Annotated in this window: 57 protein-coding genes, 2 tRNA genes and 3 rRNA genes (2 of these 62 only partly in view); 19 read left to right on the forward strand and 43 right to left on the reverse strand. The window is 40.7% G+C overall.

Annotation, left to right across the window (positions count from 1 at the left end):
* Both X781_RS10905 and X781_RS10910 read right to left on the reverse strand, forming a co-directional pair.
* Window positions 1-1,374, reverse strand: the 5' portion of a protein-coding gene (locus tag X781_RS10905) for a YifB family Mg chelatase-like AAA ATPase (protein WP_025236892.1). Its footprint begins 159 nt before the window's first position; only the first 1,374 of its 1,533 coding nucleotides appear in the window; the start codon lies at window positions 1,372-1,374; its stop codon lies beyond the left edge, outside the window.
* A 133-nt stretch (window positions 1,375-1,507) separates the two neighbouring features.
* Window positions 1,508-1,843: a hypothetical protein gene (locus tag X781_RS10910; protein WP_025216487.1), complete on the reverse strand. Its 336-nt coding sequence runs from the start codon at window positions 1,841-1,843 to the stop codon at window positions 1,508-1,510.
* Window positions 1,844-1,950: 107 nt separating this feature from the next.
* Here X781_RS10910 and X781_RS10915 point away from each other — a divergent pair, with 107 nt between their 5' ends.
* Window positions 1,951-3,132 (forward strand): FAD-dependent oxidoreductase, encoded by a 1,182-nt coding sequence (locus tag X781_RS10915; protein ID WP_025236893.1) that lies wholly within the window; start codon window positions 1,951-1,953, stop codon window positions 3,130-3,132.
* Window positions 3,133-3,177: 45 nt separating this feature from the next.
* Here X781_RS10915 and ftsN read toward each other — a convergent pair whose 3' ends face one another.
* The 3 genes from ftsN to X781_RS10930 all read right to left on the reverse strand — a co-directional run bounded on the left by ftsN (window position 3,178) and on the right by X781_RS10930 (window position 5,583).
* Window positions 3,178-4,038, reverse strand: a complete 861-nt coding sequence (ftsN, locus tag X781_RS10920; protein WP_025236894.1) for a cell division protein FtsN — start codon at window positions 4,036-4,038, stop codon at window positions 3,178-3,180.
* Window positions 4,039-4,171: 133 nt separating this feature from the next.
* On the reverse strand, window positions 4,172-4,924 hold the full coding sequence (locus tag X781_RS10925) for a class I SAM-dependent methyltransferase (protein WP_025236895.1): 753 nt from the start codon (window positions 4,922-4,924) through the stop codon (window positions 4,172-4,174).
* A complete protein-coding gene (locus X781_RS10930) occupies window positions 4,921-5,583 on the reverse strand; it encodes a M15 family metallopeptidase (RefSeq protein ID WP_025236896.1) in 663 nt (220 codons plus the stop codon). The genes X781_RS10925 and X781_RS10930 overlap by 4 nt, the downstream gene beginning before the upstream one ends.
* 151 nt (window positions 5,584-5,734) lie before the next feature.
* Here X781_RS10930 and dapD point away from each other — a divergent pair, with 151 nt between their 5' ends.
* From dapD to X781_RS10970, 9 genes are all read left to right on the forward strand, one after another.
* Window positions 5,735-6,559 carry a 2,3,4,5-tetrahydropyridine-2,6-dicarboxylate N-succinyltransferase gene (dapD, locus tag X781_RS10935; RefSeq protein ID WP_025236897.1) on the forward strand — a complete coding sequence of 275 codons (825 nt, stop codon included), beginning with the start codon at window positions 5,735-5,737 and terminating at the stop codon, window positions 6,557-6,559.
* A gap of 58 nt (window positions 6,560-6,617) precedes the next feature.
* Window positions 6,618-7,076 carry a GNAT family N-acetyltransferase gene (locus X781_RS10940; RefSeq protein ID WP_025236898.1) on the forward strand — a complete coding sequence of 153 codons (459 nt, stop codon included), beginning with the start codon at window positions 6,618-6,620 and terminating at the stop codon, window positions 7,074-7,076.
* A 3-nt stretch (window positions 7,077-7,079) separates the two neighbouring features.
* Window positions 7,080-7,520 (forward strand): type II 3-dehydroquinate dehydratase, encoded by a 441-nt coding sequence (aroQ, locus tag X781_RS10945; RefSeq protein ID WP_025236899.1) that lies wholly within the window; start codon window positions 7,080-7,082, stop codon window positions 7,518-7,520.
* A gap of 33 nt (window positions 7,521-7,553) precedes the next feature.
* Window positions 7,554-9,539 carry an LTA synthase family protein gene (locus X781_RS10950; RefSeq protein ID WP_025236900.1) on the forward strand — a complete coding sequence of 662 codons (1,986 nt, stop codon included), beginning with the start codon at window positions 7,554-7,556 and terminating at the stop codon, window positions 9,537-9,539.
* The gene (locus X781_RS12605; protein WP_256380684.1) at window positions 9,520-9,654 is read left to right on the forward strand and encodes a hypothetical protein; all 135 of its coding nucleotides are present in this window, start codon (window positions 9,520-9,522) and stop codon (window positions 9,652-9,654) included. Before X781_RS10950 ends, X781_RS12605 begins: the two co-directional genes overlap by 20 nt.
* A 73-nt stretch (window positions 9,655-9,727) precedes the next feature.
* A complete protein-coding gene (gene accB / locus X781_RS10955; RefSeq protein ID WP_025236901.1) occupies window positions 9,728-10,198 on the forward strand; it encodes an acetyl-CoA carboxylase biotin carboxyl carrier protein in 471 nt (156 codons plus the stop codon).
* A gap of 71 nt (window positions 10,199-10,269) precedes the next feature.
* Window positions 10,270-11,613: an acetyl-CoA carboxylase biotin carboxylase subunit gene (gene accC, locus X781_RS10960; RefSeq protein WP_025236902.1), complete on the forward strand. Its 1,344-nt coding sequence runs from the start codon at window positions 10,270-10,272 to the stop codon at window positions 11,611-11,613.
* Window positions 11,614-11,763: 150 nt separating this feature from the next.
* On the forward strand, window positions 11,764-12,960 hold the full coding sequence (locus tag X781_RS10965; protein WP_025236903.1) for a ribosomal protein uL16 3-hydroxylase: 1,197 nt from the start codon (window positions 11,764-11,766) through the stop codon (window positions 12,958-12,960).
* A 78-nt stretch (window positions 12,961-13,038) separates the two neighbouring features.
* The gene (locus X781_RS10970; RefSeq protein ID WP_025236904.1) at window positions 13,039-13,371 is read left to right on the forward strand and encodes a MazG nucleotide pyrophosphohydrolase domain-containing protein; all 333 of its coding nucleotides are present in this window, start codon (window positions 13,039-13,041) and stop codon (window positions 13,369-13,371) included.
* A 74-nt stretch (window positions 13,372-13,445) separates the two neighbouring features.
* Here the strand turns inward: X781_RS10970 and rplS are convergent, their stop codons facing one another.
* Genes rplS through rpsP form a run of 4 tightly spaced genes read right to left on the reverse strand, consistent with a single transcriptional unit; the run spans window position 13,446 to window position 15,433 of the window.
* Complete coding sequence (gene rplS, locus X781_RS10975) at window positions 13,446-13,796, reverse strand: 50S ribosomal protein L19 (RefSeq protein WP_025236905.1); 351 nt, start codon at window positions 13,794-13,796, stop codon at window positions 13,446-13,448.
* A 26-nt stretch (window positions 13,797-13,822) separates the two neighbouring features.
* Window positions 13,823-14,578, reverse strand: coding sequence for a tRNA (guanosine(37)-N1)-methyltransferase TrmD (trmD, locus tag X781_RS10980; RefSeq protein ID WP_025236906.1), 756 nt, complete (start codon window positions 14,576-14,578; stop codon window positions 13,823-13,825).
* 45 nt (window positions 14,579-14,623) lie between these two features.
* Window positions 14,624-15,151, reverse strand: a complete 528-nt coding sequence (gene rimM / locus X781_RS10985) for a ribosome maturation factor RimM (protein ID WP_025236907.1) — start codon at window positions 15,149-15,151, stop codon at window positions 14,624-14,626.
* Between the two features lie 33 nt (window positions 15,152-15,184).
* Window positions 15,185-15,433 carry a 30S ribosomal protein S16 gene (rpsP, locus tag X781_RS10990; RefSeq protein WP_005599334.1) on the reverse strand — a complete coding sequence of 83 codons (249 nt, stop codon included), beginning with the start codon at window positions 15,431-15,433 and terminating at the stop codon, window positions 15,185-15,187.
* 249 nt (window positions 15,434-15,682) lie between these two features.
* On the opposite strand from rpsP, the gene X781_RS12700 reads away from it, so the two are divergent.
* Both X781_RS12700 and X781_RS10995 read left to right on the forward strand, forming a co-directional pair.
* Entirely contained in the window at window positions 15,683-16,180 is a 498-nt protein-coding gene (locus tag X781_RS12700) for a hypothetical protein (RefSeq protein WP_442914795.1), read from the forward strand.
* The gene (locus tag X781_RS10995) at window positions 16,173-16,574 is read left to right on the forward strand and encodes a hypothetical protein (RefSeq protein ID WP_235068752.1); all 402 of its coding nucleotides are present in this window, start codon (window positions 16,173-16,175) and stop codon (window positions 16,572-16,574) included. Before X781_RS12700 ends, X781_RS10995 begins: the two co-directional genes overlap by 8 nt.
* A 151-nt stretch (window positions 16,575-16,725) precedes the next feature.
* Here X781_RS10995 and rplQ read toward each other — a convergent pair whose 3' ends face one another.
* The 28 genes from rplQ to rpsJ all read right to left on the reverse strand — a co-directional run bounded on the left by rplQ (window position 16,726) and on the right by rpsJ (window position 30,505).
* Window positions 16,726-17,112 (reverse strand): 50S ribosomal protein L17, encoded by a 387-nt coding sequence (gene rplQ / locus X781_RS11000; protein WP_025236908.1) that lies wholly within the window; start codon window positions 17,110-17,112, stop codon window positions 16,726-16,728.
* 33 nt (window positions 17,113-17,145) lie between these two features.
* On the reverse strand, window positions 17,146-18,135 hold the full coding sequence (locus tag X781_RS11005) for a DNA-directed RNA polymerase subunit alpha (protein WP_025236909.1): 990 nt from the start codon (window positions 18,133-18,135) through the stop codon (window positions 17,146-17,148).
* Window positions 18,136-18,165: 30 nt separating this feature from the next.
* Window positions 18,166-18,792, reverse strand: coding sequence for a 30S ribosomal protein S4 (gene rpsD / locus X781_RS11010; protein WP_006250017.1), 627 nt, complete (start codon window positions 18,790-18,792; stop codon window positions 18,166-18,168).
* Between the two features lie 28 nt (window positions 18,793-18,820).
* Window positions 18,821-19,210, reverse strand: a complete 390-nt coding sequence (gene rpsK, locus X781_RS11015) for a 30S ribosomal protein S11 (RefSeq protein WP_005705959.1) — start codon at window positions 19,208-19,210, stop codon at window positions 18,821-18,823.
* A 16-nt stretch (window positions 19,211-19,226) separates the two neighbouring features.
* A complete protein-coding gene (gene rpsM / locus X781_RS11020; RefSeq protein ID WP_005599322.1) occupies window positions 19,227-19,583 on the reverse strand; it encodes a 30S ribosomal protein S13 in 357 nt (118 codons plus the stop codon).
* A 137-nt stretch (window positions 19,584-19,720) separates the two neighbouring features.
* Window positions 19,721-19,834: a 50S ribosomal protein L36 gene (gene rpmJ, locus X781_RS11025; protein WP_006250018.1), complete on the reverse strand. Its 114-nt coding sequence runs from the start codon at window positions 19,832-19,834 to the stop codon at window positions 19,721-19,723.
* A 21-nt stretch (window positions 19,835-19,855) separates the two neighbouring features.
* On the reverse strand, window positions 19,856-21,178 hold the full coding sequence (gene secY / locus X781_RS11030; RefSeq protein ID WP_025236910.1) for a preprotein translocase subunit SecY: 1,323 nt from the start codon (window positions 21,176-21,178) through the stop codon (window positions 19,856-19,858).
* Between the two features lie 3 nt (window positions 21,179-21,181).
* Window positions 21,182-21,616 (reverse strand): 50S ribosomal protein L15, encoded by a 435-nt coding sequence (gene rplO, locus X781_RS11035; protein ID WP_025236911.1) that lies wholly within the window; start codon window positions 21,614-21,616, stop codon window positions 21,182-21,184.
* A 4-nt stretch (window positions 21,617-21,620) separates the two neighbouring features.
* Window positions 21,621-21,797, reverse strand: a complete 177-nt coding sequence (rpmD, locus tag X781_RS11040) for a 50S ribosomal protein L30 (RefSeq protein WP_006250021.1) — start codon at window positions 21,795-21,797, stop codon at window positions 21,621-21,623.
* 6 nt (window positions 21,798-21,803) lie between these two features.
* Complete coding sequence (gene rpsE / locus X781_RS11045; protein WP_005705945.1) at window positions 21,804-22,304, reverse strand: 30S ribosomal protein S5; 501 nt, start codon at window positions 22,302-22,304, stop codon at window positions 21,804-21,806.
* Window positions 22,305-22,318: 14 nt separating this feature from the next.
* Window positions 22,319-22,672, reverse strand: a complete 354-nt coding sequence (gene rplR / locus X781_RS11050; RefSeq protein ID WP_025236912.1) for a 50S ribosomal protein L18 — start codon at window positions 22,670-22,672, stop codon at window positions 22,319-22,321.
* Window positions 22,673-22,686: 14 nt separating this feature from the next.
* The gene (gene rplF / locus X781_RS11055; RefSeq protein WP_025236913.1) at window positions 22,687-23,220 is read right to left on the reverse strand and encodes a 50S ribosomal protein L6; all 534 of its coding nucleotides are present in this window, start codon (window positions 23,218-23,220) and stop codon (window positions 22,687-22,689) included.
* A gap of 16 nt (window positions 23,221-23,236) precedes the next feature.
* Window positions 23,237-23,629 (reverse strand): 30S ribosomal protein S8, encoded by a 393-nt coding sequence (gene rpsH / locus X781_RS11060; protein ID WP_025216416.1) that lies wholly within the window; start codon window positions 23,627-23,629, stop codon window positions 23,237-23,239.
* Between the two features lie 36 nt (window positions 23,630-23,665).
* Window positions 23,666-23,971 (reverse strand): 30S ribosomal protein S14, encoded by a 306-nt coding sequence (gene rpsN / locus X781_RS11065; protein ID WP_025216415.1) that lies wholly within the window; start codon window positions 23,969-23,971, stop codon window positions 23,666-23,668.
* Window positions 23,972-23,982: 11 nt separating this feature from the next.
* Complete coding sequence (rplE, locus tag X781_RS11070; RefSeq protein ID WP_025236914.1) at window positions 23,983-24,522, reverse strand: 50S ribosomal protein L5; 540 nt, start codon at window positions 24,520-24,522, stop codon at window positions 23,983-23,985.
* A gap of 17 nt (window positions 24,523-24,539) precedes the next feature.
* On the reverse strand, window positions 24,540-24,851 hold the full coding sequence (gene rplX, locus X781_RS11075; protein ID WP_025236915.1) for a 50S ribosomal protein L24: 312 nt from the start codon (window positions 24,849-24,851) through the stop codon (window positions 24,540-24,542).
* Window positions 24,852-24,861: 10 nt separating this feature from the next.
* Window positions 24,862-25,233, reverse strand: a complete 372-nt coding sequence (gene rplN / locus X781_RS11080; protein WP_005711998.1) for a 50S ribosomal protein L14 — start codon at window positions 25,231-25,233, stop codon at window positions 24,862-24,864.
* Window positions 25,234-25,538: 305 nt separating this feature from the next.
* Complete coding sequence (gene rpsQ, locus X781_RS11085) at window positions 25,539-25,796, reverse strand: 30S ribosomal protein S17 (RefSeq protein ID WP_025236916.1); 258 nt, start codon at window positions 25,794-25,796, stop codon at window positions 25,539-25,541.
* Window positions 25,796-25,987: a 50S ribosomal protein L29 gene (rpmC, locus tag X781_RS11090; RefSeq protein ID WP_005711179.1), complete on the reverse strand. Its 192-nt coding sequence runs from the start codon at window positions 25,985-25,987 to the stop codon at window positions 25,796-25,798. The genes rpsQ and rpmC overlap by 1 nt, the downstream gene beginning before the upstream one ends.
* Window positions 25,987-26,397, reverse strand: coding sequence for a 50S ribosomal protein L16 (gene rplP, locus X781_RS11095; RefSeq protein WP_025218237.1), 411 nt, complete (start codon window positions 26,395-26,397; stop codon window positions 25,987-25,989). The genes rpmC and rplP overlap by 1 nt, the downstream gene beginning before the upstream one ends.
* Window positions 26,398-26,409: 12 nt before the next feature.
* Window positions 26,410-27,114, reverse strand: a complete 705-nt coding sequence (gene rpsC, locus X781_RS11100; protein WP_025218238.1) for a 30S ribosomal protein S3 — start codon at window positions 27,112-27,114, stop codon at window positions 26,410-26,412.
* A gap of 18 nt (window positions 27,115-27,132) precedes the next feature.
* Window positions 27,133-27,465 carry a 50S ribosomal protein L22 gene (gene rplV / locus X781_RS11105; protein WP_025236917.1) on the reverse strand — a complete coding sequence of 111 codons (333 nt, stop codon included), beginning with the start codon at window positions 27,463-27,465 and terminating at the stop codon, window positions 27,133-27,135.
* Between the two features lie 10 nt (window positions 27,466-27,475).
* On the reverse strand, window positions 27,476-27,751 hold the full coding sequence (rpsS, locus tag X781_RS11110) for a 30S ribosomal protein S19 (RefSeq protein ID WP_005539416.1): 276 nt from the start codon (window positions 27,749-27,751) through the stop codon (window positions 27,476-27,478).
* Window positions 27,752-27,781: 30 nt separating this feature from the next.
* Window positions 27,782-28,603: a 50S ribosomal protein L2 gene (rplB, locus tag X781_RS11115; RefSeq protein WP_025236918.1), complete on the reverse strand. Its 822-nt coding sequence runs from the start codon at window positions 28,601-28,603 to the stop codon at window positions 27,782-27,784.
* An 18-nt stretch (window positions 28,604-28,621) separates the two neighbouring features.
* Complete coding sequence (gene rplW / locus X781_RS11120) at window positions 28,622-28,927, reverse strand: 50S ribosomal protein L23 (protein WP_025236919.1); 306 nt, start codon at window positions 28,925-28,927, stop codon at window positions 28,622-28,624.
* Entirely contained in the window at window positions 28,924-29,526 is a 603-nt protein-coding gene (gene rplD, locus X781_RS11125) for a 50S ribosomal protein L4 (RefSeq protein WP_025236920.1), read from the reverse strand. The genes rplW and rplD overlap by 4 nt, the downstream gene beginning before the upstream one ends.
* Before the next feature lie 15 nt (window positions 29,527-29,541).
* Window positions 29,542-30,168: a 50S ribosomal protein L3 gene (gene rplC / locus X781_RS11130; RefSeq protein ID WP_025218243.1), complete on the reverse strand. Its 627-nt coding sequence runs from the start codon at window positions 30,166-30,168 to the stop codon at window positions 29,542-29,544.
* Between the two features lie 25 nt (window positions 30,169-30,193).
* Window positions 30,194-30,505, reverse strand: coding sequence for a 30S ribosomal protein S10 (rpsJ, locus tag X781_RS11135; RefSeq protein ID WP_001181005.1), 312 nt, complete (start codon window positions 30,503-30,505; stop codon window positions 30,194-30,196).
* A 446-nt stretch (window positions 30,506-30,951) separates the two neighbouring features.
* Between rpsJ and X781_RS11140 the strand changes: the two genes are divergently transcribed.
* The 7 genes from X781_RS11140 to prmA all read left to right on the forward strand — a co-directional run bounded on the left by X781_RS11140 (window position 30,952) and on the right by prmA (window position 37,818).
* The gene (locus X781_RS11140) at window positions 30,952-31,605 is read left to right on the forward strand and encodes a TfoX/Sxy family DNA transformation protein (protein WP_025236921.1); all 654 of its coding nucleotides are present in this window, start codon (window positions 30,952-30,954) and stop codon (window positions 31,603-31,605) included.
* Window positions 31,606-31,747: 142 nt separating this feature from the next.
* Window positions 31,748-33,142, forward strand: coding sequence for a class II fumarate hydratase (gene fumC, locus X781_RS11145; RefSeq protein ID WP_025236922.1), 1,395 nt, complete (start codon window positions 31,748-31,750; stop codon window positions 33,140-33,142).
* A 118-nt stretch (window positions 33,143-33,260) separates the two neighbouring features.
* Window positions 33,261-33,371 (forward strand): LPS translocon maturation chaperone LptM, encoded by a 111-nt coding sequence (lptM, locus tag X781_RS12160; protein ID WP_025236923.1) that lies wholly within the window; start codon window positions 33,261-33,263, stop codon window positions 33,369-33,371.
* Window positions 33,372-33,459: 88 nt separating this feature from the next.
* On the forward strand, window positions 33,460-34,710 hold the full coding sequence (lysA, locus tag X781_RS11155; protein WP_025236924.1) for a diaminopimelate decarboxylase: 1,251 nt from the start codon (window positions 33,460-33,462) through the stop codon (window positions 34,708-34,710).
* 16 nt (window positions 34,711-34,726) lie between these two features.
* The gene (locus X781_RS11160) at window positions 34,727-35,356 is read left to right on the forward strand and encodes a glutathione S-transferase family protein (protein WP_025236925.1); all 630 of its coding nucleotides are present in this window, start codon (window positions 34,727-34,729) and stop codon (window positions 35,354-35,356) included.
* A 70-nt stretch (window positions 35,357-35,426) separates the two neighbouring features.
* The gene (tldD, locus tag X781_RS11165) at window positions 35,427-36,872 is read left to right on the forward strand and encodes a metalloprotease TldD (protein WP_025236926.1); all 1,446 of its coding nucleotides are present in this window, start codon (window positions 35,427-35,429) and stop codon (window positions 36,870-36,872) included.
* 64 nt (window positions 36,873-36,936) lie between these two features.
* Window positions 36,937-37,818, forward strand: coding sequence for a 50S ribosomal protein L11 methyltransferase (gene prmA / locus X781_RS11170; RefSeq protein ID WP_025236927.1), 882 nt, complete (start codon window positions 36,937-36,939; stop codon window positions 37,816-37,818).
* 204 nt (window positions 37,819-38,022) lie between these two features.
* Here prmA and X781_RS11180 read toward each other — a convergent pair whose 3' ends face one another.
* The 6 genes from X781_RS11180 to X781_RS11205 form a co-directional block, all read right to left on the reverse strand.
* The gene (locus X781_RS11180) at window positions 38,023-38,916 is read right to left on the reverse strand and encodes an IS256 family transposase, variant Zn-binding type (protein ID WP_442914796.1); all 894 of its coding nucleotides are present in this window, start codon (window positions 38,914-38,916) and stop codon (window positions 38,023-38,025) included.
* Between the two features lie 151 nt (window positions 38,917-39,067).
* Window positions 39,068-39,143 (reverse strand) — tRNA-Trp (locus X781_RS11185).
* Between the two features lie 58 nt (window positions 39,144-39,201).
* Window positions 39,202-39,278 (reverse strand) — tRNA-Asp (locus X781_RS11190).
* Between the two features lie 12 nt (window positions 39,279-39,290).
* Window positions 39,291-39,406, reverse strand: a 5S ribosomal RNA gene (rrf, locus tag X781_RS11195).
* 68 nt (window positions 39,407-39,474) lie between these two features.
* Window positions 39,475-39,590, reverse strand: a 5S ribosomal RNA gene (rrf, locus tag X781_RS11200).
* A 145-nt stretch (window positions 39,591-39,735) separates the two neighbouring features.
* Window positions 39,736-42,550: ribosomal RNA gene (locus X781_RS11205) — 23S ribosomal RNA — on the reverse strand; it runs 86 nt beyond the window's last position.

The raw sequence follows: 42,550 nt of genomic DNA on the forward strand, positions 1-42,550 counted from the left end.
TTTGGTTAAGGCATTCTCCAGAAATAACGCATCTTGTGCGGATAGGTTACAATCTCGCTCAATTTCTCGTGTGGTAAGTTGTGCGTTAATTTTGCCTGCTCGCTCAAATTGCATTTTTCTGGCTAAAAACACCCGCTTGCGAACTTGTTCGGTGGTTTCACCCCGATTTGCAGAATCACTTTGTAATGCCCCTTGAGGTAAAAGTGGCACTTCAATGGAGAGATCGAATCGGTCTAAAAACGGACCTGACAAACGGTTTAAATATCGCATTACTTGTTGGGGAGAAGTTCGATTATGCTTACCTTGATAATGCCCTGTCGGGCTTGGGTTCATTGCTGCAATTAATTGGAAACGAGCAGGAAATTGTACTTTAGCATTGGCTCTGGAAATAATAATTTCGCCTGCCTCTAACGGCTGACGGAGTGCGTCTAACACTTTCCTCTCAAATTCGGGCAATTCATCTAAGAAAAGCACACCGTTATGGGCTAAAGAAATTTCGCCCGGTTTTGGGATTGAGCCACCGCCAACTAACGCCACCATTGACGCACTATGATGGGGCGAACGAAACGGGCGTTGTTTCCAGTTCTGAAAATTCAGTTCATTCTGTACAAGGCTGGTTACGGAGGCAGTTTCGATTGCTTCTTCATCAGACATTTCAGGCAATAAGTCAGCCAAACGGCTGGCAAGCATTGTTTTCCCTGTACCGGGCGGACCAAGAAAAAGCAAATTGTGTTGCCCTGCTGCGGCAATGGTTAAGGCTCGCTTTGCGTGCTGTTGCCCGATAATATCCGTGAGATCTCGGCTTACAAGCGGTCGATTTTCTGCCGAGTTTTGCAAAACTTGTTGGCAAATAGGTAGTTTGTCCCGCTTATTTAGCATATTCACCACATCAAGCAACGACTTCGCAAAATAAGTTGTGGCATTTGAAACCAAAGCCGCTTCATTCGCATTTTGCTGAGCCAATATCATTTGGCGTTTTGATTTTTCGGCTGAAATCACGGCAGGAATTGCTCCGTGCACACCTCGCAAATGCCCTGTGAGTGCCAACTCGCCTAAAAACTCAAACTGCTTTAATAAATCCGAATCAATCTGCCCCGACGCGGCTAAAATGCCGATAGCAATCGGCAAGTCAAACCGCCCGCCTTCTTTGGGTAAATCCGCAGGGGCAAGATTAATCGTAATCCGTTGGGGTGGATAGATAAAATTAGCGTTAATTAATGCACTTCGTACACGATCGCCAGCCTCCTTCACGGTGGCTTCGGGCAAGCCAACAATGGTTAATCTTGGCTGACCGTTACTGATATGGACTTCAATCGTTACTAATGGAGCTTCCACACCAATGGAGGCTCGGCTGTAAACTATGGCTAATGTCATTATGTTGAGAAATAAGAAATCAATGACGAGAGAATAGAAGGAAAGAGAAAAAGAGGGTAGAACAAATATTCAAATTTTCGAGCGAGATCGCAAAAATAGTTTATGGGAGGTCAAAACCTCCCATAAAATAACCTTATTTCACAATCTCAACCGGTCCGTGATCGTCGCAATGATCGCCGTGCTGATGATGTAAACGACCATCTACAATGTAGTCAATGTGATCGCCATGCGGCACAGCTTCGTGTCCACATCCTTCGCCGTGAACGTGGTCGCCACAGCAATGAACAGCGTTGCATTCCGCCGGGTTGGTCTCATTTACTTCCAACACGTGTTCATCGTAGTGATCGCCGTGTTTATGGTGCAAATGCCCATCGTGTAAATAGTCGATATGGTCGTTATGTTTAATGGCGGTATGACCACAGCCTTCGCCGTGTTCGTGGTCGTGGTGTGCGTGAGTTTTGCAAGACATAAAATGCTCCTTTGAATAAATGAATAAATCGGTTTTATCCTAATCTGAAATGCAATACAATTCAAGGCGTTTCAGGCGTATATTAGCTCATTTAAGAGGAAAGAAAAATGAACACTGAATTGGATATCATTGTTGTTGGCGGCGGTATGATTGGGGCAGCAACGGCGTTGGGATTGGCAAAACAGGGGGTGAAATTAGCCTTGCTAGAAAAAAATCCGCTCCCGACTTTTGAGGCTAATTCCGCCTACGATTTACGCATTTCCGCTATCAGTATGGGCTCAATTCAGTTGTTGGAAAAATTAGGCGTGTGGGAGCAAATTATCTCAATGAGAACTTGCCCTTATACCCAACTTGAAACCTGGGAAATAGAGGGCTTTAACACCGTATTTTCAGCCTCTGACTTAGGGCTGGAAAAGTTAGGCGATATGGTAGAAAACAACCTACTCCAGATTGCATTATGGGAGCAGTTAAAGCAATTTCCAAACTGCGTACAAGCGGTCGGATTTGAGCAAATTTTTGCAAGAAGAGGAGAAAACCGCTGGGAAATTCAAGTTGATAACCAAATCTTTTCTGCCCCTATTATCATTGCCGCAGACGGAGCAAACTCTCAAGCCCGCCAATGGGCTGGTATTGGCTTAACCAGCTGGCAATATCGACAACATTGTTTGCTGGCAACAATCAAGACGGAGAAAATCGCTCCATCAGCCACTTGGCAACAATTTTATGCAACAGGTCCTCGTGCTTTTTTACCCCTTTCAGGCAACAACGGATGCATTGTTTGGTACGATTCACCACAACGCATTGCGGAGCTAAAAAACCTTCCCACAGAAAAACTAACAGTTGCCATTGAGCAACATTTCCCTGCTCGTTTAACAGAAGAATTAGGCAAGATTAACGTGCAGGCATCAGGTGCATTTCCGCTGACTCGCCAGCACGCTCAACATTATGTACAAAACAGTGCGGTATTAGTGGGCGATGCAGCTCACACCATTAACCCTCTCGCAGGACAAGGGGTAAATTTAGGCTTTAAAGATGTAAAAGCACTACTTGAAGTGGTGGAACAAGCGGTCAAAAAAGGTGAAAATTTTGCGAGTGAGGAAGTATTAAAACGTTACGAGCAAAAACGAAAACCGGATAATTTATTAATGCAAACAGGTATGGACATCTTTTATAAAGCCTTCAAAACCGAACTGTTGCCATTAAAAATCGCTCGTAATTTAGGATTAGTGATTGCCGAAAAATCAACACCGATAAAAAAACAAGCATTGAAATATGCAATAGGCATATAAAAAAGAGAGAGCTGTTGCTCTCTCTTCCCTGTTCAACTTCAACATTTACATCGCCACAATTACACATTCTGCTACGCTACGAGCGTTTGACTGTGCTCTTGAAGTTGCTGCTCTATCACCAACTGGACCAACAAAAACACGATTCCAATCTGCACTGCTGGCAATTCGAGCATTAAAGCCTGCCATAGCAAGGCGTGCTTGCATATTTTCTGCTTGAGCTTTATTTTTAAATGCTCCACATTGTAAACCGAATTTACCTGCTTGATTTGCCGCTTTATCTGCCGGTGTTGCCGCACTTGCAACAATTTTAGCCGGTTGTTCTTTTTTCGCTTTTTCTTCTGCTAACTTAGCTTGCTGTTTTTTTAGCTCATCTTGTTTACGTTTCTCTTCAATCTTCTGCTTAGCTAGTGCTTCCTCTTCCGCTTTTTTTGCTGCCAGTGCCTCATCACTTAATTGAGGCTCTTGAGTAACTATTGTTGCCTTATCTGTTGTCTCTGCTGGAGTTTCTACTGTTGAATTTTGCTGTACTTGTTCAGCTAAACGAGCTTCTTCTTGTTTACGTCTTTCTTCAATTTGTTGCTTTTGCTGAGTTGTTAATTGAGCTAAACGTTCTTGTGAAGTTTGATTATTATCGGTAATGACCGTGCGAGTTTCCAAATCACGAATATAACTCCAGCTTTCCTCCGGTCTGCTCGGCAATTGACTTTTTGGCTGCTGTTGAACTGGTTGTGCTGTATTCGAAACAGTTGTTGGAGCCGGTGCATTTGCTTTTAAAAGCCATAATGCAATACCGCAACCTAAAATCAAACCAATAATTAGGATCAGAACCTTTTTTAACGCACTTTCTTTTTGTGTTTTTTTACTTTTTTTCTCGTTTGAACGAGCAACATAATCACGCTGTGGCACAATAACCGCCTTCCCTATAAAAAATAAACTAATTTGTAAATTTTACTGTAAAAATAACCGCTTGCCTATCTTATATACCGTTTTCTGTTTTAAAGTTTTGTAAAAAACGACAAAAAGATCCTGTTTATTCGTTTTATTCGTTTTTTTGATGAGAAAGATAAATATCAAAACGGTGATTTTTCGTCGTATGGGAAAAATCCGGCTTTTGTTCCGCTAAAAAAGGAGCATAATCCGGACGCTTTACCACCACTCGTGTTTTCGCTAACGCCTTTGCCGGCAAGAAAAAATCATCGGAATCTAAATCTGCCCCCACTAAATGCTGAAACACCCGCATCTCTTTTTTCACCAACGCACTTTTTTGTTTGTGCGGATACATCGGATCTAAATAGACAACATCTGCCGCATTCAGTTGTGGTTCAAGCAGTGAAATGTTGCGAACATCCGCCAAGATCATCCGTTCTTGCATAAAACCACCAATTTCCGAATCTTGATAAGCCCGCTTTAGCCCATCTTCCAATAAAGCCGCAACGATTGGGTTTCTCTCCACTAACAGTACCTTACAGCCTACGGCAGCTAATACGAACGCATCTCGCCCTAAACCTGCCGTAGCATCAATCACTGTAGGTAAATAATCGCCTTTAATGCCGACCGCTTTTGCTACTGCCTCACCCCGTCCGCCACCAAATTTACGGCGGTGAGCCATTGTGCCATCGACAAAATTCACCGCTATCGCCCCGAGTTTTGGTTCATCTAATTTGCGTAGCTCTAAACGCTCCTCTGTTAGTACGAGAGCTAATGTGCTATCTGCTTGATGAATAAGCTGCCATTTGTCGCAAATGCGTTGGAATTTGTCGTGATTATCGGTTTCGTTAATTAATTGGATCATTTTAATAATTCATCAAAGTGGGCGAGTAAACATTCTTTGCCCGCTACATCTTCGTCTTGCCAAGCCGATCTTAACATTTCGTCCGTGAATAATTTTTCATATTCAGCCGCAATCGGGCGGTAACTGATATGCCAAGGCTCAAATCCGACTCGACTATGCGTGCCGTCAAAGGGGAAATAAAAACCAAATTGTTCTGCGTGAGCGTGTAGCCACTCGGTGAGTTCAGCAAAATAGCCACCTTCTAAATACTCCCAAGGCTCTAACAAAAGTTGGGTATTTTCAGGGAGCAAATCTGGGTCGAAAATATCAATTTCCGTCCCCCAATGATGTCGGCTTGAACCGGGAACCGCCGACCAACGCAACATTGCTTGGCATTTTTCGAAATCGGAGAGTTGGCTCATATCAATCGCAGTGCCATTATCATCGTGAACTTTACGTTCTCCGTTGAATTTCATATTCCAAATTAATTTTTGGCGTTCAAAATCCCGAAAGGTACTGGCTGGCTGAAGATTAAAACCTGCCTCTTTTGCCCCTTGTTGCAATGCCAAAAACGACTCAACCACTTCAGGCTGAAGGAAATGTTGATCCGAAAGCAGATTTGGCAACGCTACCAAATGGACTCGCGTTTTACCGGTTAAAATAGCTGCAAAATTTTCCACAAAAATGACCGCTTGTATGCTAAAAATCAATGGATTGAATTATAAACTAAATTTCAGCGATATGTTTTTTCTTGTGGAAATAAAAGCCTTTCTATGTTAAAAAGTGAGCCGTATTTCCCTTTAAATTTTTAACTGATTAAGGAACACAACAATGTCTTTACAAGCAATTATTGAAGCGGCATTTGAACGCCGTGCAGATATCACACCTAAAACTGTTGATGCAGAAACCAAAGCGGCTATTGAGGAAGTAATCGCTGGTTTAGATAACGGTTCTTTGCGTGTGGCTGAGAAAAAAGATGGCGAATGGGTCGTAAACCAATGGGTGAAAAAAGCCGTGTTACTTTCATTCCGTATCGCAGACAACCAAATCATTGACGGTGCAGAAACCAAATTCTACGACAAAGTACCAACTAAATACGGCAATTATACGGAAGAACAATTCAAAGCAGATGGCATCCGTGCCGTACCGGGTGCAGTAGTACGTAAAGGTTCACACATCGAGAAAAACGTGGTGTTAATGCCATCTTTCGTGAACATCGGTGCATACGTTGGCGAAGGCACAATGGTAGACACTTGGGTAACCGTAGGCTCTTGTGCACAAATCGGTAAAAACGTACACCTTTCAGGCGGTGTGGGCATTGGTGGCGTATTAGAGCCGTTACAAGCAAACCCAACTATTATCGGTGATAACTGCTTTATCGGTGCACGTTCTGAAATCGTGGAAGGCGTGATTGTGGAAGATAACTGCGTGATCTCAATGGGCGTATTTATTGGTCAATCCACCAAAATTTACGACCGTGAAACCGGCGAAGTGCATTACGGCCGTGTGCCAGCAGGTTCTGTTGTGGTTTCAGGCTCACTTCCATCGAAAGACGGCTCACACAACTTATACTGTGCAGTTATCGTGAAAAAAGTCGATGAGAAAACACTTAGCAAAGTGGGCTTAAACGAACTTTTACGTTCAATCGAAGAATAATAAATGTTCCCTCACTTTGCAAAAGTGAGGGATTTTTTTACCGCTTGTAAGGAAATATATGGCAATAATCGTCCGAAAAATGGCGGAACAAGATACCGATCAAGTTTTCCCTCTAATGCAAAAACTGGCTGAGTTTGAGCATTATATCGATTCATTTGCAATTACACCTGAGGTTGTAGTTGAATCTGGCTTTCGAAAAAATCCGCCTGATTTCTACTGTTTAGTGGCAGAAAATGAAGGCAAGATTGTAGGAATGTTAGTCTATTACTTCCTGCCTTATACCGCTCAAAATCGTCCGGCTATTTATATGAAAGAGTTGTATGTTGATGAAACGGCTCGTAATCAAAAAGTGGGCGAAGCATTAATGGAAGCCTTAAAAGCGGAGGCAAAAGCACATCGCTGCACAATAATCAAATGGACAGTTGCCCCTTGGAACGAGGGCGGTATTCGTTTCTATCAACGTTTAGGAGCAACCGAAAATCGTGAATGGTTAAACTACGAATTAAGTGTGGAGTAGATAATGAAAAAAATCTTACTATTAAACGGTCCAAACCTGAATATGTTAGGCAAGCGTGAGCCTGAAATTTACGGTTCACAAACGTTAGCAGATATTGAAAACCATCTGAAAACTTTAGCCTCATCGCAAGGGGTAGAACTAGATTGCTTCCAAGCAAATGGTGAAGAACCAATCATCAACCGTATTCATCAAGCTTTTCAAAACACTGATTTTATTATTATTAACCCCGGAGCGTTCACTCACACCAGCGTGGCGATTCGTGATGCGTTACTCTCAGTTTCCATTCCGTTTATTGAAGTACATCTTTCTAATGTACATAGTCGCGAACCTTTCCGCCATCACTCCTATCTAAGTGATATAGCAAAAGGCGTTATTTGTGGCTTGGGTATAAAAGGCTATGAATATGCGTTGGATTTTGCAATACAATTCTTAAAACATCACTAAATTACCCAATATTGATAATATAAAGGCACTTTAATGGATAAATTCTCTATTATCTCGTTATCCCTTATTCATCTGGGACTATTCTTTTATTTTGCGATGATTTTTATTATTACGCGAGAAGTAATGATAAGAAAATTTGTGGATAACAATATCCTAAAAGCACCACAAAATAATGAAGCTATCAAAAGAATGAGAAACCTTGGCTTACGTTTTGATTTAAAAATTATTGCATTATTTTTAGCAATACCTTTTTTAATCTCCGCTCTTTGCTCATTTTTCATTTCAGCTCAACCTATTCTTCTAGGTTATGCCGGGTATGTATTGATTATCGGTTTCTTAGTTGTACTTACCGTTATTTGTAATATCTATTATTTTAAAACCTACAATAATTATTATGATGTTTTTATTTTTGGTTTAGTAGAAGAAGATACTCAGGCTGTATTAAAAAATATTCTTGATGATTACCCTGTTTTCGCTATCACTATAATGAGCCTTACGCTAAGCCTAATACCTGCCTATGTGATATATCAGCTGAAAACAACATATTGGGAAGCAAATAACTGGGTAGAAATAGCTCTATTTATAACTATCTTTGTAGCTATGTTTTTTGCAATGAGAGGTACCATAAATTCTAAACCCTTAGGGCGGATTCACGCTCAGATCTCATCATTAACTATTCTAAATAAAATGGTACCTAATGGCATTTTAGCAATTCGTTGGGCATTTCAGGATAGAAAACGTAACGTGAGTTTTAATGCTGTAAATAAATCGGAGGGTGAGCGATTAATCCATGAGGCATTGGGCGAAAAAACTCTCTATTCCCAAACCCCTAGAAACGAATGGCTGGAAAATCATAAACCGAATGTCGTATTAGCAATAATGGAAAGCTTTGGAATAAATGGGCTTATCACTGATAACAAAGAGAGTAATGATTTACTCGGTTCTCTAAGACCTTATTTTGACACAGAATTTATTTTTAAACGGTTTTTATCGTCCTCTGACGGCACAATGAATTCTTTAGCATCCATTTATTTTCATAGCCCGATACAAGAAGTAACTCAATCTGTTGCTCAAAATGTTAAGCTAAAAACAACACCATTTCTTGTCTATAAAAAGCAAGGATATAAAACGATTTTTATCTCTGCCGGTAATATGATGTGGCGAAACCTTGCAAATTACTTACCTCTTCAAGGTGTCGATGAATTATATGACCAAAATGATTTGATGGATCGATACCCTGAAGCCAAACAGACTCTTTCTTATTGGGGAGTGGCTGATGAATTTGCTTTTAAATTAGCCAATGATTTACTGGAAGAGGCAAAAGAGCCAATCTTTATTAATATTTTGACAATTACCAACCATCCGCCATATAAAGCACCGAATACCTATGTACCGAATAAAGTAAAGCCGCAAGTATTGGAAAATAAATTTGGCGAAAATGAAAGTGAACGCCGTAACATTTTAGAAAGTTTCCAATATGCTTGCCATACTTTGGGTAACTTTATCACGGACGTAAAAGCTGGTAGCAAAAAAGACAACACCATTATTGCCGCAACAGGCGATCACCATATTAGAGGAATGAAACATAAATTTCCGGAAGAGATATTTATGTCGCATTCAGTTCCTTTTATTTTGAGCGTACCGACAACTATCAAAGCTCAGTTCAGTATTGACTATTCTCCAACGAAATTAGGATCGCATAAAGATATTATGCCTACCCTTTACCATTTAAGCCTTTCTAATGCGGAATACTTAAACTGTGGAGGAGCAAATTTATTGTCTCAAACTACAGAAGGCTATTTCGCTTACCATCCTCATGTTTGGGCAGATAAATCAGGTGTCGTTGATTTAACTACAGCAGAATTTATCAAATATGAATGGAATGAAGAAAATAACTTTTTCATAAAAGATGTAACGTTAAATCATGTCGAACATAACCGAATTCGTGCTTATCAAAATCTCATTAATTGGCAAATTAATTATTTAATTAAAGGATATAGTGAAGAAATACCGTCATAAAAGCTCACAATCCAACTGGTACGATGAATACCAAAATCACGTATTTTCGCCAAATTTAGAAGATTTTATTCGCAAAATCCGTGAAATTCAGGTATTCTACACCCAGAATTTTTAGCTCTGCATTCTATTATTTACGATAAAAAATGCAGAGTTCTATTTTTATTATTAATCACACACGGAATCTTATTATGGATATTCGCAAAATCAAAAAACTTATCGAATTAGTTGAAGAATCTGGCATTACTGAATTAGAAGTGTCTGAAGAAGAAGGTACAGTACGTATTAGCCGTGCTGCACCAGCAGCAGTTGTTGCTCCTACTGTTCAATATGCTGCCGCACCTGTTGCAGCCCCAGCTCCAGCAGCAGCTCCACAACCTGCTGCACCAGCCTCTTTCCCTTCTAATACGGCAACGGAGCAAGTAAGTGGACACGCTGTACGTTCTCCAATGGTTGGTACGTTCTATCGTAGCCCAAGCCCGGATGCGAAAGCCTTTGTGGAAGTAGGTCAAACCGTGAAAATCGGCGATGCACTCTGTATTGTTGAAGCGATGAAAATGATGAATCGCATTGAATCAGATAAAGCCGGTGTAGTTAAAGAAATTTTAGTTAATGATGGCGAACCGGTTGAGTTCGACCAAAAATTATTCATCATCGAATAATCTATGTTTGCCCTTATATTTTATTTAATAGGGGCATCTTTCCAACCAATTCACTTCAAGGGAATCTCCCAATGTTAGAAAAAGTTGTTATTGCAAACCGTGGCGAAATTGCTTTACGCATTTTACGAGCCTGTAAAGAATTAGGCATTAAAACGGTTGCCGTTCACTCAACAGCAGACCGTGAATTAAAACATGTTTTATTAGCAGATGAGACTATCTGTATTGGTCCTGCTCCTTCTGTTAAAAGTTATTTAAATATCCCAATGATTATTGCGGCAGCAGAAGTAACAAATGCAGATGCAATTCACCCGGGCTATGGTTTCTTATCTGAAAATGCTAACTTTGCAGAACAAGTTGAAAAATCAGGTTTTGTGTTTATCGGTCCAACAGCTGACGTAATCCGTTTAATGGGCGATAAAGTATCTGCAATTAATGCGATGAAAAAAGCGGGCGTGCCTTGCGTACCGGGTTCTGATGGTCCTATTGGTACTGATCCGAAGAAAAACAGAGAAATTGCAAGCCGCATCGGCTACCCTGTTATCATCAAAGCCTCTGGCGGTGGCGGTGGTCGTGGTATGCGTGTTGTTCATCACGAGAAAGATTTAGAAGAATCTATCGCAATGACTAAAGCGGAAGCAAAAGCAGCCTTTAATAACGATATGGTTTATATGGAGAAATATTTAGAAAATCCACGCCATATTGAAATTCAAGTGCTTGCTGATACACACGGTAATGCCGTTTATTTGGCGGAACGTGATTGCTCAATGCAACGTCGCCACCAAAAAGTGGTGGAAGAAGCACCGGCACCGGGTATTACGGAAGAATTACGTAAATTCATTGGTGAACGTTGTGCAAATGCTTGTCGTGAAATCGGCTATCGTGGTGCAGGTACATTCGAGTTTTTATACGAAAACGGCGAGTTCTATTTCATTGAAATGAACACACGTTTACAAGTAGAACACCCTGTTACAGAGATGATCACAGGCGTGGACTTAGTGAAAGAGCAACTGCGTGTTGCAGCCGGTTTACCACTTTCTATTAAACAAGAAGATATTAAAGTGAAAGGACACGCTATTGAGTGTCGTATCAATGCGGAAGATCCTCAGACTTTCTTACCGTCTCCGGGCAAAATTACACGCTTACACGCACCGGGTGGTTTAGGTGTACGTTGGGATTCTCACATTTACTCAGGCTATAGCGTACCACCACATTATGATTCAATGATTGGTAAACTCATCACTTTTGCAGAAGATCGTGATATTGCTATTCGTCGTATGGAAAATGCGTTATCTGAAACAATTGTTGATGGAATTAAAACAAATATTCCACTACATACACAAATTCTTTCTGATAGCGAATTCCGCAAAGGTGGCACAAATATCCACTATTTAGAGAAGAAACTCGGTCTTAAATAACCCTCAAAGGCGAACAATGTTCGCCTTTTTCATTATTTTCTTACCCAAAATGTGAATGATGTCGCTAAATCATAAAAAATTTCACGTTTTCTGCGATTTCTCAGGTAGAATATTAAACAAACTAAAGCAACACAATCGCAAGGAGCATTTATGAACATTCCATTCTGCTTACCTGAAAACATTAGCCCTGAAACATTTTTACGTGAATATTGGCAAAAACGCCCTCTTTTAATTCGTAATGGCTTACCTCAAATTGTAGATTTATTTGAGCCGGAAGATATTATGGAATTAGCCTTAGAAGAGGAAGTTACTGCACGCCTTATTCAATGCAAAGGGGATAAATGGTCTGTAAAAGCAAGCCCGCTTGTAGAAGAAGATCTACAGAATCTGCCGGAGCAATGGTCTGTTATGGTGCAAAATCTTGAACAATGGTCGCCAGAACTGGGAGAATTATGGCAAGCCTTCGGCTTTATCCCACAATGGCAACGTGATGATATTATGGTGTCCTGCTCGCCATTAGGCGGCACTGTAGGAAAACATTATGATGAATATGATGTTTTCCTCGTTCAAGGCTATGGACAACGCCGTTGGCAGCTTGGCAAATGGTGTGATCCAAGCACAGAATTTAAACCAAACCAACCTATCCGTATTTTTGATGATATGGGCGAGTTGGTATTAGACGAAGTGATGAACCCGGGCGATGTGCTTTATGTGTCGTCCAGAATGGCTCATTATGGCGTATCAGAAAGCGATCAAGGCTTAACATTCTCGTTTGGTCTACGTTATCCGAATGCAACAGATTTATTAGAGAACCTCTGTAAAACCATTGAGCAACAAGCGGATACGATTAATTCATCGGAATTTCATATTCCATTCCGTTTAAGCCCGAATGAGCAACCTAGTGCATTACTTGATCCGAAAACGGTTAAAACCTTTAAACATCATTTAATCGATCTACTGCAAAATTCTGATCAATTTGACGATCTACTTACTCATAGTGTGGCAACAGCAGTGAGCTCACGTCGCTATGAATTGCTACAAACAGATAATGAATATTATCCAGATGAAGTTCAAGAAGTGTTAGAAGCAGGCGGCTGGTTGCAACAAGATGCGAATGTGAAAATTCTTTATACTGAAAACCCACAACGTGTTTATGTAAATGGCGAATGGATTGATGAGCTGAATGAAGCAGAAATGACGTTACTTACTCGCATCGCAAATGGTGATTCAATTTCGTGGAATAAGCTCGCTTCCAAAGTGCAAGATCAAGCAGAGCTGGAACTAATTCTAGATACCATCTGCGATTGGTTAGACAGCGGTTGGATTATTCTATCGGAAGCGGAATAGTCGTAAATCTTACAAGCGGTTAAATTTGCAAAAAAATTTGTAAATTTAACCGCTTGTTTATTTAAATAAGGGAGTAAGATGCAAATTGAACAATATCAACAATGGGTTCGGGCGTTTTATCAACAACAAGGTTGGTATGAGCGTAGCCCCTTTATGCGAGTAACCTATCTCACCGAAGAAATAGGTGAGGTTGCCTGTGCGGTAAGAGCCATTGAAATCGGGCGTGAACGACCTGATGAAAGCGAAGCCTCCCACCAACAGAAACGGGAAAATTTGATCGAAGAGCTAGGCGATGTAATGGATAATCTATTTGTACTTGCCGATAAATACGGCATCTCAATGACAGAAGTGGTTGAACGTCATCAAGCAAAATTTGAGAAACGTTATTTGCAAAAAAATGTGGAAAAATGACCGCTTGTCATCATCAAAAACAAAAGCCTTGGGTTTCCTCAAGGCTTTTGTGCATTTCACTGCGTTGTAGCAAATTAGTCGCCAAGACGCTCTTTGATACGTGCAGATTTACCAGAACGCTCACGTAAGTAGTAAAGTTTAGCTTTACGTACTGCACCTTTACGTTTAACAGCAATGCTATCAATTACCGGTGAGTGAGTTTGGAATGTACGCTCAACGCCTACGCCGTTTGAAACTTTACGTAGTGTGAATGCAGAGTGCAAGCCACGGTTACGAATTGCAATAACCACGCCTTCGAACGCTTGCAAACGTTTTTTACTACCTTCTACTACCCATACCTTAACTTCTAATGTATCACCTGGACGGAAGCTAGGTAAATTTTGTTTTAACTGTTCTTGTTCAAGTTGTTTGATGATGTTACTCATTTTAAAAACCTTCTATAATCCTAGAATTAACTGATTTTGTGTTGTTTTTTAATTTGATTCAACAACACTCTCTGTTCGTCAGTCAGAGCTAGGCTATCCAATAGCTCAGGGCGTCTTAACCACGTTCGTTCAAGCGATTGTTGTAACCGCCATTTGCGAATTTGCTCGTGGTGTCCCGACATCAGCACTTCCGGGACAGGCATACCGTCTAACACTTCAGGGCGGGTGTAATGTGGGCAATCTAATAAACCTTCTGCGAAAGAATCTTCCAACGCCGAAGCCTGTTTGCCTAATACACCGGGAACAAACCTTGCAACAGCATCAATTAATGTCATTGCAGGCAGTTCTCCCCCTGTCAGTACGTAATCTCCGATTGACCATTCCTCATCAACTTCAGTTTGAATCAATCTCTCATCAACCCCTTCATATCGTCCACAGATTAAAATCAGTTTCTGATTTGAAGCTAATGTTTGCACGCCGGCTTGATCAAGTTTACGACCTTGCGGTGAAAGGTAAATTACTTTAGCCTCTACACCATCTGCTGCTTTGGCTGCCTCTTTAGCTGCGTGAATTGCATCGCGTAAAGGCTGAACCATCATTAACATTCCCGGACCACCACCGTAAGGGCGATCATCCACGGTTTTATGTTTATCTAATGTGAAATCACGAGGATTCCAACATTCTAGTTGCAGCAGATTTTGTTTAACTGCACGTCCTGTTACCCCAAAATCGGTGATTGCTTTAAACATTTCAGGGAATAGTGAAATGATACCAATCCACATCATTAATGCCTCAAATGCTTTTAAAAGCTAACCGCATACCTGAGGTTAGAAACCAGCATCCCACTCCACCGTAATGGTTTTGGTGGCGAGATCTACTCTTTTAACTACTTGTTCGTATAAGAACGGAATTAATCGTTCTTGTTTACCAAAAGCATCTTTGCTGTTTGCACGCACCACTAACACATCGTTTGAGCCTGTTTCCATCATTTCAGTTACAGTTCCCATTGTATAGCCTTCCAAGTTTACTACTGTACAACCGATTAAATCGTGCCAATAGTAATCCCCTTCTTCCAATTCAGGAAACACAGATAAATCCACACCAATTTCGGCATTAGTTAATAACTGTGCAGCTTCACGGTCTTCTGTACCCTTTAATTTCACAATCAAATCATTGCTGTGATAACGCCAAGCTTCGAGCTCGACTGGCTGCCATTGCCCTTTGATTTTTAAGAACCACGGCTGATAGTCGAAAATACTTTCAGATTGTTCTGTTGATGAATAGAGGCGTAACCAGCCACGGATCCCATAGGTTGAACCTAATTTCCCGACAACTTCAATTTTTTGTTCGCTCATACTCACCTACTTATATAATTTTGGCTTAAAAAATTAAGCTGCTTTGCGAGCTTCTTTAACTAAAGAAGCAACACGGTCTGATAAATCAGCACCTTTAGCAACCCAAGCATCTACTTTAGCCACATCTAAACGTAAACGCTCAGCTTGACCTGCTGCTAATGGGTTGAAGAAACCGATACGCTCGATAAAGCGACCATCACGAGGTGAACGGCTGTCCGCTACCACGATTTGGTAAAATGGGCGTTTTTTAGCTCCGCCACGAGTTAAACGAATGGTTACCATAACCTTTCCTCTAAAATGTTGATAGTAAAAAATAAACCCTCGTTCGAGGTGAGGGTAACGAACTTGCCCCAAAAGGGAAAACAAGCGGTCAAATTATACAGATTTTTTGCAAAAAAACAAGGTATATAAAGATCTGGCATAGTAGACAAAATAGTTGCTAAAAAGTGGCTTAAAGCCTTATAGTACAAGACTTTAAGCCCTATTTTTGAAAAATGAATAAAAAACTGCCCATTTTGCCAAAGTACGAATATAAAGAAGCACGGTAAGCAAAATAATATTCAACGCCATTATTGCAATCAATGTAATAAAACCTTTACCTTTCAAAAGAAATTAAACGCTATTCAAATTTGGTCTGATTACACGACAGGAAAACAGACTTATCTACAACTTGCTGAAAAATATCATTGTTCGGTGAGAACTATTCAACGATATATTGAAAAAGCCCCTAAAAGCCAGGCAAATATAATAGAAGGAAAATATCTGAATATTATTATAGATACCACTTTCTTTGGTCGAGAATTTGGTGTATTGGTTTTAATCAATAGTCTGAAAAAGAAGGTAATCTATCATCGTTTTGTAAAAACAGAAAAAGATGTTTATTATCAGTTAGCTCTCAATCAGTTGAGGGAAAAAGGCTATATCATTCAATCAGTTACCTGCGATGGTCGGAGGGGGTTATTAAAAGATTTACTCAATACCCCCGACACAAATGTACCCGTTTCATATGATTGCGATAGTGATGCGTAAATTAGGCAGAAAACACCAATCTCAAGCCGGAAAGGAATTAAAAATTCTTGTTAAGACTTTCACAAAGAGTACGAAAAATATATTTTATAGGGAACTACACAATTGGTATTTAAAACATCAGGACTTTTTAAATGAACGTTCAGATATAGCGAATGAGAGAGGTTATTTCCCTTATAAACATCGAAATATAAGGGGAGCTTATGCCAGTTTAAAGCGATATCACGATTATTTATTTACTTTCGAGAAATACCCTGAGCTAAATATTGAAAGAACCACAAATAGAGCGGAAAGTCTTTTTAAAGACTTAAAGCAGAAGTTAAATAATCACAACGGATTAACAAAGAAACATAAGTTGATGTTTATAAAGGATTTTTTGAATAAAAAAAGCTACTAACCTAATTAAAAAAATAAGGTTAGCAACTATTTTGTCCACTTGGCATAGTTTTTGCAAAATCAGCAACTATTTTGTCTACTATGCCAAAGATCTGCATATAAAAGAAAACCCCGATAAGAATATCGGGGTTTTAGGTTCAAACTTAATTAGATTATTCCGCTGTTGCTTCTGCTGCAACTTCCGGACGATCTACTAACTCAATGTAAGCCATTGGTGCGTTATCGCCTGCACGGAAACCACATTTTAAGATGCGGGTATAACCACCAGCACGATTTGCAAAACGTGGACCTAATTCATTGAATAATTTAGCAACTGTATCAACGTTGCGTGTACGAGCAAAAGCTAAACGGCGGTTTGCAACGCTGTCTGCTTTAGCTAAAGTAATTAACGGCTCAACTACACGACGTAACTCTTTTGCTTTTGGTAAAGTTGTCTTGATGATTTCGTGTTCAACTAGAGAACTTACCATATTGCGGAACATCGCTTGGCGATGGCTGCTGTTACGGTTTAATTGACGTCCACTCTTACGATGGCGCATAACCTATTCCTTCTTAGAAAATCTATACCGAAACTAGTCTTCTGCAATGCTTGCAGGCGGCCAGTTTTCAAGGCGCATACCGAGTGATAAGCCACGAGAAGCTAGAACATCTTTGATCTCTGTAAGAGATTTTTTACCTAAGTTAGGCGTTTTAAGTAGTTCAACTTCTGTACGTTGGACTAAATCACCAATATAGTGAATTGTCTCTGCTTTTAAACAGTTAGCAGAACGAACTGTCAGCTCTAAGTCATCTACCGGACGAAGAAGAATTGGATCAAATTCTGGTTTTTCTTCTTTCACTTCAGGTTGACGAACATCACGCAAATCAACGAATGCAGCAAGTTGCTCTGCTAAAATCGTTGCAGCACGACGGATAGCTTCTTCTGGATCTAATGTACCATTAGTTTCCATCTCAATAACAAGTTTATCTAAGTCTGTACGTTGTTCAACACGTGCAGCTTCTACATTGTAAGCAATGCGATCTACTGGTGAAAAACGTGCATCAACTAACAAACGACCAATTGGACGGTCATCGTTTTGAGTATGAAGACGTGCTGATGCAGGTACATAACCACGACCACGTTGCACACGAATACGCATACTAATTGACGCATTCTTATCTGTTAAATTACAGATAACATGATCGGGATTTACGATTTCTACATCGCCATCGTGTGTGATGTCGGCTGCAGTTACAGGGCCAATTCCAGATTTATTGAGTGTCAAAATAATATCATCTTTATTTTGCACTTTCACCGCTAGACCTTTAAGGTTTAATAATACCTCAAGAATATCTTCCTGAACGCCTTCTTTGCTGCTGTATTCGTGTAATACACCATCAATTTCAACTTCAGTAACTGCACAACCCGGCATAGATGAAAGTAAAATGCGGCGAAGTGCGTTGCCTAATGTATGGCCAAAACCACGTTCTAACGGCTCTAATGTCACTTTAGCGCGAGTTGAACTAATTTGTTCAATATTCACTAAGTGCGGCTTTAAAAATTCTGTCACAGAACCCTGCATTTTTTCCTCTCTTTGCGGTTAAGCTAACTATTATTTAGAGTAAAGCTCAACAATCAGATGTTCATTAATATCTGCTGATAGATCTGAACGCTCTGGACGACGTTTAAATACGCCTTCCATTTTAGTCGCATCAACTTCTAACCAAGTCGGTTTTTCACGTTGAGTCGCTAATTCTAATGATGCTTTAATACGTGCTTGTTTTTTCGATTTTTCACGAACAGCAACAACATCATCAACAGAAACTTGGAATGAAGGAATGTTTACTACACGACCATTTACTACGATTGATTTGTGGCTAACAAGCTGACGTGCTTCTGCACGAGTTGCAGCAAAACCCATACGATAAACTACGTTATCTAAACGACCTTCTAATAATACTAATAAGTTCTCACCGGTATTACCTTTTAAGCGGTTTGCTTCTGTATAATAGTTACGGAATTGACGCTCTAAGATACCATAAATACGGCGAACTTTTTGTTTTTCACGCAACTGACTACCGTAGTCAGATAAACGTGGCTTGCGAGCACCGTGTTGACCAGGGGCTACGTCAAGTCTATTTCTACATTTTGATTCAATCGCACGAACGCCTGATTTTAAGAATAAATCAGTACCTTCACGACGGCTTAGCTTGAGTTTAGGACCCAAATATCTTGCCATTTTCTTTCTCCAATGATTCTAACGTCAATTATACACGACGTTTTTTCGGTGGACGACAACCGTTATGTGGAATCGGAGTCACATCTGTAATGTTCGTGATACGGAAACCCGCTGCATTTAATGCACGGATTGTTGATTCACGACCCGGACCCGGACCTTTAACCATAACTTCCAAATTCTTTAAACCAAACTCTTTAACCATTTCTGCGCAACGCTCTGCAGCAACTTGAGCAGCAAATGGAGTTGATTTACGAGAACCACGGAAACCTGAACCACCTGCAGTTGCCCAAGCAAGAGCATTACCTTGACGGTCAGTAATGGTAACGATTGTGTTATTGAAAGATGCGTGGATATGAGCTACGCCATCTGCAATCTGTTTTTTAACGCGCTTACGTGCGCGAACTGGTGTTTTAGCCATTATTTATCTACTCCGACTATTTTTTGATCGGTTTGCGTGGACCTTTACGGGTACGCGCATTAGTCTTAGTACGTTGACCACGTACCGGTAAACTACGACGATGACGTAAACCACGGTAGCAACCTAAGTCTAAAAGACGTTTGATGCTTAAAGTTACTTCACGACGTAAATCACCTTCGACAGTAAATTTACCAACTTCTTCACGCAGTTTTTCAATCTGCTCTTCAGACAATTCTCTGATCTTTACATCTTCAGCAATACCCGTTGCAGCACAGATAGCTTTTGCACGAGTTTTACCGATACCATAAATAGCAGTTAATGCGATTACAGTGTGTTTCTGATCAGGAATGTTAATGCCTGCAATACGGGCCACTATGCACTCCTATTATTTAAGTTTATTGATATACTGATCTTGAAAAGCCCGTTTCAGGATACTCAAACAGTATATCAGGACGAATGAGCTGAGCAGTATAACTGCTCAGCGGGTTCTTTGCAAGAAATATGCGTAAATTAACCTTGACGTTGTTTGTGTTTAGGGTCGCTACAAATTACACGAACCACACCTTCACGCTTGATTACTTTACAATTACGGCACATTCTTTTAACTGAAGCACGAACTTTCATTGCTTATCCTTTGTTAAGGGCTTATTGACCTAAGCCTTTTAAGTTAGCTTTCTTCAACACAGAATCATATTGTTGAGACATTAAATGGCTCTGAACCTGTGCGATGAAATCCATAATAACAACCACTACAATTAATAAAGAAGTTCCGCCTAATTGGAATGGAACTTTCCATAATGATGTAATGATGTAAGGAACCAAACAAACAAAAGTAATATATAACGCACCGATTAAGGTTAAACGCGTCATTACTTTATCAATGTAACGAGATGTTTGTTCGCCTGGTCGATAACCTGGTACAAACGCACCTGATTTCTTAAGATTATCCGCTGTATCACGAGGATTATACTGCATTCCTGTATAAAAGAATGCGAAGAAAATTACTGCCATTGTAAATAGGACAATGTACAATGGTTGACCTGGCTGTAATAATTGTGAAAGGTTAAATAACCATTCGAAACCCTCACTTTGACCAAACCACTGAGTAATACTTGCAGGAAATAAAATAACACTTGAAGCAAAAATTGCTGGTATTACTCCTGCCATATTAACTTTTAGCGGTAAGTGTGAAGATCTTGCAGGTGCCATCATTCTACCTTGTTGGCGACTTGCATAATTCACAACAATTCTTCTTTGTCCACGTTCAACAAAGACAACAAAATACGTTACTGCAAATGCAATTATTGCGACTAATAGTAATACAATAAATGACAACTCACCTTGGCGAGCTTGTTCAATTGTCTGCCCAATAGTTGCCGGAAGATCCGCAACAATACCTGCAAAGATAATCAATGAGATACCATTTCCGATACCACGCTCAGTGATTTGCTCACCTAGCCACATTAGGAACATTGTCCCTGTTACTAAGCTTATTACAGAAGTTATATAGAATAAGATATTTGGATTAGGAACTAATCCTTGTACCATATTCGGTAGGGCTAATGAAATACCTATAGATTGAATAAATGCTAATAGTAATGTACCGTAACGAGTATATTTACTAATTTTTCTACGACCTGCCTCACCTTCTTTCTTTAATTCAGCTAAAGGTGGGTGAATCGCTGTCAATAATTGAATAATAATTGACGCTGAAATATAAGGCATAATACCTAATGCAAATATAGATGCACGGCTTAAAGCACCACCAGAGAACATATTGAACATATCAATGATGGTGCCTTGCTGTTGTCGAATTAATTCGGATAATACAGAAGCATCAATGCCAGGAACAGGTATAAAAGAACCGATTCGGAAAACGATTAACGCACCTAAAACAAATAACAACCTTGATTTAAGCTCGCCAGTCCCTTTTTGTGTACTACCTTGGTACCCTGGTTGCTTTGCCATCTATTATTCCTCGATAGAACCGCCAGCAGCTTCGATAGCAGCTTTAGCACCTTTAGTTACACGTAAGCCTTTAATTACAACTGCTTTGTCAATTTCACCCGCTAAAATCACTTTAGCTGATAAAATATCTTTAGTAATAATATTAGCTGCTTTTAATGCTTCTAAAGTTACTTCGTTACCATCTACTTTAGCTAAGTCGTTTAAACGAATTTCAGCCACATGGAATGATTTTAGTGATGTAAAACCAAATTTTGGTAAACGACGGTATAAAGGCATTTGACCACCCTCGAAACCACGACGAACACGTCCGCCTGAACGAGATTTTTGACCTTTATGACCACGACCACCAGTTTTACCTAAACCAGAACCAATACCGCGACCTAAACGTTTTCCACTGTGCTTAGCACCTTCAGCTGGAGAAAGAGAATTTAAACGCATTCTATTACTCCTCTACTTTAACCATATAAGATACTTGATTGATCATACCACGCACCGCCGGTGTATCTTCAAGTTCTACAGTATGACGAATATGACGAAGACCTAAGCCTTTTAACGTTGCTTTATGTTTCGGTAAACGAGCAATAGAGCTACGAGTTTGAGTTACTTTAATTTTTGCCATATCCAATTACCCCAAAATTTCTTCAACTGTTTTGCCACGTTTTGCAGCAACCATTTCAGGTGATTTCATGTTTTCAAGTGCATCAATTGTTGCACGAACAACATTAATTGGGTTAGTTGAACCATACGCTTTAGAAAGAACGTTACGAACACCTGCAACTTCTAATACTGCACGCATTGCACCGCCTGCGATGATACCAGTACCTTCGCTTGCTGGTTGCATAAATACGCGTGAACCAGTATGAGAACCTTTAACAGGATGTTGTAATGTACCTTCATTTAAAGCTACATTAATCATATTGCGACGAGCTTTCTCCATCGCTTTTTGGATTGCTGCTGGAACTTCACGTGCTTTACCGTAACCAAAACCAACACGACCATTACCATCGCCCACTACTGTTAAAGCAGTGAAACTCATGATACGACCACCTTTTACGGTTTTTGAAACACGGTTAACCGCGATTAGCTTTTCCTGCAGTTCACCAGCTTGTTTTTCGATGTTTGACATCTCAAATTCCTCTATTAGAACTGTAGACCAGCTTCACGAGCAGCATCTGCTAATGATTGCACACGACCGTGGTATTTGAAACCAGAACGATCAAAAGCAACCGCTTGAATACCTTTGGCAATTGCACGCTCAGCTACGATTTTACCCACTACTGCTGCGGCTTCTTTATTACCGGTATATTTAACTTGCTCTTTAATTACTTTTTCAACAGTTGAAGCTGCTGCTAGTACTTCTGAGCCATTAGGTGCAATTACCTGCGCATAGATATGGCGAGGTGTGCGATGCACAACTAAACGTGTTGCACCTTGCTCTCTCATCAAATGACGTGCACGGGTTGCACGACGGATACGAGCTATTTTCTTATCCATAGTGTTACCTTACTTTACTTTTTCTTCGCTTCTTTAGTACGTACAACCTCATCAGAGTAACGTACACCTTTACCTTTATAAGGCTCAGGTTTGCGGTATGCACGAATATCTGCTGCTACCTGACCAATTAACTGTTTGTCAGCACTTTTCAGAATAATTTCTGTTTGTGATGGACATTCACCAGTTACGCCAGCTGGCAACTCATGTTCTACAGGGTGTGAGAAACCTAAACTTAAAGCAACAGCATTGCCTTTCATTTGAGCTCTATAACCAACACCCACTAATTGCAATTTCTTAGTAAAGCCTTCAGTAACACCGATAACCATAGCATTAACAAGTGCACGAGCAGTACCCGCTTGTGCATCTGCATTAGCAACACCTTCACGAGGTGCAAAAGTTAATGCGTTATCTTCATTTTTTACTTCAACTGCATTGTGAATTTCGCGAGATAACTCGCCATTTTTACCTTTAACTGTTAATAGCTGACCGTTAAGTTTTACCTCAACACCGGCAGGAATATTAACAGGTGCTTTTGCAACACGAGACATTCTTCCTACCCCTTTATTATGCTACGTAACAGATAATTTCACCGCCGAGACCAGCTTGGCGAGCTGCACGGTCAGTCATTACACCTTTAGATGTAGAAACAACTGCAATACCTAAACCACCCATAACTTTTGGTAATTCGTCTTTACGTTTATAAATACGAAGACCTGGACGGCTTACACGTTGAATACTTTCTACAACAGGTTTGTTTTGGAAATATTTTAAAGTAATTTCCAGTTCAGGTTTTGCACCTTCAACAACTTTAACGCTTTCGATATAACCTTCTTCAGCTAAAACATTTGCGATAGCAACTTTTAACTTAGATGAAGGCATACTGATTGCAACTTTATTCGCAGCTTGACCGTTACGAATACGGGTCAGCATATCTGCGATTGGATCTTGCATGCTCATGTATTTACTCCCATGATTCCAAATTAAAAGAGGTTATTACCAGCTTGCCTTCTTAAGACCCGGAATTTCGCCACGCATTGCAGCTTCACGGACTTTAATACGGCTTAAACCAAACTTACGAAGTACACCATGTGGACGACCAGTTTGACGGCAACGATTACGCTGACGGATTGGACTTGAATCACGTGGTAAAGTTTGTAACTTTAACACTGCATCCCAACGTTCTTCATCAGAAGAGTTTTCATTTGAAATAATCGCTTTTAACTCTTGACGTTTTGCGTAGAACTTATCAGCTAATTTAGCACGTTTTACATCACGTGCGATCATTGATTGTTTTGCCACGATAACCTACCTTATTTACGGAATGGGAAATTGAAAGCCGCTAATAAAGCTTGACCTTCTTCATCACTTTTCGCTGTTGTGGTAATAGTAATATCTAAACCACGCACACGATCTACTTTATCGTAGTCGATTTCAGGGAAAATGATTTGTTCACGAACACCCATACTGTAATTACCACGACCATCGAATGACTTAGCGTTTAAACCGCGGAAGTCACGGATACGTGGAACAGCGATAGTAATCAATCTTTCAAAGAATTCCCACATACGTTCACCACGTAGGGTTACTTTGCAACCGATTGGATACCCTTGACGGATTTTAAAGCCTGCAACAGATTTGCGAGCTTTGGTTACTAATGGTTTTTGACCGCTAATTGCTGCTAGATCTGCTACTGCGTTATCTAACAGTTTTTTATCGGTCAATGCTTCACCCACACCCATATTCAGGGTAATCTTTTCGATTCGTGGGACTTGCATGACAGATGAGTAGTTGAATTTCTCTTTTAATTCATTAACTACTGTATCTCTGTAGTAATCATGCAGTTTCGCCATCACATTACTCCAGTTAATTAAATTAATTTCTCGTTAGATTTGAAGAAACGTACTTTTTTACCATCTTCAATTCTAAATCCTACACGGTCAGCTTTGTTGGTTTCAGGGTTGAAAATTGCAACATTTGAAGCATCAATCGCGGCTTCTTTTTTCACTAAACCACCAGCTTTACCTAATACAGGAACTGGTTTCTCGTGTTTAGTTACGATGTTGACACCCTCAACAAAAACTTTGCCATTTGGTAACACTTTAGTTACCTTACCACGTTTGCCCTTATCTTTACCGGTAAGAACAATTACTTCATCGTTTTGACGGATTTTTGCAGCCATTACATTCTCCTTATAGTACTTCTGGAGCTAAAGAGATGATTTTCATAAACTTCTCAGAACGAAGTTCACGAGTCACCGGTCCAAAAATACGAGTACCGATTGGTTGCTCAGTGTTATTGTTTAAAATTACACAAGCATTGCCATCGAAACGAATAACTGCGCCATCTGGGCGACGAACACCCTTCTTGGTGCGCACAACAACTGCTTTTAACACATCACCTTTTTTAACTTTACCGCGTGGAATTGCTTCTTTCACAGTAACTTTGATGATATCGCCGATAGCAGCGTAACGACGGTGCGATCCACCTAGAACCTTGATACACATTACGCTACGAGCCCCTGAGTTATCAGCAACATCCAGCATAGTCTGTTCTTGGATCATATTAGTGCTCCGTTAAAATAAAAAAACACCCTTTCGGGACGAACCTGTTTACAGAACATAAACAGGGTGCAAAATATACTAAAAATAAAGAAATTAATCAAGTAATTTTTAAGTATTATTCTTGATTTCAATGATATATTTTTAGTGAAGTATTTTATCGCATCTTAGCAAGCGGTCGAAAAACAGAGAAAATCTGCAAAAAATTAGAAAAATTTAACCGCTTGTACTGTTATCGTCTTGCCTTAATGACTTGTATAAAATTAAAAACCTCAGCAAATTACTGAGGTTTTATTATTTCTAGTTAATTAAGCAACAACTGCTTTCTCAACTACACGAACTAAAGTCCAAGATTTAGTTTTTGAAACAGGACGACATTCCTTAATTTCAACTACATCACCTAATTTAGCTTCGTTGTTTTCATCGTGTACGTGAAGTTTAGTAGTACGACGGATAAACTTACCATATAAAGGATGTTTAACTGTACGTTCGATAGCAACTACAAATGATTTGTCCATTTTGTCGCTAACCACTTTACCTTGTACTGTACGAATTTTATCAGTCATTATTCACCCGCCTTTTCGGTTAATACAGTTTTCACTTGTGCAATACTACGACGCACTTGTTTTAACTGGTGGGTTTGTTGAAGCTGACCGGTGGCTGCCTGCATACGCAGTTTGAATTGCTCACCTAAAAGGTTTACTAATTCGCCATTCAGCTCTTCAACACTTTTGTTACGTAGTTCTTGAGCTTTCATTACATCACCGTTTTAGTTACAAATGTGGTTTTGAACGGAAGTTTAGCTGCTGCTAAAGCAAACGCATTGCGTGCAACTTCTTCAGAAACACCATCCATTTCATATAATACTTTACCCGGTTGGATTAGGGCTACCCAGTACTCAACGTTACCTTTACCTTTACCCATACGGACTTCTAATGGTTTTTCAGTGATTGGTTTGTCTGGGAAAACACGAATCCAGATTTTACCTTGACGTTTTACTGCACGGCTCATCGCACGACGAGCAGCTTCAATTTGACGTGCTGTTAAACGACCACGTCCAACCGCTTTTAAACCGAATGAACCGAAGCTCACTTCTGTACCACCCGCGATACCACGGTTACGGCCTTTGTGTACTTTACGGAATTTTGTGCGTTTTGGTTGTAACATTCAGCGATCTCCTTATTTACGACCTTTGCGAGCTGGCTTTTTAGGCTGTGCCGCTGGTTCTTTTTCAGATTCAATCACTGCAGCCATTCCACCAAGAATTTCACCCTTGAAGATCCACACTTTAACGCCGATTACGCCGTAAGTTGTGTGAGCTTCAGCTGTGCTATAATCGATGTCTGCACGAAGTGTATGTAGAGGTACACGACCTTCACGATACCATTCTGAGCGAGCAATTTCTGCACCACCTAAACGACCGCTAACTTCAACTTTGATACCTTTAGCACCTAATTTCATAGCGTTTTGAACCGCTTTTTTCATAGCACGGCGGAACATTACACGACGTTCAAGTTGAGAAGCGATGCTATCTGCTACTAATTTAGCATCTAGCTCTGGTTTTTTCACTTCAGCAATGTTGATTTGAGCAGGAACACCTGCAATTTTAGCAACTGCATTGCGTAATTTTTCAACATCTTCGCCTTTTTTACCGATAACGATACCCGGACGAGCTGTGTGAATAGTTACACGAATACTTTTTGCAGGACGCTCAATAGTGATGCGTGATACAGAAGCGTTCGCTAACTCTTTGTTTAAAAATTTACGTACTTTGAAATCGCCATCTAAGTTATCAGCGAAATCTTGTGTATTCGCGAACCAAGTAGAGTTCCAAGGTTTAACAATACCTAGGCGAATACCATTAGGATGTACTTTCTGACCCATTTGTTATTCTCCACTTAATTAACGATCTGACACAACCACTGTGATGTGGCTTGTACGTTTTAAAATACGATCTGCACGACCTTTTGCACGTGGCATTACACGTTTCATGCTTGGACCTTCATCAACGAAGATTTTAGCAACTTTAAGATCATCGACATCTGCACCGTCATTGTGCTCTGCGTTTGCAATAGCTGACTCTAAAACTTTCTTAACAAGCGTTGCTGCTTTTTTGTTAGTGAAAGTTAAGATTTCTAATGCTTGCGCAACTTTTTTACCACGGATTAAGTCAGCAACTAAGCGAGCTTTTTGGGCAGAAGTACGAGCGTAACGATGTTTAGCAATAGTTTCCATCTTTTACCTCTTATTTCTTAGCTTTCTTATCTGCGGCGTGACCGCGGTATGTACGAGTCGGGGCAAATTCACCTAATTTATGACCGATCATTTCGTCGGAAACATAAACAGGAACGTGCTGACGACCATTATGGACTGCGATGGTCAAACCAATCATTGATGGAATGATCATTGAACGACGGGACCAAGTTTTGATTGGTTTTTTATCCCCGCTTTCCACCGCCTTCTCTACCTTCTTCAACAAGTGTAGGTCAAGGAAAGGACCTTTCTTGAGGGAACGTGGCATTGGTGTTTACCTTTTAGTTAATGAATAAAATTATTTGCCACGACGACGTACGATGAATTTATCAGTACGTTTATTGTGACGAGTTTTCTTACCTTTGGTTTGAACGCCCCAAGGAGTAACTGGGTGTTTACCGAAGTTACGACCTTCACCACCACCGTGTGGGTGGTCTACCGGGTTCATCGCAGTACCACGAACAGTTGGACGAATACCTCTCCAACGGTTTGCACCTGCTTTACCAAGAACGCGAAGCATATGCTCTGAGTTACCTACTTCACCGATAGTTGCAGTACACTCAGCTAATACTTTACGCATTTCGCCTGAACGAAGACGTAAAGTTACATAGTTACCTTCACGAGCGATAATTTGTACATATGCACCTGCGGAACGAGCGATTTGACCGCCTTTACCAGGTTTTAATTCCACGTTGTGAACAGTTGAACCAACTGGAATGTTACGCATAGGTAATGCATTACCTACTTTAATAGGTGCTGAAGCACCAGCTTGAATCGTATCACCAGCAGATAACCCTTTTGGTGCTAAGATATAACGGCGTTCACCATCTTTATAAAGAACTAATGCGATATTCGCAGAGCGATTTGGATCGTATTCTAAACGCTCAACAACAGCTGGAATGTCCAATTTGTTACGTTTGAAGTCAATTAAACGGTAGTGTTGTTTATGACCGCCACCAATGTGACGAGTTGTAATACGACCTAAGTTGTTGCGACCACCAGTTTTAGATTTAGTATCTAAAAGTGCTGCAAAAGGTTTACCTTTATGTAGCTCAGTGTTTACAACTTTAACTACGTGACGACGACCAGCGGAGGTCGGCTTACATTTAACGATAGCCATTTATATTATCTCCTCTGATTATTCTGCCGCACCTTCAACGAAGTCAAGTGATTGACCTTCTTGAAGAGTTACATAAGCTTTTTTCCAGTCACTACGACGACCAACTTTAGCACCACGGCGTTTAGTTTTACCTTTAACCACTACAGTACGTACAGAATCTACTTTTACTTCGAAAAGTTGTTCAACTGCGTTTGCAATTTCAACTTTGTTTGCATCTAATGCAACTTTGAATACGATAGTATTGCCTTTTTCTGCGTTGTTTGTCGCTTTTTCAGAGATATGTGGTGCTTTTAACACATTTAGCAAACGTTCTTGTTGAATCATGCTAACATCTCCTCAATTTGTTTCACTGCATCTACAGTAACAACCACTTTATCGAAAGCGATTAAGCTTACTGGGTCGATACCTTGAACATCACGTACATCAACTTTATATAAGTTGCGTGCTGCTAAGAATAGATTTTCATCTACATTTGCAGTGATGATAAGAGCGTCAGTTAACGCCATATCTTTTAATTTTTGTGCTAATACTTTAGTTTTTGGTGCATCGATCTCGAATTTCTCAACAACCACTAAACGGTCTTGACGAACTAATTCAGAAAGAATGCTTTTGATTGCACCACGGTACATTTTTTTGTTCACTTTTTGGCTGTGATCTTGTGGTTTAGCAGCAAATGTTACACCACCAGAACGCCAGATTGGTGATTTGATATCACCAGAACGTGCACGACCTGTACCTTTTTGACGCCAAGGTTTTTTACCTGAACCAGACACTTCAGCACGAGTTTTTTGAGCACGACTTCCTTGACGAGCACCTGCTGCATAAGCAACAACTACTTGGTGGATTAACGCTTCATTAAACTCACGTCCGAAGGTAGTTTCAGAAACAGTTAGTGCGTTTGCACCTACAACTTGTAATTCCATCTCTATCTCCTAGACTTATGCTTTAACTGCCGGTTTCACGATAACATCACCATTAGTTGCACCTGGAACGGCACCTTTAACTAATAGTAATTTACGCTCAACATCTACACGAACAACTTCAAGTGATTGAACGGTTACACGCTCAGCACCTAAGTGTCCTGCCATTTTTTTACCTTTAAACACACGACCCGGAGTTTGGTTTTGACCAATAGAACCAAGTACACGATGTGATAAAGAGTTACCGTGTGTAGCATCTTGAGTACGGAAGTTCCAGCGTTTAACACCGCCTTGGAAACCTTTACCTTTTGATGTACCAGTAACGTCAACTTTTTTAACATCTGTGAAGATGTCAACATTGATTTCTTGACCTAAAGTGAATTCTTCACCTTCAGTACGAAATTCCCATAAACCGCGACCAGCTTCAACACCTGCTTTCACGAAATGACCTGCTTCTGGTTTAGTTACACGACTTGCTTTTTTAGAGCCAGTAGTAACTTGAATTGCAGAGTAGCCATCGTTTTCAAGGGTTTTAACTTGAGTAACACGGTTGGCTTCGATTTCGATAACGGTAACTGGAATAGACACGCCGTCTTCAGTGAAAACGCGGGTCATACCAACTTTACGACCGATTAAACCAATCATTGTAATAACCTCTTAAAATTCCCAATTAACCTAGACTAATCTGAACGTCAACGCCAGCAGCTAGATCTAAACGCATTAATGCATCAACAGTTTTTTCTGTTGGTTCAACAATATCAACTAAACGTTTGTGAGTACGGATTTCATATTGATCACGTGCATCTTTGTTCACGTGTGGAGAAATCAATACAGTGAAACGTTCTTTACGAGTTGGTAAAGGAATTGGACCACGAACTTGTGCACCAGTACGTTTAGCTGTTTCTACGATCTCCGCAGTAGATTGATCAATCAAGCGATGATCAAATGCTTTTAAGCGGATACGGATTCTTTGGTTCTGCATTAGACCAGAGCTCCAATTAAAAAATTTAGCTAATAAAAAAACCAAACTACCACTTAATCAACAGAATAAGGGAGCTCAGTTAAACCTATGTAGTTCCAAGATTAGGAACATTTTTTACACTACAATACCTGTAATGTCATTTGATAAATGATTACATCAAATGTCTTTAGTTGCCTAAAGCTAGGGTATAATACTCTTTTCGTTATACTTATGCAAGAAGTTTTCACTTTTTTATATTTTTAACCAATAAATAAAACATTCCAAGATATACAACTTCCTAAAAACTTCATTTGAAGTAACTCAAATAAATAGTATTTTTAAATTTTTTTATTCTAACTTTTCGAGCCACTTCACAAATCTAAAAAATCCTTGTTGAAATTTAATTCATAACAGTATTTATTATTCATAAACCTAATAATTACATAAACTTACACTGAGGTACATATATGCGAACAATCAATGAAATTAAACAAGAAATCTCTCCTATATTCGAGCCTATTCTGAAAGAATTTCGGATAAAAACTTACTTCTCTTATTATGCTATTTTCAAGAATAACCTAATGATTGCGTTGTATCAAAATGGAGCAACTTACTTGCGTATTTCTCAAAAAGATATGCCATATATAAGCAACTACCCTGGAACATACAATCTATCTGACGATAAAATAGGATTACAAAGCAGAAAGTTCTATTTTATTCCAAATACTATCTTAGCTGATAAATCTCAACTTAGTGTACTCATTCACTCCACCTTAGAAGAACTACAATCCGAAAAACAAAAAATAGATAATAAACGTTCAACTCAAATCCGTACTTTACCTAATATGAACCTAAAGTTAGAAAGAATGCTGAAAAAAGTAGGGATCTATTCAATACAAGACTTTGCTGAAACTGGCTATATTTCAGCATTTATTAAGCTGGTTATGCAAGGTTTTGACGCTACTGAAGATTTACTATTTAAACTCAACGGAGCATTAAACCACCAATATATCTACACCTTTACAGAAGAGCAAAAGCGAGAATTAATGCAAGAAGCTAATGAAGCCCTATATGCCTTCGGCTTAAGAAAAAGATTTAACACCAATCATTTAATAATGTGATCCACATCATAAAATAGTCAAAAAACCAATAAGGAATTGCTTTTGTTAGTTCCTTTCTTTTTCCTTTCTATGCTAGTATTTACCATACCTCTAAATAACTAGAGCTTATTGATTTTAACTTTTTAAAAATTAGGAGTAAACAATGACATTCCGTATCGAAAAAGACACAATGGGCGAAGTACAAGTTCCTGCTGATAAATATTGGGCGGCACAAACAGAACGCTCACGCAATAATTTCAAAATCGGACCTGAAGCCTCAATGCCTGCTGAAATTATTGAAGCCTTTGGTTATCTGAAAAAAGCGGCTGCTTATGCGAACCACGATTTGGATGTACTAGCGGTCGAAAAACGGGATTTAATTGCAAAAGCCTGTGATGAGATTTTAGCAAACAAATTAGACGATCAATTCCCACTGGTAATCTGGCAAACGGGTTCCGGCACGCAATCTAATATGAACGTGAATGAAGTCGTGGCAAACCGTGCTCACGTTATTAACGGTGGCAAGCTAGGCGAAAAATCGATTATTCACCCGAATGACGATGTAAACAAATCTCAATCATCTAACGACACCTACCCAACTGCAATGCACATTGCCGCATATAAAAAAGTAGTTGAGCACACCCTTCCTTGTGTAAAACGATTACAAAAAACGTTAGCAGAAAAAGCAGAAGCTTTTAAAGATGTAGTAAAAATCGGTCGTACACACTTAATGGATGCCACCCCACTTACACTCGGTCAAGAGTTCTCTGCTTATGCGGCTCAATTAGCCTTTGGCATTAAAGCATTAGAAAATACCTTGCCACACCTTCGTGAACTTGCATTGGGCGGCACGGCGGTAGGTACCGGTTTAAATACACCGAAAGGCTATGATGTTCTTGTTGCTGAATATATTGCGAAGTTCACCGGTTTACCATTCGTAACCGCACAAAACAAATTTGAAGCCCTAGCTACCCACGATGCGATTGTAGAAACGCACGGTGCGTTAAAACAGCTTGCAGTATCGCTCTATAAAATCGCTAACGATGTTCGCTTACTCGCTTCAGGTCCGCGTTCAGGTATCGGCGAAATTTTAATTCCTGAAAACGAGCCAGGCTCATCTATTATGCCGGGTAAAGTAAACCCAACCCAATGCGAAGCAATGACAATGGTTTGTGCTCAAGTGTTAGGCAACGATGTAACCATCTCGTTCGCCGGCACACAAGGTCATTTCCAGCTGAATGTGTATAAACCTGTGATGGCGTACAACTTCTTACAATCTGCTCAATTACTGGGCGATGCGTGCGTATCGTTTGACGAACACTGTGCGGTAGGTATTGAGCCAAACTACCCTCGCATTAAACAACAGCTCGACCAATCATTAATGCTCGTTACTGCATTAAATACTCATATCGGCTATGAAAATGCAGCGAAAATCGCTAAAACCGCCCACAAAAACGGCACAACCTTAAAAGAGGAAGCGATTAACTTAGGTTTAGTTACTGCTGAACAATTCGATGAATGGGTTCGACCGGAAGATATGGTTGGCAGTTTAAAATAAACTGAAAATACTATAACGTTATTTACACCTCAATCTATTAAGATTGGGGTGTAATTTTTTATAGATAGGGCGATTATTTTGTTTTAGAATGAAGCATCTTTTTTAAATGGAAAAAGCAATGAAAAAACTACTTTTAATCACTTTAGTGGCGACCTTAGGCTTGAGTGCCTGTGGTGTAAAAGGTCCTCTTTACTTCCCTGAGCCGGCACCAAAACACGAACAAAAATAAGACTACAAGCGATCGTTTTTGCAAAATTTTTTACAAAAACGACCGCTTGCTCTTCCCTTTTCTAATAAAAAAACACAACGGAATTTCAATGAATCACTTTGAGTATAAAAACAATCAACTTTTTGCCGAAGATGTCGCAATTAGCGATATTATCAAGCAGCACGGTACACCTGCTTATATTTACTCTCGAGCGACACTTGAACGCCATTGGCACGCTTTCAACAATGCCTTTGGCTCGCACCCGCATTTAGTTTGCTTTGCGGTAAAATCAAACTCAAACATTGCCTTACTTAACGTGATGGCGAGATTAGGCTCGGGCTTTGATATTGTCTCTCAAGGTGAACTTGAACGTGTGCTTGCCGCTGGTGGCGACCCTGCAAAAGTGGTTTTCTCCGGTGTAGCAAAATCTCATATCGAAATCAAACGTGCGTTAGAAGTAGGCATTCGTTGCTTCAATATTGAATCTATTTCCGAACTGCATCGCATTAACGAAGTGGCTGGTCAATTAGGCAAAGTTGCTCCAATTTCCCTGCGTGTAAACCCTGATGTAGATGCCCACACCCATCCTTATATCTCAACGGGGCTAAAAGAAAACAAATTTGGCGTGAGTGTAACTCAAGCTCGCGAGGTTTACCGTTTGGCAAAAACTTTACCAAATGTGAAAATCACAGGAATGGATTGCCACATCGGCTCGCAATTAACCGAGTTACAACCGTTCTTAGATGCAACGGATCGCTTAATTATCTTAATGGAGCAACTTCGTGAAGATGGTATTGAGCTACATCATTTAGACTTAGGCGGTGGCTTAGGTGTGCCTTACAACGGCGAAGAACCTCCACACCCAACAGAATACGCTAAAGCATTATTAGAAAAACTCAAAAGTTACGAAAACCTAGAAATTATTATTGAGCCGGGTCGTGCTATCACAGCCAACGCAGGTATTTTAGTCACTAAAGTAGAATATCTGAAACAGAATGAAGATCGCAATTTCGCTATTGTGGATACAGGTATGAATGATATGATTCGACCTGCCCTTTATGAAGCCTATATGCAAATTACCGAAGTGGATAAAACGCTTAATCGCCAAACCGCTATTTATGACGTAGTAGGTCCAATCTGCGAAACCTCCGATTTCTTAGGCAAGCAGAGAGAACTCGCAATTGCAGAAGGCGATTTAATCGTAATGCGTTCTGCCGGAGCTTACGGTGCGGCAATGTCTTCCACCTATAACTCTCGCCCGCAAGCGGCGGAAATTATGGTAGATGGCAATCAAGCCCATCTCATTAAAGCCCGTGCAAGTTTTGCCGATTTATGGCGTTTGGAAAAATTACTCCCTTAATTCAGAGGAAACAAAAATGAAATTATATGGTTTAGTTGGTGCTTGTTCATTCGTACCACACGTTGCGTTAGAATGGGTGAAACTGCACGCCAATCAAGATTACGAATTTCAAGCGGTAAGCCGTGAATTTATTAAAACACCTGAGTTTTTAGCATTAAACCCACGTGGTGCCGTACCGCTATTGGTTGATGGTGATTTAGTGCTTTCACAAAACCAAGCAATTGTTCACTATTTAGATGAACTTCATCCCGATGCAAAACTTTTCGGCAGTAAAACCGCTCGTGATAAAGCAAAAGCGGCTCGCTGGTTAGCTTATTTTAATGCCGATGTACATAAATCATTCGTGCCACTTTTCCGCTTACCTAGCTATGCCGAAGGCAATGAGGAATTAATTAAAACCATTCGCCAGCAAGCTGCTGAGCAGATTTTAGATCAACTTGCCACAGCCAATGAACATTTAGAAAATCACATTTTCTTTGGTGAAAGCATTTCCGTTGCTGATGTGTATCTTTATATTATGCTCAATTGGTGCCGTCGCTTAGGCTTAGACTTCTCTCACCTTTCACAACTTTCTGCCTTTATGCAACGCGTTGAAGCAGATAAGGGAGTAGATAATGTGCGTGAGCAAGAAGGCTTAAAAGGCTAATTCTCGAATTACCATTTAAGACGGTAGATTTTATGTTAAAATCTACCGTCTTTTATTTTTAGGAATCACAATGTTAAACAAGGTTTCAGATAGCTTACTTGCACCAAGTGGGCTTGAATTATCGCACTTAAGCCAAGTGCTTGATTACTTCTCAGGACGTGATATTGATTACGCCGACCTCTATTTCCAGCTTAGCCAAGACGAAAGTTGGAGCTTGGAAGATAGCATTATTAAAGAAGGCGGGTTTTATATCGACAGAGGTTTTGGTGTGCGTGCCGTTTCAGGTGAGAAAACAGGCTTTGCCTATGCGGATCAAATCACACTCAAACAATTAGAACAATGTGCGGCAGCAGCTCGCTCTATCAGCCAAACAAGCGGTCAATTATTGGTAAAAAATTTCAAAAAAACGACCGCTTGCCCACGCTATGCGGCGATTAATCCACTAGATACAATTAGCCGAGAGCAAAAAGTAGAATTACTCCATTTGATTGATAGAACCGCCCGTTCGGAAGATCCCCGTGTTATTCAGGTAAATGCCAACTTGTCTGCGGTGTATGAAGAGATGTTAGTTGCAGCCACAGACGGTACATTAGCCTCAGATATTCGCCCATTAGTACGTTTATCTATTTCTGTACTTGTGGAGCAAAACGGCAAGCGTGAGCGTGGCTCAGCCGGAGCTGGTGGACGTTTCGGCTTAACGTGGTTTTTAGAACCAAATGCAACAGGATTTAGCCGAGCAGAGGCTCTTGCAAAAGAAGCTGTTCGCCAAGCACTGGTTAATCTTACTGCCATTCCTGCCCCAGCTGGCACAATGCCGATTGTTCTTGGTGCCGGCTGGCCTGGCATTTTATTACACGAAGCAGTTGGACACGGTTTAGAAGGCGATTTCAACCGTAAAGAATCTTCACTTTTTACAGGCAAAATCGGGCAGATGGTTACCTCCGAGCTTTGTACTATTGTTGATGATGGTACTGTGCCGGATATGAGAGGCTCAATTACGGTTGATGACGAAGGTGTGCCTTCACAACGCAATGTGTTAATTGAAAATGGGATTTTGAAAGGCTATATGCAAGACAAACTCAATGCTCGCTTAATGGGTGTTGAACCGACAGGCAATGGCAGACGAGAATCTTATGCACACTTACCGATGCCACGAATGACCAACACTTACTTAACCGAGGGAAACCACGAATTTGAGGAAATGATTGAATCGGTGGAATATGGCTTATATGCTCCACACTTCAGCGGTGGGCAAGTAGATATTACCTCTGGCAAATTTGTGTTCTCTACCGCAGAAGCCTACTTAATTGAAAAAGGTAAAATCACTAAACCGGTAACAGGAGCAACCCTTATCGGTAGCGGTATTGAAGCAATGCAGCAGGTTTCAATGGTAGGTAAAAAAATGGAGCTCGATCCCGGAATTGGCACTTGTGGTAAAGAAGGGCAATCCGTACCGGTCGGTGTGGGGCAGCCGACTGTGAAGTTAGATAAAATTACGGTGGGTGGACGTGGATAGCCTCCGTCCAATTTGCAAAATTTAGAAAAAATATCACCGCTTGAAGCGATAGAAGGAAAACAAAATGGCTTGGGTACAAATTCGTTTAAATAGTACAGACAAACAGGCTGAAGAAATCAGCGATTTTTTAACAGAGATTGGAGCAGTATCCGTTACTTTTATGGATAGCCAAGATACGCCAATCTTTGAACCTCTTCCAGGCGAAACTCGTCTTTGGGGCAATACCGATGTAGTTGGCTTATTTGATGCAGAAACAGATATGAATGTTATCGTAGAAGCATTAAAAATTAGCAAATTAGTTGATGAAACTTTTGCTCATAAAATCGAGCAAATTGAAGATAAAGATTGGGAACGTGAATGGATGGATAATTTCCACCCAATGCAGTTCGGCAAACGTTTATGGATTTGTCCAAGCTGGCGTGAAGTGCCTGATCCGAATGCAGTTAATGTGATGCTCGACCCAGGTTTAGCATTTGGAACAGGTACACACCCAACTACTTCCCTCTGCTTACAATGGTTAGATAGCTTAGACTTAGAAGGCAAAACCGTGATTGATTTTGGATGCGGTTCCGGTATTTTAGCGATTGCTGCATTAAAACTCGGTGCGAAACAAGCAATCGGGATTGATATCGACCCACAAGCAATTTTAGCCAGCCAAAATAATGCGAAAGCGAATAGTGTAGAAGCTCGTTTACAACTCTTCTTAGCCAAAGATCAACCCAAAGATTTACAAGCTGATGTTGTAGTAGCAAATATTCTTGCAGGTCCATTAAAAGAGCTTGCTCCTAACATTATCACTCTTGTAAAACCAAATGGTGATTTGGGATTATCGGGTATTCTTGCCAGCCAAGCTGAAAGTGTATGTGAGGCTTATAGCCCATCATTTGAGCTTGATCCTGTAGTGGAAAAAGAAGAATGGTGTCGAATTACAGGTCATAAAATCTAATCTAAATAAAGCCCTGTTTTAAGAAAAAATGGGGCTTTATTTATATCTTCTCCACATCTTTCAGGAGAAATATCCTTTATAACCTTTTTATAGCTACAAGCGGTATAAATTAAGGAAAATTTTAGGGATAGTGGACAAAATTGAGTCTGATTTCCCAATGAACTAGCCATAGTGGACATTTTTGAGTCTGCTATGGCTTTATTTTCAACTCTTTTGGCAAACAAAATCCTTTATAAACATCATCTTATGTTCATCAGTTAGTCCTTGATGTGGCACTAATTTGACTTTCATTTGTCTAAAAAATGACTCCACCAAGTTGGTTGTATGTGCAATGTTTAACTCGGGATACGCTTGATAGGTAAATAGATAGTTTATGCTACGTTTTAAACCCCAATAAGCACTCCGTAATCGCTTATGTTTAAATCGTTTTGGGTTGGTTGCAGAATGTTCATTGAAATAACCTTTATGTTTATTTAACCATACAGATAGGGCTAGAGTAAGTGTCTCTTGTGTTTGAAATTTAAGTGAGTAATAAAGCGATAGTAGCTCTTTTCCTGCCTCTGATTTTGGTGATTTTGTTAAATAAAAAATACCTCGCCCGATTTGATGGAAGTGGCACATTTGGGTAGGAATATTGGGGTAAGCATTTAATAATCCTCTTCTTCCATCACAGGTAATTGATTGAATGTTAATTCCTTTTTCAATTAACGCTGAGATAGCGTCAAAATAATATTGATTTTTCTCCGCAGAAATAAAGCGAAAATAAATCGGCTTTAAAGATAAGGAATCCATTAGGATAAGTACAGCAAAACGTTGTTTAAAGTGAGTGGTATCCATCACGATATTTACTGTTTGAGGAAGAGATTTTTGCTCGGCTTTTGTCGCTTTTTCGAGATGCCTTCTAATCGTCCGTTCAGAACATTGGTATTCAAAAGCAAGTTGTTGAATCGTTTGTTTTTGAGAACTGTACTTAAACCAAATTTCTTCGGAATTAAGTCGCTTAGATGCGACAAAGTTACGGTTACAATCAAGGCATTTATAGCGTTGGATACCGTTAATTTTACCGTATTTTTTGAGATTAAAAGATGAGCAGAAAATGCAATTTTTTAGGCATTTTTATAAAAAGTAGGTTAAAGCCTTATATTACAAGGTTTTAACCTAATTTACAGACTCAATTTTGTCCACTATACCAAATTTTACAAATATAGAAATGAAAAAACCGACTCAAATGAGTCGGTCTTCTAAATAATGGCAGGGGCGGAGAGGCTCGAACTCCCAACACCCGGTTTTGGAGACCGGTGCTCTACCAATTGAACTACGCCCCTATTGATATCTTTTTTCTTCTATGAAAAGAGCGAGTATTAGACTCGCTTTTAAATAAATTGGCGGAACGGACGGGACTCGAACCCGCGACCCCCTGCGTGACAGGCAGGTATTCTAACCAGCTGAACTACCGCTCCGCTAAATTCTTAGATTGATAATGCCCTACTCTCACATGGCGAATCACCACACTACCATCGGCGTTACTGCGTTTTACTTCTGAGTTCGGAATGGAGTCAGGTAGAGCCACAGCACTCTGGTTATCAATCAAATTCTTTCTATTTAGTCAGTCTACTACTATCTCATTCTATCTACTAATAAACTCACTAAATAAAAACCCGACGATGCTCTACTCTCACATGGCGAATCACCACACTACCATCGACGTTACTGCGTTTTACTTCTGAGTTCGGAATGGAATCAGGTAGAACCACAGCACTATTGTCGTCGGGAAAATCCGTTAAAATCTAAAAACAAGCTGTTACTTTGAGTATGCTTTCTCTGTTCGTCTTTTCTTTGTTTGTCTTCTGTTTAGTCTTTACTCTACTTCGCTTCTCGTCTTTCTCGCTTTCGCTTCCAAAAACACTTGAGCGTTGTATAGTTAAGCCTCTCGGGCAATTAGTACGTGTTAGCTCAACGTATCACTACGCTTACACACCACGCCTATCTACGTCGTAGTCTCCAACAACCCTTACAGACTTATAGTCTGGGAGAACTCATCTCTTGGCAAGTTTCGTGCTTAGATGCTTTCAGCACTTATCTCTTCCGCACATAGCTACTCGGCAATGCGTCTGGCGACACAACCGAAACACCAGCGGTGCGTCCACTCCGGTCCTCTCGTACTAGGAGCAGCCCCAACCAATTCTCCAACGCCCACGGCAGATAGGGACCGAACTGTCTCACGACGTTCTAAACCCAGCTCGCGTACCACTTTAAATGGCGAACAGCCATACCCTTGGGACCTACTTCAGCCCCAGGATGTGATGAGCCGACATCGAGGTGCCAAACACCGCCGTCGATATGAACTCTTGGGCGGTATCAGCCTGTTATCCCCGGAGTACCTTTTATCCGTTGAGCGATGGCCCTTCCATTCAGAACCACCGGATCACTATGACCTGCTTTCGCACCTGCTCGACTTGTCTGTCTCGCAGTTAAGCTTGCTTATACCATTGCACTAACCTCACGATGTCCGACCGTGATTAGCAAACCTTCGTGCTCCTCCGTTACTCTTTGGGAGGAGACCGCCCCAGTCAAACTACCCACCAGACACTGTCCGAGTACTCGTTCCGAGCACTTCGTTAGAACATCAAACGTTAAAGGGTGGTATTTCAAGGACGCCTCCAACAACACTGGCGTGTCATCTTCAAAGGCTCCCACCTATCCTACACATCAAAATTCAATGTTCAGTGTCAAGCTATAGTAAAGGTTCACGGGGTCTTTCCGTCTAGCCGCGGGTACACCGCATCTTCACGGCGATTTCAATTTCACTGAGTCTCGGGTGGAGACAGCCTGGCCATCATTATGCCATTCGTGCAGGTCGGAACTTACCCGACAAGGAATTTCGCTACCTTAGGACCGTTATAGTTACGGCCGCCGTTTACTGGGGCTTCGATCAGGAGCTTCTCTTTCGATAACACCATCAATTAACCTTCCAGCACCGGGCAGGCATCACACCCTATACGTCCACTTTCGTGTTTGCAGAGTGCTGTGTTTTTAATAAACAGTTGCAGCCAGCTGGTATCTTCGACCGGTTCAACCTTCACCCGCGAGGGGCTACAATCTACGCCGGCGCACCTTCTCCCGAAGTTACGGTGCTATTTTGCCTAGTTCCTTCACCCGAGTTCTCTCAAGCGCCTGAGTATTCTCTACCTGACCACCTGTGTCGGTTTATAGTACGGTTCAGTGTAATCTGACGCTTAGTGGCTTTTCCTGGAAGCGTGGTATCGGTTACTTCAGCACCGTAGTGCCTCGTCATCATCTCTCAGTGTTAATGGAAGACCGGATTTGCCTAATCTTCCCACCTACCAACTTAAACAGGGATATCCAACACCCTGATAACCTAACCTTCTCCGTCCCCACATCGCAATTACACCAAGTACGGGAATATTAACCCGTTTCCCATCGACTACGCTTTTCAGCCTCGCCTTAGGGGCCGACTCACCCTGCCCCGATTAACGTTGGACAGGAACCCTTGGTCTTCCGGCGAACGAGTTTTTCACTCGTTTTGTCGTTACTTATGTCAGCATTCGCACTTCTGATACGTCCACCAAACTTCTCAATTCAGCTTCTTCCGCTTACAGAACGCTCCCCTACCCAACAATGTATCCATTGATGCCGCAGCTTCGGTGACTAGTTTTAGCCCCGTTACATCTTCCGCGCAGGCCGACTCGACTAGTGAGCTATTACGCTTTCTTTAAATGATGGCTGCTTCTAAGCCAACATCCTAGCTGTCTAAGCCTTCCCACTTCGTTTCCCACTTAACTAGTACTTTGGGACCTTAGCTGGCGGTCTGGGTTGTTTCCCTCTCCACGATGGACGTTAGCACCCACCGTGTGTCTCCTATGCATTACTCTTCGGTATTCGCAGTTTGCATCGGGTTGGTAATCCGGGATGGACCCCTAGCCGAAACAGTGCTCTACCCCCGAAGGTATTCACATAAGGCTCTACCTAAATAGATTTCGGGGAGAACCAGCTATCTCCCGGTTTGATTGGCCTTTCACCCCCAGCCACAAGTCATCCGCTAATTTTTCAACATTAGTCGGTTCGGTCCTCCAATTAGTGTTACCCAATCTTCAACCTGCCCATGGCTAGATCACCGGGTTTCGGGTCTATACCTTGCAACTACACGCCCAGTTAAGACTCGGTTTCCCTTCGGCTCCCTTATTCAGTTAACCTTGCTACAAAATATAAGTCGCTGACCCATTATACAAAAGGTACGCAGTCACAGAATAAATCTGCTCCCACTGCTTGTACGCACAAGGTTTCAGGTTCTATTTCACTCCCCTCGCCGGGGTTCTTTTCGCCTTTCCTTCACAGTACTGGTTCACTATCGGTCAATCAGGAGTATTTAGCCTTGGAGGATGGTCCCCCCATCTTCAAACAGGATATCACGTGTCCCGCCCTACTTGTTGTTAGCCTAGTACCACAAGAATGTTTTCGGATACGGGATTATCACCTTCTACGATTGAGCTTCCCAGCTCATTCTCCTAACAAACTTGCTATCACTAACTGGCTCTTTCGCGTTCGCTCGCCGCTACTAACGAAATCTCGGTTGATTTCTTTTCCTCGGGGTACTTAGATGTTTCAGTTCTCCCGGTTTGCCTCATTATCCTATGTATTCAGATAATGATAGTAGATTCTTCATCTACTGGGTTTCCCCATTCGGATATCTTGGATTAAACGCCTCTTATCG

Origin of the sequence: Mannheimia sp. USDA-ARS-USMARC-1261 (assembly GCF_000521605.1) — a bacterium.
GTDB classification, from domain to species: Bacteria; Pseudomonadota; Gammaproteobacteria; order Enterobacterales; family Pasteurellaceae; genus Mannheimia; species Mannheimia indoligenes.

Excerpts from the sequence above, each read along its gene's own strand:
- X781_RS10910 (WP_025216487.1), bottom strand. The coding sequence starts at position 1,843 with ATGTCTTGCAAAACTCACGCACACCACGACCACGAACACGGCGAAGGC.
- X781_RS10915 (WP_025236893.1), top strand. The coding sequence starts at position 1,951 with ATGAACACTGAATTGGATATCATTGTTGTTGGCGGCGGTATGATTGGG.
- X781_RS10925 (WP_025236895.1), bottom strand. The coding sequence starts at position 4,924 with ATGATCCAATTAATTAACGAAACCGATAATCACGACAAATTCCAACGC.
- dapD (WP_025236897.1), top strand. The coding sequence starts at position 5,735 with ATGTCTTTACAAGCAATTATTGAAGCGGCATTTGAACGCCGTGCAGAT.
- X781_RS10940 (WP_025236898.1), top strand. The coding sequence starts at position 6,618 with ATGGCAATAATCGTCCGAAAAATGGCGGAACAAGATACCGATCAAGTT.
- aroQ (WP_025236899.1), top strand. The coding sequence starts at position 7,080 with ATGAAAAAAATCTTACTATTAAACGGTCCAAACCTGAATATGTTAGGC.
- X781_RS10950 (WP_025236900.1), top strand. The coding sequence starts at position 7,554 with ATGGATAAATTCTCTATTATCTCGTTATCCCTTATTCATCTGGGACTA.
- accB (WP_025236901.1), top strand. The coding sequence starts at position 9,728 with ATGGATATTCGCAAAATCAAAAAACTTATCGAATTAGTTGAAGAATCT.
- accC (WP_025236902.1), top strand. The coding sequence starts at position 10,270 with ATGTTAGAAAAAGTTGTTATTGCAAACCGTGGCGAAATTGCTTTACGC.
- X781_RS10965 (WP_025236903.1), top strand. The coding sequence starts at position 11,764 with ATGAACATTCCATTCTGCTTACCTGAAAACATTAGCCCTGAAACATTT.
- X781_RS10970 (WP_025236904.1), top strand. The coding sequence starts at position 13,039 with ATGCAAATTGAACAATATCAACAATGGGTTCGGGCGTTTTATCAACAA.
- rplS (WP_025236905.1), bottom strand. The coding sequence starts at position 13,796 with ATGAGTAACATCATCAAACAACTTGAACAAGAACAGTTAAAACAAAAT.
- trmD (WP_025236906.1), bottom strand. The coding sequence starts at position 14,578 with ATGTGGATTGGTATCATTTCACTATTCCCTGAAATGTTTAAAGCAATC.
- rimM (WP_025236907.1), bottom strand. The coding sequence starts at position 15,151 with ATGAGCGAACAAAAAATTGAAGTTGTCGGGAAATTAGGTTCAACCTAT.
- rpsP (WP_005599334.1), bottom strand. The coding sequence starts at position 15,433 with ATGGTAACCATTCGTTTAACTCGTGGCGGAGCTAAAAAACGCCCATTT.
- X781_RS10995 (WP_235068752.1), top strand. The coding sequence starts at position 16,173 with ATGCGTAAATTAGGCAGAAAACACCAATCTCAAGCCGGAAAGGAATTA.
- rplQ (WP_025236908.1), bottom strand. The coding sequence starts at position 17,112 with ATGCGCCATCGTAAGAGTGGACGTCAATTAAACCGTAACAGCAGCCAT.
- X781_RS11005 (WP_025236909.1), bottom strand. The coding sequence starts at position 18,135 with ATGCAGGGTTCTGTGACAGAATTTTTAAAGCCGCACTTAGTGAATATT.
- rpsD (WP_006250017.1), bottom strand. The coding sequence starts at position 18,792 with ATGGCAAGATATTTGGGTCCTAAACTCAAGCTAAGCCGTCGTGAAGGT.
- rpsK (WP_005705959.1), bottom strand. The coding sequence starts at position 19,210 with ATGGCTAAAACACCAGTTCGCGCACGTAAGCGCGTTAAAAAACAGATT.
- rpmJ (WP_006250018.1), bottom strand. The coding sequence starts at position 19,834 with ATGAAAGTTCGTGCTTCAGTTAAAAGAATGTGCCGTAATTGTAAAGTA.
- secY (WP_025236910.1), bottom strand. The coding sequence starts at position 21,178 with ATGGCAAAGCAACCAGGGTACCAAGGTAGTACACAAAAAGGGACTGGC.
- rplO (WP_025236911.1), bottom strand. The coding sequence starts at position 21,616 with ATGCGTTTAAATTCTCTTTCTCCAGCTGAAGGTGCTAAGCACAGTGGA.
- rpmD (WP_006250021.1), bottom strand. The coding sequence starts at position 21,797 with ATGGCAAAAATTAAAGTAACTCAAACTCGTAGCTCTATTGCTCGTTTA.
- rpsE (WP_005705945.1), bottom strand. The coding sequence starts at position 22,304 with ATGTCAAACATCGAAAAACAAGCTGGTGAACTGCAGGAAAAGCTAATC.
- rplR (WP_025236912.1), bottom strand. The coding sequence starts at position 22,672 with ATGGATAAGAAAATAGCTCGTATCCGTCGTGCAACCCGTGCACGTCAT.
- rplF (WP_025236913.1), bottom strand. The coding sequence starts at position 23,220 with ATGTCTCGTGTTGCAAAAGCACCTGTTAATATTCCTGCCGGTGTTGAG.
- rpsH (WP_025216416.1), bottom strand. The coding sequence starts at position 23,629 with ATGAGCATGCAAGATCCAATCGCAGATATGCTGACCCGTATTCGTAAC.
- rplE (WP_025236914.1), bottom strand. The coding sequence starts at position 24,522 with ATGGCGAAACTGCATGATTACTACAGAGATACAGTAGTTAATGAATTA.
- rplX (WP_025236915.1), bottom strand. The coding sequence starts at position 24,851 with ATGGCTGCAAAAATCCGTCAAAACGATGAAGTAATTGTTCTTACCGGT.
- rplN (WP_005711998.1), bottom strand. The coding sequence starts at position 25,233 with ATGATCCAAGAACAGACTATGCTGGATGTTGCTGATAACTCAGGGGCT.
- rpsQ (WP_025236916.1), bottom strand. The coding sequence starts at position 25,796 with ATGACTGATAAAATTCGTACAGTACAAGGTAAAGTGGTTAGCGACAAA.
- rpmC (WP_005711179.1), bottom strand. The coding sequence starts at position 25,987 with ATGAAAGCTCAAGAACTACGTAACAAAAGTGTTGAAGAGCTGAATGGC.
- rplP (WP_025218237.1), bottom strand. The coding sequence starts at position 26,397 with ATGTTACAACCAAAACGCACAAAATTCCGTAAAGTACACAAAGGCCGT.
- rpsC (WP_025218238.1), bottom strand. The coding sequence starts at position 27,114 with ATGGGTCAGAAAGTACATCCTAATGGTATTCGCCTAGGTATTGTTAAA.
- rplV (WP_025236917.1), bottom strand. The coding sequence starts at position 27,465 with ATGGAAACTATTGCTAAACATCGTTACGCTCGTACTTCTGCCCAAAAA.
- rpsS (WP_005539416.1), bottom strand. The coding sequence starts at position 27,751 with ATGCCACGTTCCCTCAAGAAAGGTCCTTTCCTTGACCTACACTTGTTG.
- rplB (WP_025236918.1), bottom strand. The coding sequence starts at position 28,603 with ATGGCTATCGTTAAATGTAAGCCGACCTCCGCTGGTCGTCGTCACGTA.
- rplW (WP_025236919.1), bottom strand. The coding sequence starts at position 28,927 with ATGATTCAACAAGAACGTTTGCTAAATGTGTTAAAAGCACCACATATC.
- rplD (WP_025236920.1), bottom strand. The coding sequence starts at position 29,526 with ATGGAATTACAAGTTGTAGGTGCAAACGCACTAACTGTTTCTGAAACT.
- rplC (WP_025218243.1), bottom strand. The coding sequence starts at position 30,168 with ATGATTGGTTTAATCGGTCGTAAAGTTGGTATGACCCGCGTTTTCACT.
- rpsJ (WP_001181005.1), bottom strand. The coding sequence starts at position 30,505 with ATGCAGAACCAAAGAATCCGTATCCGCTTAAAAGCATTTGATCATCGC.
- X781_RS11140 (WP_025236921.1), top strand. The coding sequence starts at position 30,952 with ATGCGAACAATCAATGAAATTAAACAAGAAATCTCTCCTATATTCGAG.
- fumC (WP_025236922.1), top strand. The coding sequence starts at position 31,748 with ATGACATTCCGTATCGAAAAAGACACAATGGGCGAAGTACAAGTTCCT.
- lptM (WP_025236923.1), top strand. The coding sequence starts at position 33,261 with ATGAAAAAACTACTTTTAATCACTTTAGTGGCGACCTTAGGCTTGAGT.
- lysA (WP_025236924.1), top strand. The coding sequence starts at position 33,460 with ATGAATCACTTTGAGTATAAAAACAATCAACTTTTTGCCGAAGATGTC.
- X781_RS11160 (WP_025236925.1), top strand. The coding sequence starts at position 34,727 with ATGAAATTATATGGTTTAGTTGGTGCTTGTTCATTCGTACCACACGTT.
- tldD (WP_025236926.1), top strand. The coding sequence starts at position 35,427 with ATGTTAAACAAGGTTTCAGATAGCTTACTTGCACCAAGTGGGCTTGAA.
- prmA (WP_025236927.1), top strand. The coding sequence starts at position 36,937 with ATGGCTTGGGTACAAATTCGTTTAAATAGTACAGACAAACAGGCTGAA.